This window comes from Exiguobacterium sp. s193, from assembly GCF_018618755.1.
Lineage (GTDB): Bacteria > Bacillota > Bacilli > Exiguobacteriales > Exiguobacteriaceae > Exiguobacterium_A.
Map to the genome: position 1 here is coordinate 1 of NZ_JACSMR010000006.1, position 56,883 is coordinate 56,883.

58 protein-coding genes, 2 tRNA genes, 1 pseudogene and 1 riboswitch (1 of these 62 only partly in view) are annotated in these 56,883 nt (G+C 43.9%); of the genes and pseudogenes, 36 read left to right on the top strand and 25 right to left on the bottom strand.

All coding sequences use genetic code 11. The annotated features are described in order from the left end of the window. Nucleotides 1-118, top strand: a pseudogene (locus tag KNQ04_RS15635) (IS30 family transposase); the annotation flags it as partial. Nucleotides 119-183: 65 nt separating this feature from the next. Here the strand turns inward: KNQ04_RS15635 and KNQ04_RS09000 are convergent. Beyond that, complete coding sequence (locus KNQ04_RS09000; protein ID WP_214849764.1) at nt 184-1,818, bottom strand: peptide ABC transporter substrate-binding protein; 1,635 nt, start codon at nt 1,816-1,818, stop codon at nt 184-186. A 109-nt stretch (nt 1,819-1,927) separates the two neighbouring features. Then, a complete protein-coding gene (locus tag KNQ04_RS09005; protein ID WP_251136969.1) occupies nt 1,928-2,614 on the bottom strand; it encodes an MgtC/SapB family protein in 687 nt (228 codons plus the stop codon). Nucleotides 2,615-2,723: 109 nt separating this feature from the next. On the opposite strand from KNQ04_RS09005, the gene KNQ04_RS09010 reads away from it, so the two are divergent. Continuing rightward, nucleotides 2,724-4,121 (top strand): basic amino acid/polyamine antiporter, encoded by a 1,398-nt coding sequence (locus tag KNQ04_RS09010; protein ID WP_214850147.1) that lies wholly within the window; start codon nt 2,724-2,726, stop codon nt 4,119-4,121. 76 nt (nt 4,122-4,197) lie between these two features. Here the strand turns inward: KNQ04_RS09010 and KNQ04_RS09015 are convergent, their stop codons facing one another. After that, the gene (locus tag KNQ04_RS09015) at nt 4,198-6,234 is read right to left on the bottom strand and encodes a sensor domain-containing protein (RefSeq protein ID WP_214850149.1); all 2,037 of its coding nucleotides are present in this window, start codon (nt 6,232-6,234) and stop codon (nt 4,198-4,200) included. Nucleotides 6,235-6,415: 181 nt separating this feature from the next. Between KNQ04_RS09015 and KNQ04_RS09020 the strand changes: the two genes are divergently transcribed. The 3 genes from KNQ04_RS09020 to nagE all read left to right on the top strand — a co-directional run bounded on the left by KNQ04_RS09020 (nt 6,416) and on the right by nagE (nt 9,599). Then, a complete protein-coding gene (locus KNQ04_RS09020; protein ID WP_214849767.1) occupies nt 6,416-7,618 on the top strand; it encodes an ornithine--oxo-acid transaminase in 1,203 nt (400 codons plus the stop codon). Between the two features lie 116 nt (nt 7,619-7,734). Beyond that, a complete protein-coding gene (locus KNQ04_RS09025; RefSeq protein ID WP_214849770.1) occupies nt 7,735-7,932 on the top strand; it encodes a CsbD family protein in 198 nt (65 codons plus the stop codon). Nucleotides 7,933-8,090: 158 nt separating this feature from the next. Next, the gene (gene nagE, locus KNQ04_RS09030; RefSeq protein ID WP_214849772.1) at nt 8,091-9,599 is read left to right on the top strand and encodes an N-acetylglucosamine-specific PTS transporter subunit IIBC; all 1,509 of its coding nucleotides are present in this window, start codon (nt 8,091-8,093) and stop codon (nt 9,597-9,599) included. A gap of 70 nt (nt 9,600-9,669) precedes the next feature. On the opposite strand, the gene KNQ04_RS09035 is transcribed toward nagE, so the two are convergent. From KNQ04_RS09035 to yhfH, 4 genes are all read right to left on the bottom strand, one after another. After that, complete coding sequence (locus KNQ04_RS09035) at nt 9,670-10,569, bottom strand: EamA family transporter (RefSeq protein WP_214849775.1); 900 nt, start codon at nt 10,567-10,569, stop codon at nt 9,670-9,672. A gap of 93 nt (nt 10,570-10,662) precedes the next feature. Then, the gene (locus KNQ04_RS09040; protein ID WP_214849778.1) at nt 10,663-11,313 is read right to left on the bottom strand and encodes a YkyA family protein; all 651 of its coding nucleotides are present in this window, start codon (nt 11,311-11,313) and stop codon (nt 10,663-10,665) included. Between the two features lie 11 nt (nt 11,314-11,324). Beyond that, entirely contained in the window at nt 11,325-12,170 is an 846-nt protein-coding gene (locus KNQ04_RS09045) for a polysaccharide deacetylase family protein (RefSeq protein WP_214849784.1), read from the bottom strand. Between the two features lie 213 nt (nt 12,171-12,383). Further along, nucleotides 12,384-12,530, bottom strand: coding sequence for a protein YhfH (yhfH, locus tag KNQ04_RS09050; protein WP_214849786.1), 147 nt, complete (start codon nt 12,528-12,530; stop codon nt 12,384-12,386). A gap of 193 nt (nt 12,531-12,723) precedes the next feature. Between yhfH and KNQ04_RS09055 the strand changes: the two genes are divergently transcribed. Both KNQ04_RS09055 and KNQ04_RS09060 read left to right on the top strand, forming a co-directional pair. Then, nucleotides 12,724-13,350 carry a nitroreductase family protein gene (locus KNQ04_RS09055; protein WP_214849787.1) on the top strand — a complete coding sequence of 209 codons (627 nt, stop codon included), beginning with the start codon at nt 12,724-12,726 and terminating at the stop codon, nt 13,348-13,350. Between the two features lie 237 nt (nt 13,351-13,587). Further along, a tRNA-Val gene (locus tag KNQ04_RS09060) sits at nt 13,588-13,660 on the top strand. Between the two features lie 46 nt (nt 13,661-13,706). Here KNQ04_RS09060 and KNQ04_RS09065 read toward each other — a convergent pair. Next, nucleotides 13,707-14,276, bottom strand: a complete 570-nt coding sequence (locus KNQ04_RS09065) for a YdhK family protein (RefSeq protein WP_214849789.1) — start codon at nt 14,274-14,276, stop codon at nt 13,707-13,709. A gap of 166 nt (nt 14,277-14,442) precedes the next feature. Here KNQ04_RS09065 and KNQ04_RS09070 point away from each other — a divergent pair, with 166 nt between their 5' ends. From KNQ04_RS09070 to KNQ04_RS09080, 3 genes are read left to right on the top strand one after another with little or no spacing between them, the layout of a single operon-like run. Next, complete coding sequence (locus tag KNQ04_RS09070; protein ID WP_214849791.1) at nt 14,443-15,804, top strand: sensor histidine kinase; 1,362 nt, start codon at nt 14,443-14,445, stop codon at nt 15,802-15,804. 5 nt (nt 15,805-15,809) lie between these two features. After that, nucleotides 15,810-16,484, top strand: a complete 675-nt coding sequence (locus KNQ04_RS09075) for a response regulator transcription factor (RefSeq protein ID WP_214849792.1) — start codon at nt 15,810-15,812, stop codon at nt 16,482-16,484. 14 nt (nt 16,485-16,498) lie between these two features. Further along, a complete protein-coding gene (locus KNQ04_RS09080) occupies nt 16,499-17,050 on the top strand; it encodes a histidine phosphatase family protein (protein ID WP_214849794.1) in 552 nt (183 codons plus the stop codon). 66 nt (nt 17,051-17,116) lie between these two features. Here KNQ04_RS09080 and KNQ04_RS09085 read toward each other — a convergent pair whose 3' ends face one another. Together KNQ04_RS09085 and KNQ04_RS09090 are read right to left on the bottom strand one after the other, a co-directional pair. Continuing rightward, a complete protein-coding gene (locus KNQ04_RS09085; protein ID WP_214849796.1) occupies nt 17,117-18,607 on the bottom strand; it encodes a phytoene desaturase family protein in 1,491 nt (496 codons plus the stop codon). Nucleotides 18,608-18,629: 22 nt separating this feature from the next. Continuing rightward, nucleotides 18,630-19,175 (bottom strand): methyltransferase family protein, encoded by a 546-nt coding sequence (locus tag KNQ04_RS09090; protein ID WP_214849809.1) that lies wholly within the window; start codon nt 19,173-19,175, stop codon nt 18,630-18,632. Nucleotides 19,176-19,366: 191 nt separating this feature from the next. Here KNQ04_RS09090 and KNQ04_RS09095 point away from each other — a divergent pair, with 191 nt between their 5' ends. Beyond that, entirely contained in the window at nt 19,367-19,843 is a 477-nt protein-coding gene (locus KNQ04_RS09095; RefSeq protein WP_214849811.1) for a DUF456 domain-containing protein, read from the top strand. A gap of 403 nt (nt 19,844-20,246) precedes the next feature. Here the strand turns inward: KNQ04_RS09095 and KNQ04_RS09100 are convergent, their stop codons facing one another. Further along, nucleotides 20,247-23,351: an efflux RND transporter permease subunit gene (locus KNQ04_RS09100; protein WP_214849820.1), complete on the bottom strand. Its 3,105-nt coding sequence runs from the start codon at nt 23,349-23,351 to the stop codon at nt 20,247-20,249. Nucleotides 23,352-23,516: 165 nt separating this feature from the next. On the opposite strand from KNQ04_RS09100, the gene KNQ04_RS09105 reads away from it, so the two are divergent. Next, a tRNA-Val gene (locus KNQ04_RS09105) sits at nt 23,517-23,589 on the top strand. 87 nt (nt 23,590-23,676) lie between these two features. Here KNQ04_RS09105 and KNQ04_RS09110 read toward each other — a convergent pair. Beyond that, nucleotides 23,677-24,675 carry a PTS sugar transporter subunit IIC gene (locus KNQ04_RS09110; RefSeq protein ID WP_214850151.1) on the bottom strand — a complete coding sequence of 333 codons (999 nt, stop codon included), beginning with the start codon at nt 24,673-24,675 and terminating at the stop codon, nt 23,677-23,679. A 359-nt stretch (nt 24,676-25,034) separates the two neighbouring features. Between KNQ04_RS09110 and KNQ04_RS09115 the strand changes: the two genes are divergently transcribed. After that, a complete protein-coding gene (locus KNQ04_RS09115; RefSeq protein ID WP_214849822.1) occupies nt 25,035-25,769 on the top strand; it encodes a metallophosphoesterase family protein in 735 nt (244 codons plus the stop codon). A gap of 47 nt (nt 25,770-25,816) precedes the next feature. Here the strand turns inward: KNQ04_RS09115 and KNQ04_RS09120 are convergent, their stop codons facing one another. From KNQ04_RS09120 to KNQ04_RS09135, 4 genes are all read right to left on the bottom strand, one after another. Then, nucleotides 25,817-26,095 carry a hypothetical protein gene (locus KNQ04_RS09120; RefSeq protein ID WP_214849825.1) on the bottom strand — a complete coding sequence of 93 codons (279 nt, stop codon included), beginning with the start codon at nt 26,093-26,095 and terminating at the stop codon, nt 25,817-25,819. Nucleotides 26,096-26,366: 271 nt separating this feature from the next. Continuing rightward, complete coding sequence (locus tag KNQ04_RS09125) at nt 26,367-26,927, bottom strand: TetR/AcrR family transcriptional regulator (RefSeq protein WP_214849827.1); 561 nt, start codon at nt 26,925-26,927, stop codon at nt 26,367-26,369. Further along, entirely contained in the window at nt 26,914-29,271 is a 2,358-nt protein-coding gene (locus KNQ04_RS09130) for a YhgE/Pip domain-containing protein (RefSeq protein WP_214849829.1), read from the bottom strand. Before KNQ04_RS09130 ends, KNQ04_RS09125 begins: the two co-directional genes overlap by 14 nt. A 200-nt stretch (nt 29,272-29,471) precedes the next feature. Continuing rightward, a complete protein-coding gene (locus tag KNQ04_RS09135; protein WP_214849831.1) occupies nt 29,472-30,437 on the bottom strand; it encodes a quinone oxidoreductase family protein in 966 nt (321 codons plus the stop codon). Nucleotides 30,438-30,539: 102 nt separating this feature from the next. Here KNQ04_RS09135 and yidD point away from each other — a divergent pair, with 102 nt between their 5' ends. Further along, nucleotides 30,540-30,824 carry a membrane protein insertion efficiency factor YidD gene (gene yidD / locus KNQ04_RS09140; protein ID WP_214849834.1) on the top strand — a complete coding sequence of 95 codons (285 nt, stop codon included), beginning with the start codon at nt 30,540-30,542 and terminating at the stop codon, nt 30,822-30,824. A gap of 112 nt (nt 30,825-30,936) precedes the next feature. Here yidD and KNQ04_RS09145 read toward each other — a convergent pair whose 3' ends face one another. Beyond that, the gene (locus KNQ04_RS09145) at nt 30,937-31,326 is read right to left on the bottom strand and encodes a tautomerase family protein (protein ID WP_214849837.1); all 390 of its coding nucleotides are present in this window, start codon (nt 31,324-31,326) and stop codon (nt 30,937-30,939) included. A gap of 60 nt (nt 31,327-31,386) precedes the next feature. Then, nucleotides 31,387-32,871, bottom strand: a complete 1,485-nt coding sequence (locus KNQ04_RS09150) for an aldehyde dehydrogenase family protein (RefSeq protein ID WP_214849839.1) — start codon at nt 32,869-32,871, stop codon at nt 31,387-31,389. Between the two features lie 195 nt (nt 32,872-33,066). On the opposite strand from KNQ04_RS09150, the gene KNQ04_RS09155 reads away from it, so the two are divergent. From KNQ04_RS09155 to KNQ04_RS09180, 6 genes are all read left to right on the top strand, one after another. After that, complete coding sequence (locus KNQ04_RS09155) at nt 33,067-34,272, top strand: DUF2254 domain-containing protein (RefSeq protein WP_214849842.1); 1,206 nt, start codon at nt 33,067-33,069, stop codon at nt 34,270-34,272. A gap of 62 nt (nt 34,273-34,334) precedes the next feature. Continuing rightward, on the top strand, nt 34,335-34,817 hold the full coding sequence (locus KNQ04_RS09160; RefSeq protein ID WP_214849845.1) for a DUF456 domain-containing protein: 483 nt from the start codon (nt 34,335-34,337) through the stop codon (nt 34,815-34,817). A gap of 130 nt (nt 34,818-34,947) precedes the next feature. Continuing rightward, nucleotides 34,948-36,339, top strand: a complete 1,392-nt coding sequence (locus KNQ04_RS09165) for a hemolysin family protein (RefSeq protein WP_251136972.1) — start codon at nt 34,948-34,950, stop codon at nt 36,337-36,339. Nucleotides 36,340-36,481: 142 nt separating this feature from the next. Further along, nucleotides 36,482-36,922 carry an Ohr family peroxiredoxin gene (locus tag KNQ04_RS09170; protein WP_029332664.1) on the top strand — a complete coding sequence of 147 codons (441 nt, stop codon included), beginning with the start codon at nt 36,482-36,484 and terminating at the stop codon, nt 36,920-36,922. 25 nt (nt 36,923-36,947) lie between these two features. Beyond that, the gene (locus KNQ04_RS09175; RefSeq protein WP_214849848.1) at nt 36,948-37,115 is read left to right on the top strand and encodes a hypothetical protein; all 168 of its coding nucleotides are present in this window, start codon (nt 36,948-36,950) and stop codon (nt 37,113-37,115) included. A gap of 26 nt (nt 37,116-37,141) precedes the next feature. Then, nucleotides 37,142-37,654, top strand: coding sequence for a type 1 glutamine amidotransferase domain-containing protein (locus KNQ04_RS09180; protein WP_159173905.1), 513 nt, complete (start codon nt 37,142-37,144; stop codon nt 37,652-37,654). Nucleotides 37,655-37,707: 53 nt separating this feature from the next. Here the strand turns inward: KNQ04_RS09180 and KNQ04_RS09185 are convergent, their stop codons facing one another. Beyond that, nucleotides 37,708-38,115, bottom strand: a complete 408-nt coding sequence (locus KNQ04_RS09185; protein WP_214849851.1) for a VOC family protein — start codon at nt 38,113-38,115, stop codon at nt 37,708-37,710. A gap of 237 nt (nt 38,116-38,352) precedes the next feature. On the opposite strand from KNQ04_RS09185, the gene KNQ04_RS09190 reads away from it, so the two are divergent. From KNQ04_RS09190 to KNQ04_RS09220, 7 genes are all read left to right on the top strand, one after another. Next, nucleotides 38,353-39,759 (top strand): murein hydrolase activator EnvC family protein, encoded by a 1,407-nt coding sequence (locus KNQ04_RS09190; RefSeq protein ID WP_214849852.1) that lies wholly within the window; start codon nt 38,353-38,355, stop codon nt 39,757-39,759. Between the two features lie 207 nt (nt 39,760-39,966). Further along, nucleotides 39,967-41,259, top strand: a complete 1,293-nt coding sequence (locus KNQ04_RS09195) for a murein hydrolase activator EnvC family protein (protein WP_214849854.1) — start codon at nt 39,967-39,969, stop codon at nt 41,257-41,259. Between the two features lie 60 nt (nt 41,260-41,319). Next, nucleotides 41,320-41,430: riboswitch (TPP riboswitch) on the top strand. 112 nt (nt 41,431-41,542) lie between these two features. After that, complete coding sequence (gene thiD / locus KNQ04_RS09200) at nt 41,543-42,352, top strand: bifunctional hydroxymethylpyrimidine kinase/phosphomethylpyrimidine kinase (RefSeq protein WP_214849856.1); 810 nt, start codon at nt 41,543-41,545, stop codon at nt 42,350-42,352. Then, nucleotides 42,333-43,103, top strand: coding sequence for a hydroxyethylthiazole kinase (gene thiM / locus KNQ04_RS09205; protein ID WP_214849866.1), 771 nt, complete (start codon nt 42,333-42,335; stop codon nt 43,101-43,103). The genes thiD and thiM overlap by 20 nt, the downstream gene beginning before the upstream one ends. After that, nucleotides 43,093-43,731, top strand: a complete 639-nt coding sequence (thiE, locus tag KNQ04_RS09210) for a thiamine phosphate synthase (RefSeq protein WP_214849869.1) — start codon at nt 43,093-43,095, stop codon at nt 43,729-43,731. The genes thiM and thiE overlap by 11 nt, the downstream gene beginning before the upstream one ends. Nucleotides 43,732-43,751: 20 nt before the next feature. Then, a complete protein-coding gene (locus KNQ04_RS09215) occupies nt 43,752-44,183 on the top strand; it encodes a hypothetical protein (RefSeq protein ID WP_214849871.1) in 432 nt (143 codons plus the stop codon). A 92-nt stretch (nt 44,184-44,275) separates the two neighbouring features. After that, on the top strand, nt 44,276-44,641 hold the full coding sequence (locus KNQ04_RS09220; protein ID WP_214849874.1) for an ArsR/SmtB family transcription factor: 366 nt from the start codon (nt 44,276-44,278) through the stop codon (nt 44,639-44,641). Between the two features lie 83 nt (nt 44,642-44,724). Here KNQ04_RS09220 and KNQ04_RS09225 read toward each other — a convergent pair whose 3' ends face one another. Both KNQ04_RS09225 and KNQ04_RS09230 read right to left on the bottom strand, forming a co-directional pair. Beyond that, the gene (locus KNQ04_RS09225) at nt 44,725-45,333 is read right to left on the bottom strand and encodes a CHASE3 domain-containing protein (protein ID WP_214849876.1); all 609 of its coding nucleotides are present in this window, start codon (nt 45,331-45,333) and stop codon (nt 44,725-44,727) included. Nucleotides 45,334-45,532: 199 nt separating this feature from the next. Beyond that, nucleotides 45,533-46,402 (bottom strand): YitT family protein, encoded by an 870-nt coding sequence (locus KNQ04_RS09230; RefSeq protein ID WP_214849878.1) that lies wholly within the window; start codon nt 46,400-46,402, stop codon nt 45,533-45,535. A gap of 140 nt (nt 46,403-46,542) precedes the next feature. Between KNQ04_RS09230 and KNQ04_RS09235 the strand changes: the two genes are divergently transcribed. Then, nucleotides 46,543-47,145: a hypothetical protein gene (locus tag KNQ04_RS09235; protein WP_214849880.1), complete on the top strand. Its 603-nt coding sequence runs from the start codon at nt 46,543-46,545 to the stop codon at nt 47,143-47,145. 189 nt (nt 47,146-47,334) lie between these two features. After that, nucleotides 47,335-48,171: a formate/nitrite transporter family protein gene (locus KNQ04_RS09240; RefSeq protein ID WP_214849881.1), complete on the top strand. Its 837-nt coding sequence runs from the start codon at nt 47,335-47,337 to the stop codon at nt 48,169-48,171. Nucleotides 48,172-48,220: 49 nt separating this feature from the next. On the opposite strand, the gene KNQ04_RS09245 is transcribed toward KNQ04_RS09240, so the two are convergent. Beyond that, a complete protein-coding gene (locus KNQ04_RS09245; RefSeq protein WP_029332678.1) occupies nt 48,221-48,640 on the bottom strand; it encodes a DUF1232 domain-containing protein in 420 nt (139 codons plus the stop codon). Between the two features lie 98 nt (nt 48,641-48,738). Here KNQ04_RS09245 and KNQ04_RS09250 point away from each other — a divergent pair, with 98 nt between their 5' ends. Further along, entirely contained in the window at nt 48,739-49,962 is a 1,224-nt protein-coding gene (locus KNQ04_RS09250; RefSeq protein WP_214849883.1) for an aminopeptidase, read from the top strand. Nucleotides 49,963-50,042: 80 nt separating this feature from the next. On the opposite strand, the gene murB is transcribed toward KNQ04_RS09250, so the two are convergent. Then, a complete protein-coding gene (gene murB, locus KNQ04_RS09255; RefSeq protein WP_214849885.1) occupies nt 50,043-50,954 on the bottom strand; it encodes a UDP-N-acetylmuramate dehydrogenase in 912 nt (303 codons plus the stop codon). A 337-nt stretch (nt 50,955-51,291) separates the two neighbouring features. Between murB and KNQ04_RS09260 the strand changes: the two genes are divergently transcribed. The 4 genes from KNQ04_RS09260 (at nt 51,292) to KNQ04_RS09275 (ending at nt 53,788) form a co-directional block, all read left to right on the top strand. Beyond that, nucleotides 51,292-51,807, top strand: a complete 516-nt coding sequence (locus KNQ04_RS09260; RefSeq protein ID WP_214849888.1) for a GNAT family N-acetyltransferase — start codon at nt 51,292-51,294, stop codon at nt 51,805-51,807. A 31-nt stretch (nt 51,808-51,838) separates the two neighbouring features. Continuing rightward, a complete protein-coding gene (locus KNQ04_RS09265; RefSeq protein WP_214849891.1) occupies nt 51,839-52,279 on the top strand; it encodes a GNAT family N-acetyltransferase in 441 nt (146 codons plus the stop codon). Between the two features lie 84 nt (nt 52,280-52,363). After that, nucleotides 52,364-52,723 (top strand): hypothetical protein, encoded by a 360-nt coding sequence (locus tag KNQ04_RS09270; protein ID WP_214849894.1) that lies wholly within the window; start codon nt 52,364-52,366, stop codon nt 52,721-52,723. A 114-nt stretch (nt 52,724-52,837) separates the two neighbouring features. Beyond that, nucleotides 52,838-53,788, top strand: a complete 951-nt coding sequence (locus tag KNQ04_RS09275) for a hypothetical protein (RefSeq protein WP_251136973.1) — start codon at nt 52,838-52,840, stop codon at nt 53,786-53,788. Here the strand turns inward: KNQ04_RS09275 and KNQ04_RS09280 are convergent. Next, the gene (locus tag KNQ04_RS09280) at nt 53,746-54,594 is read right to left on the bottom strand and encodes a GNAT family N-acetyltransferase (protein WP_214849896.1); all 849 of its coding nucleotides are present in this window, start codon (nt 54,592-54,594) and stop codon (nt 53,746-53,748) included. The two genes, KNQ04_RS09275 and KNQ04_RS09280, sit on opposite strands and share 43 nt — an antisense overlap. Nucleotides 54,595-54,832: 238 nt before the next feature. Here KNQ04_RS09280 and KNQ04_RS09285 point away from each other — a divergent pair, with 238 nt between their 5' ends. Continuing rightward, nucleotides 54,833-54,994 carry a hypothetical protein gene (locus tag KNQ04_RS09285; protein WP_251136974.1) on the top strand — a complete coding sequence of 54 codons (162 nt, stop codon included), beginning with the start codon at nt 54,833-54,835 and terminating at the stop codon, nt 54,992-54,994. Between the two features lie 96 nt (nt 54,995-55,090). Here KNQ04_RS09285 and KNQ04_RS09290 read toward each other — a convergent pair whose 3' ends face one another. Continuing rightward, complete coding sequence (locus KNQ04_RS09290) at nt 55,091-56,002, bottom strand: hypothetical protein (protein WP_214849898.1); 912 nt, start codon at nt 56,000-56,002, stop codon at nt 55,091-55,093. A 140-nt stretch (nt 56,003-56,142) separates the two neighbouring features. Between KNQ04_RS09290 and nfsA the strand changes: the two genes are divergently transcribed. Beyond that, a protein-coding gene (gene nfsA / locus KNQ04_RS09295) for an oxygen-insensitive NADPH nitroreductase (RefSeq protein ID WP_214849900.1) crosses the window boundary here: on the top strand, nt 56,143-56,883 show its 5' portion. It continues 6 nt past the right edge of the window; 741 of the gene's 747 nt are visible here — the first part of the coding sequence; it begins with the start codon at nt 56,143-56,145; its stop codon lies beyond the right edge, outside the window.

Consider the following 56,883-nt stretch of genomic DNA (forward strand, 5'->3'; position numbering starts at 1 on the left):
AGTAAGTCGCTCTGAACTCGCTCAAGCGCTCGCCTGGATAAATGGTAGACCAAGAAAATGTCTTAACTGGAAAACTGCATACGAGGTCTTCTCGGAAGAAGTGTTGCACTTAATTTGACAATCTATCAAATAAAAAAATCCAAGCACGACTCCGTAGAGGGTACTTGGATTTTTGTGCTCGACTTACTTAACTTCCATCCATTTGAAGCTCATATCCGCACCGAACGGGTGACGGTATAATTTATCGATGTTAGCACGTTGCAAGTAAGCTTCACCTTTTTGGTAGATTGGAGCAATCGCGTAATCTTCTGCAAGGAGCATTTTTTCAGCTTCTTGAAGTTCAGACCAACGTTTTGCTTCATCTGGTTCCATTTTTGCATCTTTGACGAGTTGATCAAACTCTTTGTTTGAGTAGTCCATCCGGTTAAAGCTTCCGTCTGTTAACCACATATCGAGGAACGTCATTGGATCTTGGTAATCGGGTCCCCAGCCGGCAGCTGAGATATCGTATTCGCCTTTTGATTCAAGATCAAGGAAGTTTTTGAACGGTTGTTGTTTGATGTTGATTGTCAGACCAGGCAAGTTTTTCTCAAGATCGCCTTTTAGGAATTCAGAGACCTTTTTGAAAGCATCTTCGTCACGTGACAACATACCGAGCTCGACTGTTTTCACGCCGAGTTCTTTTAGGCCGGCTTCCCAAGCTTTTTTCGCTTCGGCTGCATCAAAGCTCTGAAGGTCTGGATATTTCGCACGGAAGTCCTCGCCGTCCGGTGTGAAGGTAAAGTCTTTTGCGACGATGAAGTTAGCCGGTTTTGATCCATCGTTTAAGATGACATCCGTAATCCCTTGTTTCTCGAAACCAAGAGCAAGCGCTTTTCGGATGTTTTCATTTTTAAGGGCTTTATTTTTTTGGTTGAAACGTAAGAAGTTGATGCGGGCGTCAGGGCGCGTTTTGTAGTCTTCTGATTGTTCGTATTGAGAAACGAATTCAGAAGTGATTGGCGCGAAATCGACGTCTTTCGACTCGAACAAGTTAACGCCGGTCGAGATTTCTTTGACGACTTTGACATTAATTTGATCCATTTTGACATTTGCTTTATCCCAGTAGTCGGGGTTCTTTTTATATGTCCAACCAGCGTTCGATTGCCAATCAGATAAAATGAAAGGTCCGTTGAAGTTCATTGACTCGACGTTTGTTGCGAACTTATCCCCTTTGTCTTCGACGAACGACTGTTTCAGTGGTAAGTATGTCGGGAAACTCGTCAAGCCTAAGAAATAAGGAGCGGGTGCTTCAAGTTGAACTTCGAGTGTTTGGTCGTCGACTTTTTTGACACCGAGTTCGTCGAGTTCTGCATCACCAGACATGATTTTGTTGGCATTTTTAAGATCTTGCAGGATGTAGGCATACTCAGCACCTGTCTTCGGATCGAGGGCACGTTTCCAAGAGTAGATGAAATCATCTGCTGTGACAGGTGAGCCGTCCGACCACTTGGCATCCTTACGAAGTTTGAACGTATATGTCTTTTTATCGTCTGATACTTCAACGCTTTCAGCCATACCAGGAGTTGGTTTATTTTCACCGTCAAGACGATAAAGGCCTTCAAAAACGTTGTTTGTCACGATGATTGACGTCGAATCCGTTGTTTTCGTTGGATCGAGTTGTGGAACATCCGTCGTTGAGACGAGTGTTACTTCTTGTTTTTTACTACCATCTGATGACGATTTACCGTTCGAGTCGTTGTCCTGACCACAAGCGGCTACTGCGAGTAGCGCCATGCTCGATAAGCCAGCAAAGGCGATTTTAGTCTGTTTTTTCATGTGAAAGATGACCCCCCGATTAAATTTGAAATAATTTCAGAAAAATGTGAACATAATGTAAATTTAAGTGAAAATGATTAAAAATGCAACATAAATTTTCTGATAATTCTTACTGATCAAGGTCTATCCGCTCAATTCCGAGCTCACTCAAGTAGTCATAAAGTATGAAAATCGTCAGACGGTGAGGCGAATACATCCGTAACGTCAACTGTTTTGGTGTACCGCGTAGACGTATATTGGTAATGCGGATTCCTTTTAATTCTAATGCCTGTTTTACCGATTCAGCCTCAAGATGTTCCGGTAGCATGAGATGAGCGACGATCACATTGGCCTCAAAGCGACTATTGTTAAATCGCTTCATAAACCAGGTGATGCCTTCTAATGAAATAAACAGGAACAGGACCAAAAATGTCGACTCAAAGATAAATCCTGCCCCGACAGCAATCCCGATCCCACTCGCTGCCCAGATAATCGCAGCCGTCGTTAATCCGCTAACGATGTCATGAGGACGACGCAAGATGACACCAGCCCCGATGAAACCAATCCCGGCGACGATTTGTGCGACAATCCGCATCGGATCCATTTGGACATGGGAAGCAATATTTTCATAGAAGATGACTGAATTGATGGAAACGATGGTTAAGAGGCAACTGATCAGGGTAATTACGAGGCTAGTACGTATACCAACCGGTTTATTTTTGATTTCACGTTCGAATCCAATGATGATTCCGAACGTTGCGGCAATCAATAATTTATAGACATCTTCCGGTTGAAACGAATGAATCCACATCATCATCAAATCCTTTCTTTACATAGAAGCAGGTTTTGTTATAATGAATTTTGTGTCTTTCGAATGAATATACGTTTGATATGAATAGATATACAGAGATAAAGGAAGTGTTTACATCATGAATCAACAAAAGATTGGTTTTTTTGCATTAGCAGCGATGGTCATCGGGTCGATGGTCGGAGGTGGCGCATTCAACTTGCCGGGAGCAATGGCTCAAAAAGCAAGCGCAGGTCCGATTTTAATCGGTTGGGGCATTACAGGACTCGGTATGATTATGCTGGCGTTAGTCTTTCAACATCTAGCAAACAGTAAACCGGAGCTTGAAGGTGGTATCTACGCGTATGCACGGGAAGGATTCGGTCGTTTCGTGGGCTTTAACAGTGCCTGGGGATACTGGGTCTCGGCATGGATTGGAACGGTCGCGAACATTACGTTAGTCTTTAATGCACTTAGTTACTTCTTCCCGATTTTCTCAGCTGAAAATCGCGTGTTTTTATTAGGGATGAGCGTTGTTGTCGTCTGGGGATTATTTTGGATTGTCTCGAGTGGGATTAAAGAAGCGACTCTTGTTAACTTAATTACGACAATCGCAAAACTTGTTCCGATTTTAATTTTTATTTTACTCGTCGCGATTGCTTTCAACGTAAAAACGTTTAACCTCAATTTTTGGGGTGAGGGGACAGAACTTGGTTCCATCTTTGAGCAAGTGAAAGGGACGATGCTTGTCACGCTTTGGGCATTCGTTGGAATTGAAGGAGCCGTCGTCTTGTCGTCGCGCGCGAAAAATCGCAGTGACGTCGGTAAAGCAACGGTGACAGGACTTGTCGGCGTGCTTGTCATTTATATCTTGATTTCAGTCTTGTCACTCGGTGTCTTAAGCCAAGAGAAGTTAGCGGGACTACAGGAGCCGACGATGGCCTATGTATTAGAAGCGGCTATCGGACCAGTAGGGGCGACGATCATCATGATTGGCTTAATCATCTCACTTTCTGGAGCATTACTCGGATGGACGATTCTTGCCTCGGAAATTTCATACCTTGTTGCAAAAGATGGTGCATTTCCGAAATTATTTGCGAAGACGAATCGTAAAGGGGCGCCGGTTGGAGCACTTTTGGTCACGCAAATCGCGACACAGGTCGTCGCGGGCGTAGCGTTATTTTCAGCGCAGACCTATCTTGTCCTTTCAAGTATCGCTGGAATTTGTGCCCTCTTACCGTACTTGTTATCAGCGATTTATAGTGTGCGCTTCTCGCGCGCGGAACGAAATATGAAGATGCTGATTTTCTCCGTGATTGCAGCACTTTATTCAGTCTGGTTAGTCTATGCTTCAGGTATTTGGTATATCGTGATTGCAGCTCTCGTCTATGCACCCGGTATCATCGCATATTCGGTGGCAGAACGTGAGCAACAACGAAGTGGAATGTCACGTTATGAAGTAATCGCGAGTGGCGTACTTGTGATTCTTGCAGCAGTCGCCATCTACGGTATGGTCGGCGGTCAGATTGAACTATAAAATTACAAAAAAGCCATGACTCGAAAGAATCATGGCTTTTTGTTGTCTTCTTTAATTTAAATAGTAGAAAACAAAATCATTGAGGTGTGAACCGTGTTTCGACTTCTTTCGTTGATAACGGTTCAGCGAAGATGAAGCCCTGCATTTGTTGACAGGCGGTCGTCTCAAGATAGGCCTGTGCACTCGGGGTTTCAACACCTTCAGCAACAAGATTAAGATTTAAATTTCGACCGAGTTGAATGATGGAATCGAGTAAACCATTTTCACCTAAATCGATTCCGTCGATAAATACTTTATCAATCTTCAACTCGTCAATCGGAAAAGCACTTAAATATTGTAAGGAAGAATATCCTGTTCCAAAATCATCAATTGATAAACGGAAACCAAGCGACTTGATTAACTGCATCCGTTCAATGGTCCGTCTTGTCTGTAGGATGGCAATGTTTTCTGTCATCTCAAGTGTAATGGTTTGCGGTGCAATCAATTTTTTAGCGATGACATGTTGGAGTGTGCGGACGAACGAGTCGCTTTGGAATTGATGCGGTGAAATATTAATCGCCATCGTCAACTTAGGGTCAATGGTTTGTTGCCATTTTGCCAATTGCTCACAGGCTTCAATCACGACCCAATTATTGATCGGGGTAATCAAAGCTGCTTCTTCAGCGAGCGGGATGAACTCAGTTGGTGAAATACTTCCGAGCGCATTATGTTTCCAGCGGAGCAGTGCTTCAAATCCGTCGATATGCTTCGTCTTTAAGTCGACGATGGGTTGATAGACGAGTGAGAGTGCTTCGTCTTCTAGCGCGGTGAACAAAGACCGCTCGAGTTGTACTTTACGCGTAAACTGTTCATCCATTTCATGTGTTAAATATTGAATCGTTCCCGTCCCGATTGTTTTCCCCGAAGACAGAGCCATTTCTGAGCGGCGGAATAAATCTTCGAGCGATTTCGCATCAGATGGATAACGCGTAATACCGAACGTACAAGAAATAATTAACGAGTGTCCATTAATGTAATAGGGACGCTGGACGACTTGCTGGAGCTTACGGACGAATTGGAAGAGTGTATTGCTATTTGAAGCAGGGATTAGCAGACCGAATAAGTCACTTGTCGGATGAAAGGTCAGCATACCTTGTGCCTGTTGTTCAAGGCGGGTTGCTAAAGATTGAAGCAATTGATCGCCGACGTGACTTCCGAACGAGTCATTGATGACTTTGAAGCGATCGATGTCGAACAGGATCAGAGATAGCGGCTGAGCAGCGGATGCTTCCTCGAACAACGGGATGCCTTGACGTAAAAAACCTCGTTTATTCAAAAGGTGTGTCATTTCATTGTGATGGACAAGGAAGTCTAGTTCCTCTTCGAGGCGTGTCGTCTCCGTGATATCCGTCCCGATGAATAAGTGCTGAAAACGAACACCGTTTACATCATAGATTGGGATGAGTGTAGCCTGGAGAAATTTTTCCTCATCTGAAGATGACTTCAGCGGCATTTTACCGGACCATGCTTTTTTCTGTTTGATTTGTGAGCGGATGTTTTGTAACGTCTCCTCTTGAGAAGGATCAAGAAGACGGGTCCAAGGTTGATTCATTAACTTATCCGGACAAAAACCAGTGAAATCAACCATATTTTCGTTGGCATATTTGATGTTGCCACGGGCATCGAGTACGAGAACGCAAGCGATTTGATCAAACGCATACCTTAAATCCATCAAGCCCTGAAACAGTGGTTTCGTAGTCCCATCTGCACTGGATCCCGGAATGCTACAGAAACACGCACCGACTATGTTCTCACTTGTTTTATTTTCAAAGAGTGGCGAAATTAGAAAGTTTGAAGTGAGCGATTGTCCTGATTTGTGCAAAAAAGTAGTGTTCGCTAGCTGAATCGCTTGCCGACGCTCTAAAAAGGAAAACCAGAGTTGTTCACTAAACGAAACATCTTCCGGATTGAGTAAAGGAATCATCTGTCCGAGGACTTCAGCCGCGGACCATCCCCAATAGTCTTCAGCAGGAGTATTCCAAGAATGGACAGTTAAATCGGTATTTAAAATGAAAGCCGGGAAAGGGAAGTTTTTCATCATGACTGCGTAAGAATCAATCGTCGAACGGTCCATCACATGTACACGCTCCTTATTAAAAAAATAACTGGTCAATTGTCTTGTCTATTCCCAATATATTCAATTGTCATGCAGGCAAACCCTCTTATGATATGTAATTTTTATATGAAATTTATCGGGACGAATCTGTTATACTTATTTTGAAAGCGTTTTCTAACGAGTTAAAGGGGGACTTTTTATGAATCAAACAGAAAAAATCATTCAACAGACAGAAGAATTTGGGGCACATAACTATCATCCACTTCCAATCGTCATCTCAGAAGCGGAGGGTGTATTCGTTAAAGATCCAGAAGGTCGTCAGTATATGGATATGCTGAGTGCCTATTCGGCGGTTAACCAAGGACACCGTCATCCGAAAATCATCGAAGCATTAAAACGTCAAGCAGATAAAATTACATTGACGTCACGTGCGTTCCATAATGATCAACTCGGTTTCTTCTATGAAAAAGTGGCGAAGTTGACGAATAAAGAGATGGTCCTACCGATGAATACAGGTGCGGAAGCGGTCGAGACAGCTGTTAAGGCAGCACGTCGCTGGGCATACGAAGTCAAACAAGTTCCCGGGGACGCTGAAATCATAGTTTGTGAAGGGAATTTCCACGGACGGACGATGACTGCGGTTTCGATGTCAACCGAAGCCGAATACCAACGTGGTTTCGGTCCTCTTTTACCAGGAATCAAAACCATTCCTTATGGTGACTTGGAGGCCTTAAAAGGTGCAATCACAGAAAATACGGCAGCATTTATTGTCGAGCCGATTCAAGGGGAAGCAGGAATTCTGATTCCATACGAAGGATTTTTAAAAGAAGCCCAGGCTGTCTGTAAAGAACATAATGTCTTACTCGTTTCAGATGAAATCCAATCCGGTCTGGGACGTTCAGGTAAGTGGTTCGCTTCTGATTGGGATGAAGTGATACCAGATATGTATATCCTCGGAAAAGCATTAGGTGGCGGTGTGTTCCCGATTTCTTGCGTCGCGGCGAACCGTGATGTGTTGAGCGTCTTCAACCCTGGTTCGCACGGTTCGACGTTCGGTGGAAATCCACTAGCCTGTGCCGTTTCGGTTGCTTCGCTAGAAGTGCTCGAAGATGAAAAATTACCTGAGCGTTCACTTGAACTCGGAACGTACTTCATGGAAAAATTAAAACAAATCAACAATCCGATCATTAAAGAAGTCCGTGGACGTGGACTCTTCATCGGAGTTGAGTTGACAGAAGCAGCCCGTCCGTATTGCGAAGCGTTAAAGGAAAAAGGACTGCTTTGTAAAGAAACGCACGAAACGGTCATTCGTTTTGCACCACCACTCGTGATCACGAAGGAAGAGCTCGATTGGGCATTCGAACGAATCGAACAAGTATTAGGTGCATCTGTCACACAATAAGGAATGAAATAAGACTTCTCATCCGAATTCGATGGGGAGTCTTGTTTTTTCAGGTTTGATTCTTCTGAAGAAGGGAAAACATTATTATTCGCTTAAAAACTTAGGGGGTAATGAATATGTCAGAAAACAGTGGTTTGAATAAAAAACTTGATGGTGCCGTCGATAAAGTAGCAGGTAAAGCAAAAGAGGCACTCGGAAAAGCAACAGGAGATAAGTCGACCGAACGTGACGGCAAGAAAGATCAACTAAAAGGTGATGCAAAGAAAACAGTCGGGAACGTCCAGCAAAATCTTGAGGATACGAACCGCCATTAAGTAAGTAAAAAGTACCCACCATACTGGGTACTTTTTTTATGAATAAATTTGTATAAAGGTCTAGTCATTTAGATGTTTATGTGAAATAATAATACCTGTAAAAGCGTTTTCATTGTTTTGTCAGCAATTGTTTTTTTACTTAAGAAAGGATGAAGTGTATGTTGCAATTTCTTCAACGGATTGGTAAAGCGTTAATGCTGCCAATCGCTGTACTTCCAGCCGCAGGGATTGTCCTTCGACTCGGTTCAGCAGATATGTTGGATATCCCCTTGATGGTTGCTGCGGGAGGGGCAATTTTTGATAACCTGCCGCTTATTTTTGCGATTGGTGTCGCGATTGGTCTATCGATTGACGCGAGCGGAGCAGCAGGATTAGCTGGGGCAGTTGGTTATCTCGTATTAAAAAATGGTGTTGATTCGATGAATAAAGATTATTCGAATGCACAAATTCAAGCGAAGTATGATGCCATCGCAGCTATTGTTAATGACTCCTCAACGAAGGCGGATGGTGCGACCTTGAGTGCGATTGCCAATCAGGCGAGTCTTGGGTCGATGGTCAACATGGCAGTCTTCGGAGGGATCATTGCCGGGATTACAGCCGGTTTACTTTACAATCGTTTCTATAATATCAAACTGCCAGATTGGTTGGCATTCTTTGGTGGAAGACGTTTCGTGCCGATTATTACGTCGGCGGTCATGCTTGTATTTGCCTTTATTTTCGGATATATCTGGCCGTTCATCGAAGATGGGATCAACGGTGCCGGGGAATGGATGGTAAGTCTTGGGGCAGGTGGTGCTGCACTGTTCGGTTTCTTTAACCGTCTATTGATTCCAGTTGGTCTTCATCATGTCTTAAATAATATTTTCTGGTTCGTATTCGGTTCGTATGAAAAAGCAGATGGAACGATTGTCAATGGTGACATTGCCCGCTTCTTTGCAGGTGATCCGACAGCAGGGATTTATCAAGCTGGTTTCTTCCCGATTATGATGTTCGCGCTTCCGGCAGCCGCCGCTGCTATGGTAATGGCAGCACGAAAAGAAAATCGGAAAGCAGTCGCTGGGGCGATGATTGGTTTAGGATTAACGTCTTTCCTAACCGGTATCACGGAGCCGATCGAGTTTTCATTCATGTTCCTCTCACCCGTCTTATACGTCATTCATGCTGTCTTAACGGGTGTATCGATGGCAGTCGTCAATCTGCTTGGCATCTTGCATGGGTTCTCGTTCTCGGCAGGGTTCATTGACTATGCCTTGAACTTTGGAATTGCTACAAAACCGTTATTATTAATTCCGGTTGGTCTCGCGTTCGCGGTCGTCTATTACTTCCTGTTCTACTTCATGATTACGAAGTTTGATTTGAAAACACCAGGACGTGAAGATGAATCGCTCGTAACAGACACGGGTGTTGTAACGGGTGTTTCAGATGATAAGTATGAGCAACAAGCAGCAAAAATCTTTGCTGGGCTACAAGGAACGGACAATGTAACAGCGATTGATAATTGTGCGACTCGTTTACGTTTGCAAGTCAAAGATACAAGCGTGATCGATGAGGCGGCGATTAAAGCAGCTGGGGCAAAGGGTGTCATGAAGATGGGGGCAACAAACGTCCAAATCATCATTGGGACGGATGTTGAATTCGTCGCGGATGCCATGAAACGTCAAAAATGAGTGGAAAAAGACCATCGCTGACAAGAGCGGTGGTCTTTTGATGTTTCGACAGAAAATTGTTTAGTGAAAATTACTGTGTTTTTTGAGTAGAAGGTACCGTTTTGTGTTTCGGAGCCTGTGCGTAAATCGGATAAAAAATACCGATTAGGATAATAAGGATTCCAATCCACTGCGAGCTCATTAAATGTTCACCTAAAATGAGGACGGAACAAATGACGGCTGTCGGCAATTCGGCGGCACCAAGTAAGGAAACGCTAGCCGGGCTGAGATGCGGTGCACCTGCAGCAAACAGGAGTGGTGGCAAGATCAAGGCGAATAAGCCAAGTGGAATCGCATACAACAACATACCGTTCTCGAAATTTGATGTAGTCAAAAATGTCGTAGGTGGATACATGATCATGATGAAGAGTAATCCACCCGTCATCATGTAAAAGCTCTTTTTGATGACTGGAAGATGGTTTGCAACCCGTCCGCTCGCGAGTAAAAAGATCGAGAAGCTGATTGCTGCGCCCAATCCGAAAAGTGTTCCACGGACATCAAGTGAACTCGTGTAGGCAGCGCTGGCAAGGATAGCTCCGCCGATCAAAAGAATTGCCGATAAAAAGTGTGCCCGTGACGGCAAACGTCTTGAGAGGATGGAATCAATCACTACACCAATCCATGTGAATTGAAAGAGTAAAATGATCGCGACAGAAGCAGAAATCGTCTGCAGGCTTTGGTAGTAAAGATAACCGGTTGTCCCGCTTGAAATACCGATCACGATTAGCTTGATGGCTGTGCTAGGGGCGAGACGCAGATTTTTAGTGAATAAAGCAAGCATAAAAATCAAAATCCATCCGAAAAAGAATTGGCTGCCGGAAACAGCGGCAGAATCAAACCCGGCTGCATAGGCAAGCTTGACGATAGTTGAGAGGACACCGTAACTGATGGCGCCGATTAAGACAAAAAGTGTTGCTTTTGATCGATTCATATCGTTTCCTCCATGTTTTAAAACGCACAAAAAAGGTTGCAACAGGGCCTTGTCCAGGTTTTTTGGACAGGGTTTGGTTGCAACCTGTGTGAGTTATTTAATGTTGAGACCGACCTCTTCATAAAAGGCGGGTTTTAATTCATTGTAGCGCGCAGTCAAACGATTGAACTCTGATAATGCACTTGTCGCTTGACGGACTATGCGATTCAAGTCGGCTGTTGCTTCGTCAATCTTAACGAAGTTCGGTTTCTCGGTCAAGTAGGAGAGCAACTTTTCTTCTGCGTTCATCGAAGCGGAGTACTGTTTAGCAAATGTCGCAAAAGATGTTTCCCGTTGTTCGATGACTTGAATCAGCTTTGTTCCTTCGCGTTTTGGTACAGTCTCAAGTCCTGAAACGTAGTCTTTCAAGTCTTGGATGTCGAGTTTTGCAAAAGCTTCTCTGCGTATCGCTTTCTCCTGTTTCAATAAAGACGCACGTTCCGCATTCAAAGCAATCAGTTCATCACGTTCGTTTTGCGAACGTTTGATTTCTTCAGCACCTGCGTCGAGGACTGCTTGGTACGTGTTGACTGAAATTTCGTCTTTTCTACTGCGCGTTTCTGCAAGAGTAGTCGCTTTTTGTTCAGATTTAGCGTGGCCTTCGAGTTGGTCATAAAAATCGGTCGAAGAATCCGGTGAACATCCGCTTAAAAGGAATGCGGCAAAACTCGATAGACAGGCGGAGAGCAGATATGTTTTTTTCATCAGTAGACCCCTTATAGATTGGATTGCTGGACGAAGTTATATGGAATATGGAAGTCTTCATCATAAATAGAAAATTGATAACCTTTTTTCTTTAATCCGGCAATGATGGCCGGAAGAGCGCGTAAGGTTTGCGGTTGTTCATGCAACAAAATGATTTCAACCGGATCTTCTGCACGGTTGATAACAGTTTTTGCGACTTCTTTTGCACTGTCTTTGTAATACCAATCCATCGAATCAATCGACCAGTCCCAGACACGAAGGTCGGCGGAGACAATATCTTTCGCAATTGATTTTGAAATACCGGGTGACGAACCATAAGGTGGACGTGTCAGAAGCGGCGAACGTCCGGTTAACTGATGAATCTTTTTTTGGACGCTCAACATTTCAGGGACGTACTGTTTTTTCTTGTAGATCGTCGCATAATCATGTGTTTCACTATGCAATCCGATGTAGTGTCCGGCTGTTGCGACATCTTTTACGATCGACGGCTGTGCATCGATGTTACTACCGATGAAGAAGAAGGTGGCTTTGACCTGTTGTTCCGTTAAGCTGTTTAAAATGTCTGTGGTTAAAGCACTAGGCCCATCTTCGAACGTCAGATAAGCGACCTTTTTTGTCACGCCGTTCCATTGTTCGACCCGTGCCTTTTCCATCGTTGCGATGGGGACTTGTCCAATCGTCGTCACCTTTACAGTTTCAGCTTGATGCTTCGGTTTGATGTATTGATAGGCGATGAATCCACCGATTAAAAGTAAACATAAAGTGAATAAGATCGATAACGTGCGAAAAAATTTTTTCTTAGGCTGTCGGGTTCGTGGTCCTAGGCCAATCGGGTTTCCGTTGTTGTATGAATCCATCGCTGTCGTAGCTCCTTTAAGAAAAATTGTATGGTTTAACTGTAACATTTTGTCTGTTTCATTTGTAACAAAAATATTACAAAAAGATGACCGGTTAAGTTTTTTTAAAATAAAACTCTTTAACTTAGAATAAACCGGAAGAATTTTAGTGTTGTCAAACATAAAAAAGCGGACAAGAAGACCGATTAGGTCTCCTTGTCCGTTTTATGATTTTTACTGTTCAGTGACTGTGCAATCCGTACATTCGGATTGATAAGATTCGCATTGCTCATCCATTTCTTTTCCGCAGCTGGCACAAGTCTTTGCTGGGAGTTGACGATAAAACTCAGCAGATGCCTCTTGATAAAGTGGTTGTTCCATTGTTATATCCTCCTCGTTCTCTTCAATGTGTATCCAACGTCAATTATTATAATCTCATTGTATTAGTACAGAAAGATAAAGTCAACTACTGTTTTATAACAGAAAATAGAATATCGAGTCTTGTCATATGACAGTATTGAAACAGGATGGTACGATATCAAAGTAATTAGATAATATTAAGGGGGATTCCATCATGAATCAAACGTTTTCAGAAACACTACAAACACTCAACGAACGACGGTCAGTTCGTCACTATGACGCGTCATTTACATTAACTGAAACTGAAGTGAAAGAATTGATTGAACTCACAACAGCAGCACCAAGCGCTTGGAACTTACAACATTGGCATTTTGTTGCTTTCCACTCAGAAGAATCAAAACAAAAGCTTGCACCAATCGCTTACAATCAACCAGCAATCACGTCTTCTTCAGTCGTCATCGCCGTGCTTGGTGATACGCAGGCAAACCGAAACTATAATCCGGTTTATGGACCAGCTGTCGAAGCGGGTGGCATGACGGAAGAGTTATTCGACTCAATCAAAGGGCAAGTAGAAGGTGCTTACCAAAGTGCTGCATACGGTCGTGACGCAGCAATGTCGAATGCTAGCTTAGCTGCGATGCAACTGATGCTCGTGGCAGAGGCGAAAGGGCTCTCGACGCTTGCGATGGGCGGTTTCGATCATCAAGTATTCGCTGATACGTTCATTACGGAAGAACGTTTTGTTCCGGTTATGTTGATTGCTGTCGGTAAAGCCGTTGAAAATGCGAAAAAACGCCCGGCACTTCGTTTACCAGTCGATCAAGTGACAACAATGTTATAAAAACAAGGGGCTGACTCAAAAGTAAACATGTGCCACACTCATCTTGTTTAAAAGGAACCACTTGCTTCGCGCGACGCTTACAAAAAAAGCGCGTAAAAAGAAAAGTGATTTCTTTTTGAGTCAGCCCGACTGTTTTTTTATGAAAAATTTATTTTTTTTACGGAAACTACTTGCCAGTTGTTTAGTTTCTTGCTATATTAATAAATGTCCTAGCAAGTACATAACGTACTGCATCATGATTCTGTAGCTCAGCTGGGAGAGCGCTACCTTGACAGGGTAGAGGTCGCTGGTTCGAGCCCAGTCAGAATCATACTAAAAATCCCGTTCATCAAATGATGAACGGGATTTTTTTAAGTTTATTCGTTTGCTTGAAGTTCGTCTTCTGTCACCCACTTGTGATTTTTGACAGTGTCTCCACCAGTCGTCGGTTTGAAGTCAACCATGTAAACGGTTGTTTGTTTAGCGCTGTCGATTGTTGCTTCAGCGCCTTTCATGCCGGTCATATGATCAGCCTCAATCGTCGTCGTGTCACCTTTTTTAAGTGGAGAAGATGGGACTGGTGTCAACTCTTCTTGGACGACCCATTTATGATTGGTCACTTTTTTTCCGCCATCTGTTGGTGTGAAGCTCACGGCGTAAACGGTCGTATCAAATGCACCGGCAATTGTCGCCTCTGCTCCATCCATTCCTTTCATGTGCTTCGACGACATGATTGCTGTTGAGCCGACCTCGAATTTAGGGTTGGCTGCTTTTTTAATACCATCTGGTAAATCCCCGTCACTCGAATGCACCATCCCTTCATGTGAATCCTCTTGCATTTCACTCTGCATGTCATTGTGGTTTGCTTCTTTATCTTGTTCATTCCCACATGCACCAAGCAATAAGGCCGTCGATAAGGCAAGACCTGTTACGATTGTTTTCTTCATTTTAAAATCCCCCTGTATAATGTGATGACACGATTACTTTACCCACTATTCGTGCAGAAACCGTGCAGAAAGCGTGACATTTCTGCATCCTGTACCTTTCCGTTGAAGCCTAAAATTAATTGGTGTTTATAATGAACAAGAAGAGCATGGTATGAGGAGGGATGACTTGAAACGCATATCACACTATATCGGAGTACTATTTTTGAGTGCTTTTTTAGTGACTGGAGGTATTTTGTTTGGTGCTTTGTACTTGAATCTTGTCGGAGACCGTTCGGATGAAGTCATGTTAGGTTTATTGAATCGGGGGGATACGCACCGTGACGTACTCGAGCAGTCTTTCACGGAGCAGACGATTCATCATGTCAGTTTGATGGAATCGACGTCTGAGTTCACGGTTGTCGTGACCGACCAGAATGGACAAGTCAAAGGTACATCTGACCGATTGACGGATGAGATGCGACAAAAACTTGTCCACACCGACTTTACATACCAGAAAAAGAGTCGGATTGTTAATCAATCTGAGACAAAAGGGCACTACTTGATGACAGATAGCCCAATCACGGTATCGGGAAAACATCTGGGTCATGTGTTTATGTTCGCTGAGGCTGATTTAGTACGACGAGTAGTTGACCCGTTAACCCAGCAATTCGTACGAATGGGAATCGTCGCTCTCGTCTTGACAATCTTTGTTGTGTGGTTCTTTACGCGGGTGATTTCACGTCCTTTAATCGAAATGGAGCGCGCGACGGCCGAACTTGGCAGAGGAAATTTGTCGGCTGATTTGCCGATCGACCGGCAAGACGAACTAGGCGCGCTGGCACGGTCAATCACGAAACTGGCGAAAGAACTTGATTTTTTGAATCGCGAACGAACTGAGTTTTTAGCAAATATTTCCCATGAATTACGAACCCCGTTAACCTATATGAAAGGTTATGCGGACATTTTAAGCCGACCCGGTTTAACAGAGTCTGAAAAAGCCTCATATATTACGATTATCCAGGAGGAAAGCACGCAGGTGACGGAATTGATTGAGCAGCTACTTCTGTTAGCACGTTCAGATGAAAATGAATTCTTGGTTAAACGGTTACCTGTATCACTCGAACAGCTCATCCCATCTCTTGTCGAAAAAGTTCGTCCCGCGATTGAATCGGAAGAGTTAACACTAACGGTCATGGGTGATGCTGTAACGATTGAAGGAGATGACGTTCGTCTTGGTCAAGTCGTCTTAAATCTTCTTGATAATGCGCGGAAATATACAGAAACCGGATCCATTGAAGTCAAATTTGGGAAAAACACAAACGGTCCCTTCTTTTTGGTCCAGGATACAGGAATCGGGATAGCGGAAAACGAGATTAAGCGGGTCACAGAACGGTTGTACCGAAGTGAACCGTCGCGCTCTCGGAATCGTGGCGGATCAGGAATCGGCCTGGCGATTGCGAGTGCCATCGTCAAAGCGCATGGTGCTAGCTTAAATATCGACAGCTACCAAGGTAAAGGAACGACAGTAACAGTCCAGTGGGAGGAGTGACGAGCATGGCACGGATATTGATCGTGGATGACGAAGTACGGATGCGGCAGTTGCTGGAGTTGTATTTGAGACCATACGGACATACTTGCCTGTTAGCGGACTCGGCAGAACAAGCCTTACAACTCGTTCAGACGGTTCCGATTGATTTAGGACTGCTGGATGTCATGATGCCCGAAGTCGATGGCTGGACATTATGTCAAAATATCCGACAGTTCGCTGATTTTCCAATCATCATGGTGACAGCCCGAAGCCAACGGGAAGATGTTTTACGTGGTCATGAGGTTGGAGCAGATGACTATTTGTCAAAACCGATTCAAGAAGGGGAATTGCTGGCGCGAATCGAATTGTTAGTAGGGAAGACGCAAAATCAAGCAATCATGTTTCATGGTCTTCGATACGATACTTCTTCCTATCGCTGTGACTATGAAGGCAAGCGGGTGCTATTGACGAAAAAGGAGTTTCAGTTGGTTGGGAAACTCCTGCACTCGAAAAATAGGGTTCTTTCAAGAGAGCGGATACTTGAATCTGTCTGGGGTTATGACCAATCGCTTGAACCAAGAACCGTTGATTCCCATATCCGGCATGTTCGGGAGAAGTTACGTGACGTCGGTTTCCCGATTGATCGATATCTGGAGACGGTTCGTGGTATCGGTTACCGGATGACGGACTATCCTGAGTAGAAAAGAGGTTCCATATGACGACAATCTATCTCGTTCGCCATGCCCACTCGACGTATTCGACCGATGAACGAAATCGGCCGTTATCCGCGAGGGGCAAGCAAGATGCGGAAGCGTTAGTTCCGTTATTTCAAGGTGTTCCGATCGACCAAATCTATGCGAGTTCGTATAAACGGGCACGTGAAACCGTTGAACCGTTAGCAAAAAACCGCGAGCTGATGATTAAGGAGCAGGATGCTTTCGCAGAGCGGATGCTGGCTCCAGGCGCATTGCCTAATTTTCAAGAAGCAGTTCGTTTCGTTTGGGAACACCCGGATGAAAATCCATATGGCGGTGAATCCAATCAACTGGCAACACAACGTGTCGTTGCTAGTACGATGGAGTTACTGCGGACACATCAAGAGGATGTGCTTGTCATCGGAACACATGGAAACATCATGGCCTTATTGATGCAGCATTTTGATGCGCAGCATGACTATGCCTTTTGGCAAACGTTACCGATGCCAGCCGTATACCGACTCGACTTCGAAGGGGAACGCTATATCGGAAGTCGGCAAGTAACAAGGTGAACTAAAAGAGGCAGTGACTTCCGTGTACGTACCGGAAATCACTGCCTCTTTTGTGTATCATGTCACTTAGACACTGACTGCACCTTCGTGTTTTTTAATCAAATCTGCCGTAAGCTGACCGGACAACGTGACCATCGGCACACCGCCACCTGGGTGCGTCGAACCACCGACAAAGTAAAGTCCCTCGTAGAGGTCGCTTTTCGAAGGAATCTTAAAGCCGCCGTTCTTTTTCCGGTCTGCGGCGACACCATAAATCGAACCGCCATTTGGGCCGTAGAGCGACTGAAGGTCTTCCGGCGTGAAACGATATTCAAATTCAATCGATTCGCGTAGACCCTCTAGTCCCATCCGTTCGAGTTTATCGAGGACGACTTCGCGGTACGCATCCCAATCGGTTTTACCGGCCGGGTTTTTCGTAAGCGGAGGTACGTGCGTCAAAACGAACAGATTGTCTTTTCCTTCCGGAGCTTGTGAAGCATCCGATTTCGATGAGACACCCACGTAAATCGTCGGATCATCGGGTGGGACACCGTCTTTGAACATCTGTGCAAATTCACGTTCTGGATCTTCTGAGAAGAAGAAATTATGGTGTTTCAACGAGTGATACTCACGATTGACTCCGAGCAGTAGCACGAGTCCTGACACGGACGGAACAAACGAATCATTCAACTTTTTCGCTTGTTTAACTGCCTTTTTGTCCAGTACAAGATTTTGGTAGGTCGGGATGACTTCGAGATTCGACACGACGACATCAGCCGGGTAGAACGTCCCATCTTTCGCCTCGACACCGACGGCACGTTTTCCTTCGACGACAACCCGTTCGACGGGTGTGTTGACATGGACAGTGACGCGGAGCTCGTCAAGTAACTGTTGCATGGCTTCGGCAATCTTATACATACCACCTTTAACGTAGTAAATCCCGATTCCCATCTGGACGTAAATCATTTGGTTGAAGACGGCAGGTGCTTCGTATGGGTTGGAGCCGACATACATCACCATGTAATTGAATAATTGTTCGAGATGTTTATTGTTCAAATGTTTTTTGGTACCACTCGCCACCGTATTCAATGGATCCATCTTAAGTAATTCAGACATCGTGTGGTATTTCTTTAAGTCTTTTAAGTCTTCGAGACTATATTTATAAAAGCTATCTAAACACAGGTCATACATTTTTTTTGAGTAACTAAAGAGTTCGACAAAATCGGCTTGATCGGAAACTTTTTTGAATTCATCGAGCATGCCGGGCAAGTCACCTTTGACATCAAGTTCCGTACCATCTTCAAAAAATGTCCGCCATTGTGGTTCAATCCGCTCGATTTCTAAATAGTCTTCGAGACGACGGTGCACACTTGAAAACAACTGTTCCAATACCCAAGGCATCGTCAAGATAGAAGGACCTGTATCAAACGTAAATCCTTTTCCACTCCGCTGGTTCAGCTTTCCACCGACGTTCCCGTTCTGTTCGAGCATCGTGACGGCGTATCCATCACCTGCGAGACGAATCGCTGCTGACATTCCTGCTAAACCTGCTCCGACAACCACTGCTTGTTTTTTCAATAGAATCACTTCTCCTTATGTCTTAGTAAATGAAAGGAATCAACCGTTTTCGTTGCATCGCCCACTCTGTATAAGCTGGACCGAAACCTGCTGTGAGTAATGCTTCTTCAATGCGAATTCGGTGACGTAACATAAAGAACATCACAATTCCCGCACCTAACGTGACGAATCCGTTTCCGAAGAAAAGTGGAAACCCGATCGTGATAAACAATAGTCCGGTGTAAAGTGGGTGACGTAATGTCCTGTAAGGGCCAGTACTGACAAGGCGATCACCAGTATTGACGGTGACATGTCGCGTAAATTGTTGCTTCAAATGGAGGATACCCCAGTAGCGTAAAAACACGCCACCTCCTAAACAACTCAAACCGATGACTTTCCAAAAAACATGTTGATTGGTACTACTGAACAGTAGCGAAAACAAAATCGAAAGAGACAAGGTCAACAAAATCAAGTAAAAACTTCGTTGCTCAGCATATGGAGATGGTTCTTTTTGACGATTTCGAAAGAGAAACAACTCGAGTAGCCAAAAAAGTGATACGAGGATGAAGGCATAATCTAAAATAGACATCACAGATACGCCCCTTACGAATAATTCATTATTTGGAAAAAACAGATACGTTACTATTTACCCAAAGTGTTAGTATTTCAATCGTCGAATAGTCGATTGAATGTTTTAGATGGTAAGAAAAATGGTAAATAATGATGTATCGTTCATTGGTCAGCCGTCACGAGCCGTCTTACGCGAAAGAGGTGGAAGCTGTGGCTAAAAAAGATGAGAAGCATCATATCATTACCTTTACCTTTGAAGAGGAAGCAACATCTTATCAAGTGTTCAGTGAACTGAAAAAATACCATGCGAATGGTCAAGTCGATTTTGAGCAAATCGCCATCATTAAACGAAGTGACAGCGGAGCATTTTCATTTGAAGATGCTGTTGATTTGAGTGGTTCGAACAAAGCTTTTAAAGGTTCGTTAATCGGGATGGCAGTCGGAATACTGGGCGGACCGTTTGGGATTTTGCTCGGTTCGATGACAGGGATGCTGATTGGTGGATCAAAAGAATTAAAAGAAAATCAAGCGATTCAAGAGACATTCAAACGGACGTTAGGGGTTATACCACCTGGTAAAACAGGGGTGATCGCGATTGGTGAAGAATTTGAACCGTCAGTGCTCGACGGGCTAGTCGCAAAACATAACGGAACGATTGAACGGACTGATGAATATCTTGAAAAATAATGAGATTAAACGAATAACCCTTCTCGCATGGGCGAGAAGGGTTTCAGACTGTAGACAACGTGCTGTCGGGAGATTAAGCGTTTTTTTCGTCGAGGCACAAGCCGTTGCTCCTTGATCCTCACGGACAACGAGCAGGGTCTTGCCTGCCTCTGAACGTGCGTTAAAAACGCAATTTTTCCCGTAGGAGTCAACGAAACGCGACGCTTTTTAGGGAATACCATGATGGAAAGCCGGGCATGCAGACGGTTTAGAGCGCAATCCGTCTCGAATCGCTTTAAAACCGATTGCCGCTTTGAAGACGAGGCGAGACAGGAAAGATTGCCTCTCGTTATCGTATGTTCACTCTTCATAAGCGTTTGTCTACACGCAAAAACCCTTCTCGCACAGGCGAGAAGGGTTTTTATTAGGCTTTACGTTCTTTTTTGATTTTTTTGAAGAAGAATAACTCATAGACGACAGGTACGATGATTAACGTTAAGAGTGTTGAAGTCGTTAAGCCGCCGATAACCGTCAACGCAAGACCTTTTGAAATCAGCGTTCCGGATGAAGTCGTCAGAGCGAGTGGTACAAGTGCCATAATGGTTGCGAATGCCGTCATTAAGATTGGACGGAGTCGCGTTTTACCGGCTTCGATCAGTGACTCACGAATTGGTAGACCCCGTTTAGTATTTTGACCGATCCGATCGACAAGGACGATTGCATTCGTCGTTACGATACCGATCAACATCAAGAATCCGATCATGACACTGACGGATAACGGTTCGTTCGCTAAGAAGAGCGTGACGAGTGAACCGATTGGGACGAAGATGAGTGAAGATAAGATGATGAATGGAATCCGTGCTTTACCGAACGTGATCAACATCGTCAAGTAAACGAGACCAATCGCGACGACGATCGCAATTCCAAGTGACTGGAAGATTTCGACCGTATCATCATTACCGCCACCACTTGTCAGCGAAACACCATCTGGTAAATCAAGTTTTTCGACATCTGCTTTAACGTCACTTGAAACCGTTTGAACGTTATCGCCTTTGACTTGTCCTGAGACACGGGCGTAGACTTTTCCATCGAGTTTTTGAATCGATGTGAACGTATCAACCGCTTTGACGGTTGCGACATCTGTTAATGGAACAGGGCCAGTCGCTGTGAATAACTGGACGTTTTCAAGATCTTCACGTGAAGTCAAATCTTTTTCATAAGACAATTGAACATCTTGTTCTTTATCATCGAGTGTCAATGTGCCGACCGTGACCGGTTTTGTTTGGTCATTGACGGTACCGAGAATTTGGAAACCAGAGAGACCGAGGTCGCTTGCCTTCTCTGAATCAATTTCGACGAGGAATTGTTTTTGTTTTTCGCTAAAGTTGTTCGTGACATATTTTAAGTCACTATTTTTAGTCATGTTGTCTTCGACTAATTTCGCAGCTTTTTGCAGTGCTTCGAGATCAGTTGAGAACAAATCGACGTCAACGTTGTTGTTTGATGGAGGACCACCAGTCGAAAGTTCTGCGATACTGATTTTAGCGTCAACTTGATCGGTCTTCGCAATCTCATCCATTTGTGTTTCGAGGGACTTGATTGTTTTTTCGACATTCGCACCGGTTTTTAAATTAAGGAAGTAACTTGCCTTATTGTCGAGACGGAGACCTGTCGTGAAGTCGCGTGCCCCAACAGAGGTAGTCACATCTTCAATCGCTTCTTCATCGTCAAACATCTCTTCCATCTTCAGTGAGACGTCACTTGTTTTTTCAAGTGATGTCGCAGCAGGGAGTTCAAGCGATGCCGTCAATGTTTTAGAAGCTTCATTCGGGATGAACGTGAATCCGAGTTGCGGCACGATGGCAAGTGATCCACCGAGTAGTAAGAAGGAGACAATCAAGATAATCGCTTTATGGGATAATGATTTTTCAATCAATCTGCCATACCAGCGTTGAAGGACACCTTCTTTTTCTTCAGCCGGAACCTTTTTGAACGCAAATTTCGCTAAAATCGGAACAATCGTAATCGCGACCAGCAGTGAAGCGAGTAGCGAGAAGATGATTGTTAGCGCGAATGGTAAGAAGAACTTACCGGTAATACCGCCAACGAAACCAATCGGTAAGAAAACGACGACTGTTGTTAATGTCGATGAAGTAATCGCTTTTAAGATTTCCTTCGTCGACTGTTCGATGACTTCATTAGTCATTCCTTGTTCTGATTTTCGGACCCTTCGGAAAATGTTCTCGATGACGACGATACTGTCATCTACGACACGACCGACCGCGACAGCCATCCCACCAAGGGTCATGATGTTCAGTGAAATGTCCTGCCAGTTTAAGAAAATCGCAGCAATCAATAGCGATAGCGGGATTGAGACGATGGCGATGATGGTCGCACGAATATTACGCAAGAACAGAAGTACGGCAATCGAAGCGAATAAAGCACCGAGCAGTCCTTCTTTGACGAGGGTTGAAACGGACTCTTCAATGTCTTTAGCTGAATCAATCCCGATTGTATAATCGATTTGATCATCGTACTTATTGAGAATTTTTGTGACTTGATCGGCGATTTCAACCGTGTTGGCATCTTGTTTTTTTGTGATGGCCATCGAGAGTGAATCTTTTAAGTTATAACGCGTTTTTTCGCTTTGTTTCGAAATCGATTCAATGTCAGCGATATCCTTTAATCGAATCGGTTCTGCTGGTTCTTGTGGTGCCTGACCTGTTGTTTCAGTCGGAGCACCAGGCGCGCCACCTGTAGTACCCGTTGGTGGTCCAGTTGGAGCAGCGGCACCGATGGAAGAAGTCAGCTGGAGGTTCTTGATGGCGTCGAGATTTTCAAGATTTTCTTCGACACGAATCGGAATCTTTGAATCACCTTCTGCAAGTTGACCGGATGGGAACGAAACGTATTTGGCATTGATTTGCTCTTTAATGCTCGAAAGTGACAGACCTGCAGCGGTCGCTTTCTTTTTATCGACAGTGATTTGAACGAGGTCGTCTTTGTAACCACCGACCGAGACGCTGTTGATGCCAGCGATTTTATTCAATTCCGGTTCGATTTGATCTTTTAATAAGGGTTCGATATCTGTTCCATCTTTACTGAAGAATGAGATATTATAGATAGGGAACGAACCAAAGGAGAAACGATTTAATTTAGTGCTCGCTTCTTCAGGAAGGTTCGCATCTTGAATTGCCGCATCGATTTGTTGCTCGACTTGGTCCATGTCCGTATCGAATGGGAATTCGATATTGATGATCCCAATGCTTTCGTAAGCCGAGCTTGAGATTTTTGTCGAGCCTTCAATTCCTTTTAGAGCCGTTTCAAGTTTTGAGACGACTTGTTGATCGACATCCTCAGGGGAGGCGCCGGGGTAAACGGCTTCAACTGAAATTTGTGGGAATTCGATTTCAGGGAATTGGTCGACCTTGAGTTGTGAAAATGAATAAACACCGCCTAAAATTAAAAGAATGGCAATAATGAATACGGCGACAGAGTTTTTCAAACTAAATCGGGTTAAAAAGTTCAAGGGTTGTCCCTCCTTTGTTTTATATGTGCTTAATTACATAGTAGACGACAAGTAAACACGCTGCAACTTTGAAACTGTTTTGATTTTGAAAAAAAACTTAAAAAAAAGGCTTTACACTTTTCAATATGTTGATATAATAAAGACATACCCAGTAACAACACACATGATTCTGTAGCTCAGCTGGGAGAGCGCTACCTTGACAGGGTAGAGGTCGCTGGTTCGAGCCCAGTCAGAATCATACCGAAAACTCGTTCATCTTTTGATGGACGAGTTTTTTTGTCGTAAAAAAAGCTATTCCCTGAATCAAACAGGAATAGCTGACGTTTCATTGAATTTCTAGGTGGAGATCGCCGCGCTTCGTCCAGCCGGCCATCGTCGTTGCTCGGTAGAAAACGAATGTGAGGACACCGGGTAATAAAATACCGGTGACAACGAAGATTGCGAACGCGTTAAATCCTTGATTGACGAAAATATTGAGTGGGGCGATCATCGAGTTCAATCCAAGTCCAGCTAACTCATAAGGAACTTTTAAAGACAGGACGAGGGTTGCGACAGGTGCTGAAATCATAGCAGCTAAAAAGGGAGCGACGACTAGTCGCGGATTTTTGACGATGTTCGGGAATTGCACTTTAGGCGTTACGAAAAATGAAGCAATCAAGCCGCCTGGATCAGTTTGACGATAAGCCATCAAGGTAAATCCGACGAATTGTGCCGAACAGCCGATTAGTGCAGCGGCACTCGCGACCGGATCAAGTTGGAGCGCAATCGCGAGCGCTGCCGATGAGGCGGGTGACATTAAGAGAATACTGAAGATAAGAGCGATGACGAGTGACGTCGCGATTGGTGATGTTTCGACTGAAGACGTAACCATGGCGCTGAATTTCGTGAGTAATGGTGTCGTGACAGCAGCGGCACCAAGTCCAGTGATGCCTCCAGCGAGGACGGCACTCATCGGGATGACCATCATGTCGAACTTCGTTTTACCTGTCATGCGCTTTCCGACAAAAACAGCGACGGCTGCCGCAAGCAGAGCACTGATCGGTTGACCAGGAACCAAGACAAGACCGGCTTCAGTTGGTTGAAGTGCAGCGCCGCCAATCGTTGCCGCAATCATTGCGCTGAACAAGACGAGCGTGTTGCCTCCGAGTTGATAGGCGATACCTGCCCCAAGTGCCGGTGCAAGTAACACTTTTGCAATGCCGCCAATCGTCAGTAACATCTCGATATGTAATAAGTTTCCGAACGTCTCAATCAATAAGCCTACGCCAAGTGTGACGAGTACCGCATTCGCCATCCCAGCTGATACTTTTACCATTCGATCCATCGCATACGCTTTCACTCTTCTTCATCCTCTCTATTTTTCCATTAAAAAAACCTATCCGTGATTGGGATAGGCGCCATGTATAGTGCGGGCGCCTCATTCGATGCATCGAAAGGAGGGCCCGAAAATCGATTCCGGAAACGTTCGGAAAAGTTTTCAGTCCCTCGTGAATAGAATAATCAGTCGGCCCGCAAATTGTGAAAGATACATCTTGTCGTGCTCCTCTCGTTTGAATTTTTCTAAGCCTACCACGCTTAAACTAAATAATCAATATTTTCTGACAATTTATTTTTTAGTTCACTCTCAGCTTAAATGAGGAAAGGAAGAAGAAACGTTCATAAATTTACATTGGAGGCGGTTACATGAAATTTGCAGTTATTACAGATATTCACGGCAATGCGGCAGCGTTAAAAGCAGTCTTCGACACCATCGATCAAAATCCAGAAATTGAGACGATTTATTGTCTCGGTGATTTGGTCGGAATTGGTGCTGAGACAAATGAAGTGATTGAGTTGATTCGGAGGCATGATAAAGTCCGTACGATTAGTGGCAATCATGATGAAAATGTCTTAGCATTGTTGCATGATGAACGGTATCCAGATAGCTATCTTCATGCAAAAGCACATCATGAGTGGGTCGCGGATCAATTAACGCCAGAAAATCGAGTCTTTTTAGAACGTCTGCCACGGACGATTTTAAAAACGGTCGAGACACAGCAAATTCTGTTCACACATTATGCATATCGGGACGTGCGGGCGATGATTGGAGAAGAACCGCTTCGTCCGACGGTTGACGGTAATAAAGAAACACTTCCGCAGTTATTTGCTGATACGAGTGCCACCCTGATTTGTTTTGGACATCACCATCCGCGACAGTTCGTTCAAGTAAAAGGAACGACCTATGTGAATCCGGGAGCGTTAGGGTGCCAACCGGAGGCAGTTGCACCGTTTGCGATCGTGACAGGGGAGAGCGGGAAGTGGGGCGTAGCCTTCATTGATTTGCCATATGATGACGCGGCGTATCTCGAAGCATTCAATGCGTCAGACATGCCGGCAAAAGAATTATTACGGAAATTGTTTTTAGGTGGAAGAAGCTGATGAAAAAATAAAAAGGCAGCATCGTTCAAAAACGATGCTGCCTTGATTTAAGAAATAAAAAATCTTACGATGTACGCGATGATGAGGATTAAGAAGAGAACGAGCCCGATATTTCGTTTGAGTCGGTGGCGTTTCCAATGAAAGAGCAGTGACAGGATCGGGGCAAGCAGAAATCCTGCAAACAGTGCCACTATCGTCAAGATGAAAAATAGGAAGTCCGACGAATTGCTGGTTGCCGTATAGGATTTCCACATATCAATCAGTGAAATAATGACGTAAGCAAGCAGAATCAGGAGGTAAAGCGGGAGAAGCATATACGGTTGCATACAGGGTAACACTCCATTCAAGCAAGATAGTTTAATTATACGATTAAATCAAAATAAATGTTTCTGAAAAAGGAATTGCTGATTCATCTCAAATCAAACGAAGAGGTATAAGAATAGGCGGGCTTGAGTATAGAAGCTGTATCGTGATTTTTTTCTTGTTCGGGACGATGAAAAAGATATTCCGCTTAGTCAACAGCGTATCACTTAGAAGAGCGAACACAGACAAAAAAAGAATGACTTTTCCTACGACAGGAAAAGTCATTCTTTGTCGTTACAGTAGTTTAAGCATCGCTTGACTGATGATGTTTAAGTCAAGCTCCTCCCCGATTAAAGGCCATTCAGCGATTAAAGCGATGTACGTTCTAAACAGTAGGAATGCCGTCACATCGATTGGAATACCGGAGGAACTGACGTAAATTTCAAGACGCGTTTCAAGTAAGTTTTTAATATAGTCGACGACATGTCGCTCGATTCGAGTCCGTAACTCCTGCATCTCCTGCAATTTCAAGTTTCGGGTCTCTTCTGTAATCTTTAAGATAAACAAGTGTTGCTGTTGATGATTTACGATTGCCTCAATCATCGCCTGTTTGTTCGCTTCAACACTTGCACCTTCGACATAAGCATTTTCAGCTTCAGTTCGCATCTCTTGCAACACAAGGGTCACAAGCGATTCAAACAAATCGAGTTTACTTTCAAACAATTGATAAACAGTCGGCTTTCCGACATGAGCGCGTTTTGCGACCCGTTCAATCGTCGTTCCTTTGTAACCCAGTTCGGAAAAACTGTCCATCGCTGCATTTAAGATGACTTGTTCTTTTTCAAGCTGCGTCATGTGCTTTTCTCGCTTTCGTCGAAAGCAAAATACGTTTAGCACTTAAAGCACCAACGAAAACGAGTACCAATGCTCCAGCTAAGATTGATCCAAGAACTAGACTGTTAGAAGCAAGTGCATCCGTGACACCGAGTCCAAGTGCTTCACGGAATCCACTGACCGAATATGTCATCGGTAGGAATGGGTGAATATACTGGAAGAAACTTGGTGTCATTTCGACCGGGAACGTACCACCACTACCTCCGATTTGAAGGAGTAATAGAAGGAACGCTGCGAATTGTCCAACGCGGCCGAATAACATTGTCAAGGCGAATAACAAGGTGATGAACGTCATCCCGGTCAAGGCGGCGAAGCCATAGAGAGCAGGGACACTCGCGACAGTTGAATCGAGGACGTAAACGATGGCAGTCGCGGCGGCAACCCCTTGCAATGCACCGATTGGTAAAATCAATGAAAGTTTACCAACGAGGAAGCGCCATGATAACGTCTCTCCGTGTGCTGGACGAATTTGGTAGACCGAAGAGAACATCAACGCACCTGCGAAGAGCGCGATACTTAAGATATAGGCAGACAATCCAGAACCGTAGTTACTAACGGTCGAGTAGTCATGTTCTTTTAATACGACAGGCTCAGCGAGCATGTTGTCGCGATCGTTCGATGGTTTGACCGTCGCATCTTTTGCACCTTTTCCAAGCTCATCTTTAAGCGTTTTTGCTCCGTCAGCCAGTTTAGAGTTACCATCCGCTAAACGTGAAGCACCATCTGTCAGTTGACCGGCACCAGACGAGAGTGCTACTGCACCGTCTGTCAGTTGACCGAGTCCTGAGTTCAAGCTTCCCATTGCCGTACTGGCATCGTTTGTACCAGTCGCAATTTTTTGAGCGCCGGCAGTTAACTGTGTACTACCGTCAGCTGCTTTATGAACACCATTTGTATACGTCGTTAAGCCTTGATTGAAATCAGTTTGACCTTGTTCCAAATCTTTCGAACCAGCCAAGAGTTGTGCTTGCCCTTGTTCTAATTTTTGTGAACCAGCCAGTAAAGCAGATAACCCGCTATCAAGTTTTGAGACAGCCGATGCGATGTTTTGTCCACCGACTGCTAGTTGATTGATTTTATCTGTCGCATCATTGGCAGCGGCAAGACTTGCATCAAGTGCTGTTTCTTGTTGCGCGAGACTCTGGACATTCTGTTCCATCGTCGCAATCGATTCAAGTAACGTATTCTTTTCTTCTTCCGATAAATTCTCAGAAGAAGAGATGACTCCCTTGATTGTTGCCACATTGGCCTCAATCGCTTCACGCCGAGCACTCAAATCTTGTTTTAAAGTTGCAGCGGCACTGTTCAAGTTTGTGATCGTCGTATCCACTTCTTTTGCTTTTTCATTTAGTTGATTGAGTCCAGCATTGAACTTCGGAAGATTGTTGTTTAGTTCTGTTGTACCAGCAGAAGCGGATTCAAGACCTTGACGAAGTTCTGTTGTACCGGCAGAAGCCGATTCAAGACCTTGGCGAAGTTTAGTAGAACCAGCTTGCAAATCTGTTGATCCTTTAATTAGTTTACCGCTGTTGTCATCCAGTTGGTTGAGACCACTCGATAACTCACCAGATTTCTCAGCGAGCGTCTGAGCACCATCGTTAAGTGTGTTGAGACCTGTCGAAATTTGTGCTGAACCATCCGCTGCTTTTGCTAAGTTCGTTGACAAATCATTCGAACCGTCTGTCAGTTTGCCGAGATTCGTCGTAAGCGTTTTTGCACCGTCTGTCGTTTTGTTGGCACCATCTTCAAGCTTCGAAGAACCTTCTGATGCATCTTCAAGACCTTTAGCAATTTTTTTAAGCGCTCCGAAAATTGCACTACTGTACTGTTTTGTGACTGATTTTCGGATTTTTTCATTTAACTGTTTAGCGGCACTACTTGAAATTTGTGTCCCTGAGTAGTTCTTAGCAGGGTTCAAGTAATACTCGAGTTCAATTTTTTTAGGGTGTTCATCGAGCAAGGTCGTCGCATTCTTTGAAAAGTTTTTTGGAATGACGACCGTCATATAGATATCCCCGGAGCGTAATTGTTTTTCGGCTTCTTTGTTTGATAAGAACTGCCAATCAAAGTCATCGTTCTTTTTTAATTTCTTGATGAATTGATCCCCGATATCAATTTTTTCACCTTCATACTTGATCGTCTTGTCTTCATTTACGATGGCCACTTTAATATCTTCTGTCTGACCGTACGGGTCCCAAAATGCAGATAAGAAAATGGAGTTGTAAAGAAAGGGAACAAGAATGATTGCCAAGATGACAATCACCATCATCGGGCTTTTTAATTTTTTCCATTCTGAGCGAAACATGAATATAAATCCCCTTTTGAAAACTTAAAACTGATTTTAGTTTTCGGTTTTGATGAGATTTACTTTACTCTCTTTCAGAATAGAAAGCAATTCATTTAATCAAATCTTTACTATTTTGTAACGACTCATCATGATTGATTTCAAAAGAGCTAACATTTAATGAAAGAAAAAATTAGATACTCTTTAAGTAATGGTACCGCTTAAGGGATGAGGAGGATTTTTCCTGTACTTTTTCTACTCTCAAGATAATCATGAGCACTTGCTCCTTCAGCAAGTGGAAATAATGTCGGAGCGGCTACTTGCAACTGATTCGAGATGACCAAACTAAACAGCTCGCCAGCACGTCGGATGCGTTCTTCGCGCGACGTGAGAACATTCCATAAATCTCCGCCCGTAAGTGTTTTTGATGTATCCATTAAAAGACGAGGATCAACTGCAACGGGATCGCCACCGGCCATTCCGTAAAACACGACGGTCCCGCTTACTTTTGTGACGTCAAAACTGTTCATTAGCGTTGTACCAATTGATTCATAGACGACGTCGACGCCACGATGATTCGTTAATGTAAGAATTTGATCAACCCAATCGTCCGAATAAAGAAAAACTTTTTCGCATCCATTATCTTTTGCGATAAGGGCTTTTTCCTTGGAAGAGGTTAGACCGATTGGAACGGCTCCATGCGAATGAACGATTTGAGTCAGTAACTGCCCGACACCTCCAGCTGCTGCATGAATCAAAACAAGATCGCGTGGTTGAATTACATAGCTATCGTGTGTCAAGTAATGGGCTGTCAATCCTTGTAACAGGAGGGAAGCACCGACTTCAAAAGAAATCTCATCAGGGAGTGGGATGACACGGTCGAATGGAGCGACGACCTGTTCTGCATTCGCGTTTGGTACATCGGCAAAGGCAACCCGCTGACCGACTTTAAGTTCGAGAACATCTTCACCGACCTGAGTGATAATGCCAGCACCTTCATATCCTAAAATATAAGGTGCGGCGCCTTCTAAATGATAGTTACCTTTTCGGCGATAGATGTCAGCAAAATTAAGACCGATTGCCTTCATTTCGATTAAGACCTCATGGGATTGAATAATGGGAGTAGGAATTTCTTGATACGTGAGTACGGAGGAATCTCCGAATGAACTAAACGTAAGGGCCTTCATATTAAACACGTCCTTTTAGTAGTAGTGGATTTAACTATAATTCATCTAACCTGATAAAAGTGTAGGAATGCGTTAAGATTAAGAAAAAGAAGGTGGAGCATCATGAAAAAAGTTATGCTTGGAGGAATTCACTTTTATCAAAAAGTGATTTCTCCGATGAAACCAGCGACCTGCCGCTTTTATCCGACGTGCTCGCATTACGGAAAAGAAGCGATTGAACAACATGGCGCCATAAAAGGTGGATACTTGACGACACGTCGAATTTTACGTTGCCAACCGTTCCATCCGGGCGGACTTGATTTTGTTCCTGAAACGTTTAGTTGGAAAGCACCGCTTCAGCGAGAGAATCCGAAAGAACGAGAGCATGAGGAAGAAACGATTGATTGAGGGATGTCTCTCATTTTAAATGCGAACGGCTGAGCTGGATGATTCATTCAAATAAAAAACCTAATTCCCTGTTAGGAATTAGGCTTTTTTGATGCAGTAAAGCGTTTGGAACTTATAATTTTCCAGTTAAGAATTGTGCCTCGCCCATTCCGAAACTCCAGTCAGCCGCATCGTTCTCGACGATTGACACCATCAAATCGCTTGGAGCGAGACCGCAGTTTGCTTCAAGTCGTTCGGCGAGTAAGCGATAGAGCATTTGCTTTTTCTCTTGTGTCCGGGATTTACTCGTAACACTAATCAACACAAGATTACGTGTCCGTTCAAAACCGAGTCCTGTATCTTGAATGACCATTTCGTGCTCTTTATGTGTATGGACGATTTGGTAGCGGTCACGCTCCGGTACATCAAAAGCTTCAACCATCGCATCATGCGCTGTGTCGAGGAGCACCTTTAACTCTTCTTCGTTTCGTCCTTCAATCACATCAAAACGTAATAGTGGCATCAGTAACACTCCTTTTAGATAGTATGTAAAAAAATGCGGGCAATGCCCGCATTTTTTCTTTTATTCGAAGAATGGTTTGTATTGGCGACGTTCATGCATAACAGATACCCACTGAACAGTTGAAAATTCTTCAAGAACCCATTCACCATTGAAGCGACCAAGACCTGAATCTTTTTCGCCACCAAACGGCATGTGTGGTTCGTCGTTGACGGACTGATCATTAATATGAATCATTCCTGTTTCAACTTGAAGCGCAAATTCTGTTGCACGTTCGATTGAAGAGCCGTGAACCGCACCACTTAACCCGTATGGGAGTGAGTTTGCGAGTTCAAGCGCATGTTCGTCATCTTTGAACGGGATGATGACTGCGACAGGTCCGAAGATTTCGTTTTTAGCGAGTGGCATATCGTTCGTTACACCAGTCACGACTGTTGGAGCAATGACGTTTCCGTTTGCCTCACCACCGACACGAACTGTAGCGCCTGCTGCTTTTGTTTTTTCGATTTCTTCCATAATACGGTCGACTTGCGATTGGTTAATCAATGGACCGACTTGTGTACGATCTTTTGATGGATCACCGAACTGAAGTTCTTTAACACGAGCGACATATTTTTCGACAAACTCATCGTGAATCGATTCTGCAACGAGAATCCGGTTCGTTGACATACAAATTTGACCTTGGTGATAGAATTTACTGTAGACAGCAGATTCGACAGCACGATCGAGGTCAGCATCGTCAAGAACGACGAAGACGTTGTTACCACCGAGCTCTAATGCAGTTTTCTTGAGATGTTTCCCGGCAAGTTCACCAATGTGGCGACCGACTTCAGTTGATCCAGTGAATGAGATCAGACGTGGAACAGGGTGTTCAACGATTGAATCGCCGATTTCAGAACCACGACCGACGATGACGTTCAAGACACCTTTTGGAAGGCCTGCTTTTTCAAACAGACTTGCGAAGATTAAACCGCCTGAGACAGGTGTATCCGTTGCCGGTTTAACGACGACGGCATTCCCGATTGCGATCGCTGTTGCGATTGAGCGGATGGCTAAGTGGAATGGGAAGTTCCAAGGACTGATGACGCCGATGACACCAAGTGCTTTCCGATAGATCCGGTTTTCTTTACCCGGTACGACAGATGGGCGAATTTCGCCATGCATACGGAGTGGGAACGTTGCTGCTTCTTTAACGATCAAGACAGAAGCAAGGAATTCTCCTTCGGCTTTGATTCGTGTACTACCTGATTCTTTAATCAACCAGTCAATGATTGTTTCTTTTTCTTCATACATGACTTTCAAGAGCTGTTCAATCAGACCTTGACGTTTAAGAGCTGGTGTTTTTGCCCACTCTTTTTGAGCGATTTTTGCTGATTGGTATGCATCGTCCAAATCGTCATTGTTTGCAGCTGAAATCTCAAACAACGTTTCTCCTGTGAACGGGTTTGTATTTTTCATATTGCTGTCACTTGCGCCTTTGCGCCACTGACCATTGATGAAGATTTTTGTGAAATCAGTTTTCAGAGCGTTTTCGTTTGTCTGTTGCATGACTTTTTCATCTCCAATTCTTATTTGATAACAATTAAGTTATTCACGTTATGGAAAGAAGTAAAACACAAACTGACACTTTCACAAAATAAATCGACTCGGGGATTATTGAAAGATACGTTAAATAAAGGTTTTATTATATGAGGAAACAGGAATTAAAAAATATATCGGTATATTAAGAATGGAGTTGAATTGATGAAGCAATTGAAACTGATTTATCACGAAACAAATTGGTGGTGGCCTTTGTTATATGGCTTAGGTGGTGCCTTGTTGACAGCATGTGTCCTTGCGACAGACTTATACTTTAAAAATTATTTTCCCGATGATTGGAAAACGACACTCGATTTAGGGCGAACGATTCATAGCTCCGTCTTTTCGGGATTGTTGACGATGATGACGTTTACGTTTTCGACGATTCTTGTCGTGCTGACGACGTATTCCTCCCAGTTTTCTCCCCGGACATTACCGAACTTCATCGAAAATCGGCAGGTTCAGCACATTTTCGGGATTTTCATCGGGGCGGTTACTTATTCGATTACGATGTTGTTTTTTGTTCGTCCGTCTTTACGGGGTAGCGTCGTGTCCTCGGCAGTCGCTGTCCTCGTCGTCTTAGTCTCGGTGATCGCATTTGTCGCGTTCATCCATATCGTCAGTCAGTCGATCCGTGTCACGACGTTACTCGATCGTTTGCATCGTGAAGGAAGTGATTTAATTGATGAACAAATCGAAGACTTAAAAGCGGAAAAACATCATGTCATATCTGATTTGCATGACGCGCTTGCATACCCGGTCCTCGCTTCAGAATCAGGTTATCTACAGCTTCTGGACTATGGTGCGTTAACAAAGGATGGGACGAATATTCAAATCGACGTCACGATAGGGAGTTATGTAACAGAAGGACAAGTCATCGGTTCTGCTAGCGACTCAAGTGTGGAAGCGGGAATCGTCATTGGACCAACACGTTCTTCAGTACAAGATTTCACGTTTGTCATTCAAAAACTGTCTGAAGTGGGTCTGCGGGCAATCTCACCCGGAATCAATGATCCGAACACGGCACGGCATGCGTTGCGGCAGATTGGTGATTTACTCCGCAAATTTGCTGTTTTGCCGAATGGCAGCTTACTGATTGCCGGAGAAGGTTCCGTAATCGTCAAGCGTGTGACGTACTCCGAATTGTTGTACGAAACATTTTATCAACTGCGGTACTACGGAAAAGATGATATATCAGTTCTTGCGACGATGCTTGAAGCACTTGAAAGTACAAAGCGGAACGCCTTATCTGAACACCGGGCGACGATCCAAGCATTTATTCCGTTTGTTTGTTCGGAAGTCGATTGGTCTGCTATGAACGAATGGGATCGGACCCACCTTGAGAAAACCCTTCAAAAAGCACTGGCGTGAAACTTAAACGGTTTAATGCACGTAAGTAGAGGAGGAGAAAAGAAAGAAAGTAGGAGATAGAGATGACGGTTTTACTGTGGGTACTGATTGCAATCTGTTTTATCGCTAGTTTTGTAGGACTTGTCTATCCGATTATCCCAAGTGCGCCACTGTTGATCATCGGCTTTTTGATTTATGGTTTTGGTTTTGGCTTTACAGAGCTGACCGTTAGTTTTTGGGTCATTCAGTCCGTCTTCATCATCTTATTATTTACACTGGACTATTTGGTCAGTTCCTATACGGTTGATCGTCGAGGCGGATCCCGCGCGGCTAAAATTGCGACGACAATTGGATTAATTGCAGGACCGTTCATTATTCCTGGTGTCGGCCTATTGATCTTCCCGTTTGTGTTTGCAATTTTGACCGAAAAAATCATCAGTAAAAAAACGTGGAATGAAGCGATGTCGATTGGGATTGGAACCGTATTAGGTATTCTCTCGAGCGCGCTGTTAAAAGGAATCGCGATGCTCTTGATGATCATTGTCTTTATCTTATATATCGTGTGAATGAAAAGAAGAATCACTTCAAGTACACATTTCGCGACAGTTCCGTTATAGTATGAATATGAAAAAGAGGAGAAGCTTGTTTTTTAAAAGCTTCTTTTCTATGCAGAAGCTCTCAGGTGAGCTTAATTAAATGGAGGTGAATCCCCTTCTCTCGGGGAAACGATTGGACAGTACACATGCAATGGAGACATTCGACACAACAACGATTATTATTAGGCTACTCATTATTGGATTATTAATTGTGTTGACGGCATTTTTCGTCGCGGCAGAGTTTTCGGTCGTAAAAATGCGTATGTCTCGAATCGATCAATTGATTACAGAAGGTAACAAAACAGCCGTTACCGCTAAAAAGTTATTAGAGAATCTTGATTATTACCTGTCAGCTTGTCAACTCGGAATCACCGTGACAGCGCTTGGTTTAGGATGGCTCGGAGAGTCGACGGTCGGTGCGATTTTAGCAATGCTCTTTAAAGAGATTGCTTTACCGGACTCTGTCTCGACAATCGTGTCATTCGTCTTAGCCTTTTCAATCGTAACATTCCTTCACGTCGTTTTAGGAGAGCTGGCACCGAAGTCGCTTGCGATCCAAAAAACAGAAGCGATTACGATGTTACTCGCACCTCCACTCTATTGGTTCGGTCAAATCATGAAGCCGTTTATCTGGATTTTAAACGGATCAGCACGAGTTTTCCTCCGCTTGTTTGGGGTCGAGCCAGTCGGTCATGAAGAGGCACACTCGGAAGAAGAGATTAAAATCATCATGACACAAAGTTATAAGAGTGGTGAAATCAATCAGACGGAACTGTCGTACATGCAAAACATTTTTTCGTTTGATGAACGGATTGCAAAAGACATCATGTTACCACGGACGGATTTGATCACAATTTCGAATGATGCATCGATGGATGAAATCATTTCGCTTGTCGAAGAGTACCAATTCACGCGTTACCCGGTCGCAGAAGAAGGGGACAAGGATAAAATTCTTGGTTTCATCAATGCGAAACAACTCTTCACTGACCACATGGCGAACAAAGGAAAAGCATTGAGCTATTACATCCATAACTTGCCGATCGTCTCAGAGTATTCACCTTTGCAAGATGCGATGTTGAAAATGCAAGTGGAACGGACACCAATGGCTCTAGTCATTGATGAGTACGGTGGAACAGCGGGTGTCATTACGATGGAAGATATCTTAGAAGAAATCGTCGGGGAAATCCGTGATGAATTCGATAAAGATGAAAAAGCAGATATCGAACAAATTCATGAACGTCTTTACCGGATTTCTGGGCGTGTGTTAATTGACGATTTGAATGAGCGGTTCAATCTCGGAATCGAAGAAGAGGATATCGATACGATTGGTGGTTGGGTCATGGCACAAGATACAGAAGTATCGAGTGGTCAGGAATTCCGTTATGAAGACTTTACCGTCAAAGTGATGGAAGTCGATAATCATCAAGTGAAATCGATTTATCTCCAATTGCCCGAAAAAGAGATCACTGCAACAGAAGAAGAAGTAATGTAAAAAAAGCAAGGCGCCGATAAGGTGTCCTTGCTTTTTTTGTCGAAAACTAATTTAAGAATTGTTTATTCTCTAGCAGACAGTGGTATTACTGTTTATGTGGCAAAAAAAGTTACTCAAACCAGAGGAAAAGGGGTTCTATTTCATGACTAAAACAATTCTTACTTCACGCGCGGCGGCAGTAGGTGGCCGTGACGGAAAAGTCTCTTCTGACGATAACGTCATCAACTTAGATTTAGTAATGCCTGGTACGAAAGGCAAAGAAGATATTCCAACATCAAATCCAGAGCAACTGTTCGCAGCAGGATATGCGGCATGTTTCGATGGTGCATATAACTTAATGGCACGCCAAGCGAAAAAACGTGTCGAAACACGGACGAACTCAGAAGTTAGTCTTTTACAAGACGAAGCAGATAACGGCGTTAAAATCGCAGCGAAACTCGTTGTAGAAGTCGTTGGTGTCTCGCAAGAAGAAGCAGAAGAGTTGCTTGAAAAAGCACACGGATTCTGCCCATATTCTAAAGCAACACGCGGCAACATCGATGTCGATTTATCTGTTAAAGTAGTCGACGCACTTAGCGAATAAGCTTTCGCAGCGGAGGGATTCAACAATGGCAAATGAAACGGATCGTTCACGTGAGTTATTAGAGAATGAACGGAAGCGTCTGACGGAACAAGAACGTGAATTATCGCCGGAACAGCAAGAAGAGGTGCTGAAAGGCAAGGAACAAATGCCGGATGATCCAGCTATAGCAAGAGATCGGGAACAAGATAACTGATTTTCATAACTTGGGGGATGATTTTAATGGGTAAAAAAGTAGCAGTTGTACTCGCGGACCACTTTGAAGATGTCGAGTTCACAGGACCAGTCGACGCATTAAAAGAGGCAGGTCATGAAGTGACGGTCATCGGTTCGGAAAAAGGCGCAGAACTCGTTGGTAAACAAGAAGAAGCAAAAGTCACAGTTGATGTAACGATTGATCAAACATCGCCGGCAGACTATGATGCGCTGTTGATTCCAGGCGGATTCTCACCAGATTTATTACGTGAAGACGACCGTTTCGTCTCTTTCGTAGAAGAGTTCGATATGTCGAAAAAACCGGTCTTTGCGATTTGTCATGGTCCACAATTGATGATTAACGCTAAAATCGTTAAGGGACGCAAGATGACAGGATACAAATCAATCCGGGTCGATTTAGAGAATGCTGGGGTTGATTTCGAAGACACGGAAGTCGTCGTCGATGATAACTTCGTCTCAAGTCGCCAACCAGACGATATTCCGGCGTTTAACCGTGAAATGTTAGCGAAGCTGGCATAAAGTAAATAACCATAAGAAATCCCCTTCATGCGTCATGAAGGGGATTTCTTATGTTATTCGTCTGGATAATCACAAAGTTCTGTGATGACACCATGTGAATGTCTTGGATTCATATAAATCAAACGACGGCCAAAAGGAGTTGTCCGATACGTATCTTCGAGAAACGTAAGACCTTTCTCTTTTGCCTCACGAATTGCTTGATCTAAATCAGCGACACGGTAAGCAATATGGTGTACTCCTTTTCCACGTTGCTTCAAAAACCGGGCAATCGGGCTATCTGCACTCGTTGGTGTCAGTAGCTCAATATGCGCATCCTCGAACTCGATGACAGCGATGTTCGAAGCTACACCAGGAGCTGGGTTTGAATATTCACGGACTAACTGTCCGCCTAACACGGTTGTATAAAAAGCAATCGCTTCTTGCATATCACGGACGGCAATTCCTGTATGGTCGAGTTGCATAACAATCCCTCCTTCTCCTATACTAGTGTGACAAAACTTCGATTAAGGTGCAACGAATAGCCTCATTACATACAAACTTAACGAACTTATTTAAAATGAAATCTCCCTGAAATATAATAGAGGCAAAATGAATGCTATAATCAAAAACGTTCTTACAATTTTTAAACATTATAATGAAATTTAAATAAATGATTCATTTAACCCGATAAAACTATACAGAAAAAGAGGGATTACTACATGAAAAAAACGTTCGCGTCGCTCATCGTTTCCGCACTTGTCCTTTCATCAACTCCTCACTTTGCTTTAGCAGATGATTTAAGTGATCAAAAAGCCAAAAACGAACAAAAGCAACAAGAAAACCAAAATACACAAAAAAATCTCGAGTCTTCTGTTAATCACGAAGGTGAGAAAATTTCGAAGACACAACAAGAAGTGAATCGTTTAGACGAGGCATTAAATGAAAAAATGTTTGCGGTCGAAGCCAAAGACCGTCAAATCAAGGCGACAGAAGCTGAAATCGTTGAACTCGGTAAACAAATCGAGAAATACAAAGCAAAATTAAAACGCCAAGAAGCCTTGTTAGGTGACCGTTTACGTGTCATGCAGGAAAACGATGGCAACTCAATCAAATGGGAAGAAGTCATCTTCGGTTCAAAAGATGTCGGAGATCTCGTTAGTCGTGTGTTAGCTGGAAAATCAATTTCGCAGCAAGATGATAAAATGATTACTGATTACCGCAATACACAAAAAAAATTAGCAAATGCTCAACAAGAGTTAAAAGATAAAAAAGTAAAACTTGTGACAGAGAAAAAAGAATTAAAACGTCAGCAAGCAGAACTTGAACAACAAATCACTGCACGAAATAAACGAATCAAAGAATTGAAGAAACAAAAAAAGAAATTTGAAACACAGTTGATGGATGCAAAAGAAGTCCAACAAATTTTGATTGCGCAAGAAAAAGCAATTGCGGCAGAAAAAGCAGCGCGTGAACGTGAAGCACGAATTGAGAAAGAACGTAAAGCACAAGAAGCACGAGAAGCAAAAGCACGTGCAGAAGCACAAGCGGCGCAAGCAGCAGCTGATCAGGCAGCAGCAGAAAAAGCGGCAGCTGAGCAAGCAGCACGTCAAAAAGCAACAAAACAATCAACATCAACGCCACCAGCGCCAGCACCAGTAGCGCCTAAGCCGGCACCCGCAGAACCAAAACCAGCGCCAGCACCAGCTGCATCATCAGCATTATTCATTCATCCGACGAGTGGAGCCATCACACAAGGCTATGGTTCAGCAAGTGGTGAAAATGGATATGCCTTCCATAATGGAATCGATTTTGGTGCACCAGTCGGAACACCAATCGTGGCAGCTGCAACCGGAACGGTCATTACAGCTTCAAGCAGTGGTCCTTACGGAAACCATGTCATGATCGCACACCAATTAAATGGAAAAACATACACAACAGTTTATGCACACATGAGTTCATTAAATGCACGCGCAGGACAACGTGTCAGCCAAGGACAACAAATCGGTGCCCTTGGTAGTACAGGTAACTCAACAGGCCCGCACCTTCACTTTGAAATTCATGTAGGTGGATATGTCTATAGTGGAACGGGTCCGGCGAACAGTGTCAACCCGATGTCAATGTTATGATAAAAAAGGAGAATCTCTACAGTGTAGAGGTTCTTTTTTTGTGGAATCACTAATCATTTTCCTGATATATTACAGAAAAACGTTTTCATTTGAAATGAAAATGAAATTTTACTGAAACTATTACGGTGCTATAATCAATTTCAGATAGTTTGACTGTGAAATAGAACCTAAAAAAATTAAATTTATACATAAGTGAGGAGCGCATATATGCTAAAAAAAATAGTTTCGACTGTATTGTTAGGCGCGTTACTTTTAACAAATACACCCGTCAGCCAAGCAGCGACCATTAAAGAAAAGAAAGCAGAAAACGCTACAGAACAGCGTAAGCTTGAAAAAGCAATTAAAAAACAAGAATCAAAAATTTCGAAGGAACAACGCCAAATCAATGCGATTGACGCAGCAATCAATGAAAATATTTTTCGGATTTCGGAAAAAAACAAACAAATTCGTCAGTTGAATGAACGGATCATAGAACTTGAAGCAGAAATCGCGCGTTATGAAGAGATGTTGAAACGCCAAGAAGAATTACTTGGCGATCGTCTTCGCGTCCTTCAAGAAAATGATGGGAATTCAATTAAATGGGAAGAAGTCATCTTTGGATCAAAAGACTTAGGGGATCTGTTCAGTCGTGTCATGGCGGGGAAAAAGATTGCCGAGCAAGATGATAAAATGATTTCCGCCTACCTTGAAACACAACAAAAGTTAGCAGATGCTAAAGCAACGCTCGTTGATAAAAAGGCAGAGCAAGTGAAAGAAAAAGAAGCCCTATTGGCTCAAAAGAAGGTACTCAAACAGCAGATGAAAGAACGTAGTGCGACATTAAAAAAACTACGTCAAGGGAAAACGAAATTTACGACAAAGCTCTTGAACGCAAAAGAACTTCAAGCGACATTAGAAGCACAAGAACGTGCCATCGCAGCAGCGAAAGCTGCAGCAAAAGCGGCAGCTGAAAAAGCAGCGGCAGAAAAAGCAGCGGCAGAGCGAGCAGCTGAAGCAGCAAAAACGGCAAAAACGGCAAAGTCGTCTAATGCCGGAACATCAAAAAATGCGACGACTTCTACACCAGTCGTCAGTGCACCATCGGGTTCAGCGAAATTCGTTCGTCCCTCTTCTGGTGGAGTCTCTCAAGGATTTGGACCAGCAAGTGGTGCAAATGGATACACGTTCCATAACGGTGTCGATTTCAGAGGGGGAGTCGGTTCTCCGATCGTTGCCGCAGCTTCAGGAACGGTCATCACAGCAGCAAGTGGCGGACCGTACGGGAATCATGTCATGATTTCGCATTTCTTAGATGGCAAAGTCTATACAACGGTATATGCACACATGAACTCGTTGTCAGTCCATGCAGGACAAACCGTTTCACAAGGGCAACAACTTGGTACGCTTGGAAATACAGGAAATTCAACAGGCGCTCATCTGCATTTCGAATTGCATATCGGGGGTTACCAGTACAGCGCGACTGGGCCGGCAAACGCAGTCAATCCATTAGCATACTTATAAAAACGAGCTTCGGCTCGTTTTTTTTATGGAGCTATGCTACAGTGAAAAAGAATTTAAATCAAGAGCAACTAGGGGAGCTGGAGGAATCTGGCTGAGAGGAAAACCATTCTGTTTTCGACCCTGTCACCTGATCTGGATAATACCAGCGTAGGAAAGTTGAGCCGAAGACATGAACACGAGCCAGATTGTTTGGTTTTTCATGGCGTCGTCTGCTTTTTTACAGCGGACGGCGCTTTTTTTCGTCCGCTTTCTCCGCTTGCTCTCATGAAAGTGAGGTCTATTGATGAAACATGTATTGACGATTGCCGGTTCCGACTCTGGGGGCGGGGCGGGAATTCAAGCCGACATAAAAACATTTTCTGCACTTGGTGTATATGGTATGAGTGTGATTACTGCCATTACGGCACAAAATACGTTAGGGGTACAAGCAGTTGAAGATGTATCACCAACGCTCGTCGAAGCCCAGTTGACCTCGATTTTTTCAGATATCCGTGTCGATGCCATTAAAATCGGAATGGTTTCGAATGAGCAGACGATTCAGGTCATCGCGAAATGTTTGAAGCATTATGACGGACCGGTCGTCTTAGATCCCGTTATGGTTGCGAAAGGCGGGCACGCCCTATTAAAAGTGCATGCTGAACAAGCATTGATGGAACAGCTGATGCCGCTTGCAACTTTGGTGACGCCGAATATTCCAGAAATGGAGCGCATGCTAGGTCAATCGATTTCGACAATCGATGACATGAAACGGGCGACAATCGAGTTCGCACAAAAACGAGACATCGCTATCCTGTTAAAAGGCGGTCACCTCGAAAGTGCAGATGCCGCGGATGTTTTATATACGGAAGGGATGCATCATCTGTTTCAAGGGGAACGTTTAAAGCGCCAGCATACACATGGGACCGGATGTACATTATCTTCCGCGATCGCGGCACGTCTTGCGCTAGGTGACTCGTTGATAGATAGCGTGATCTATGCAAAACGATATGTCACTGAAGCGATTCGACATGGATTTGCTTTAGGACAGGGCATCGGACCGACACACCACTTTTATGGCCTTTGGAGGGAAACGGATGTTTACAACCATTCTTGATAAAAAACCATTGATTCATCATTTAACGAATGCAGTCACGATCAATGAGTGCGCCAATATGACACTTGCGCTCGGTGGATCACCCGTCATGGCAGAGGATATCTTAGAAGTTGAAGAAATGGTCGGGCATGCAGATGCTGTCGTTATTAATATCGGCACGTTAAATGCCGCATCACGTCAGTCGCAACTCTTAGCGGGAAAAACGGCCAATCGACTGAACAAGCCGCTCGTCTTAGATCCGGTCGGCGTAGGGGCGACAAGTCTACGGACGACATTTACGGATGAATTGCTCAAGTCAATTCAGTTCAGTGTAATTAAAGGGAATGCATCGGAAATCAAGACGATCATCGGGGAAGTCGGACGCTCGAAAGGTGTCGATGCCGCAACAGGGGAAACGTTAGATTTTCAAGTCGTCCATGAGTTTGCGTTGCGATTCAAAGTGGTGATCGTCGTGACGGGTCCAGTCGATTTCATCTCGGACGGGACACGCCAGATCGAGCTTACGGGCGGAACACCGCGACTCGAACAAGTGACCGGAACAGGGTGCATGACAGCATCCCTTATCGGAACGTTTCTTGGAGCCGGGTATGACGCATTCGAAGCAGCGGTCTACGGGACGTATTTGATGGGGAAAGCCGGTGAAGCGGCAGACGAAGCAATCGGGCTTGGTGATTTCCGGATTGGATTGTTTAATTCAATCAGCCTTGCTTCTGAAGATGTGCTCGCGGAGGTGCTGAAACATGCCAAATGATTATTCTGTATATGCGGTGACCGATCGTCGATTTCATCCGGGGTTGCCGTTAACGGATGCCGTCGAAGCGACCTTGCGTGGAGGCGCGACGATCATCCAACTTCGTGAAAAGGAAGCACAAGGCAAGGAATTCTTAGAACAGGCCGTTGCCCTGAAACAGGTCACCGACCAATACGGGGTCCCGCTGATCATCAATGACCGGATCGACATCGCCCAAATCGTCCAGGCCGGACTGCATATCGGACAGGAAGATATTCCGTTACGTGAGGCCAGACGCTTATTACCGGATGCGACAATCGGTGTTTCCGTCTCGACGGTCGCACAAGCCGTTCAAGCAGAGCAAGACGGCGCAACGTACCTTGGTGTCGGATCTCTTTATCCAACGGCGACGAAAACGGATGCAAGTCAGATGACGCAAGAGACGCTATACGCGATTCGTCAAGCGGTCGAACTGCCGCTTGTCGGGATTGGTGGAATCACGAAACAACACATTCCTGCGCTAGTCGGATTAATTGAGGGGTATGCAGTCGTATCCGCCTTATTTGCTGAACGAGATATCGAACGGGCGACGCGAGACTTTAAAACAACCGTTGAGGCCATGCGTCAAACGGTATCAGACCGGGTATAATCACTCAAGAGGTGATGTACGTGAGATGGCAAGTGATTCGTTTTCGGGGAGGGTGGGTTCGGTATCGAATCGAACCGCAAATCATCCGAATCGACAATCGTGGGAGATACCATTTAGGAAAAATTTTGTTTCCCGCACCAAACCGTTATTCCTATGAGTTAGCAGTTCTTCTGAAAAATAAGCATCAACAACAATACAAACGACCGTTTTACATTAAAACAGCGTCCATCGCAACTGAGATTTGGGGCCATACGCATCTCGATCTTTTTTACCGATTCATGCTGAAAATACCCATACCAAAAATTTTGCGTAGGCGTTACGAAGAACGATTACACAATACGAGTATCATTGATATCGGAGTCCGTGCGGTCGATACTAATCGGATTGTCTGGGATATCGGGAACCGAATCGGGGGATGGCTCGTTTTTCGTTCAATCAAAAAACGGAAATGAGTGCACGTGTTTTCTTTTCGAAATATTGCGGTCTTCTGACTTGCATTTGGCGTTGCGGGATGGTGCAATGATGTGGAAGAGGGGTGAAGGCCGTGGAAGTACCACGCTGTGAAACGATTGCGATTGACGAACAACGGGCGGCTGAAATCGGGCACGTCGTTGAGACGATTCCAACGAATGAGATTGGGAAGTTGTTTAAAGTATTGTCTGATGCGACGCGCCTACGGATTGCTTATGCCCTGACGGTAGAAACCGAACTGTGTGTTTGCGACGTTTCGGCATCTGTCGACTGTTCGATTGCGACAGCGTCCCACCATCTACGTACGTTGTTGAAGCAAGGACTCGTCAAATATCGAAAAGAAGGTAAAGTTGTCTATTATTCTTTGGATGACCATCATGTATCCTCGTTAGTACACCTAGCGATGGAGCATGTACATGAGGGGAAAGCTGCTCTCTAAAAATCACTTTTCTCGAAGTATTCAAAAAAGCATATCCATTCATGTTTACATGAATGGATATGCTTTTTTGGTTCGCTAAAAGATTACTTGACCCGGTGGAAGAAGGTGGTGGTCACACTAATTAATAAAAATGCCAGCACCGATAGATTGAAGCACATGCGTTTATAGGAGGTCGTTAAAGTCGTTGTTGCCTCAAGTTCTTGATCGAGTTCAAGATACAATTGATCTTTAACTTGCGAGAGATCTTCAAGAATCGTTTGTGTCGTCTGTGTCGACTGTTGTGCCAACTTGGTCGCCTTTTCCGGATTTTTAGTTTCGTATACGGTAAAGACGGTTTCGATTTCTCTCTCCCAAGCATTATTACGTGACAATAAATCTTTGACCGTTCCTGGTGTATCTTTTGAAGCATTAAGTAAATGGCGCAGTTCGTGCACTTTAGAAGTGGCGAAATAGTACTGTTCGATGTATCGATCATCTTTGTATAGTAGTAGTCCACGGACGGCATTTGCGCGGTCACGATTATATTCTACGAGTTGGTCGACGAGCTTAATCATCGGGATATCATGGACGTGCATCTCATCGGTCATTTTTGAAATCGTCCGATACCCTGTCAATGCGTAGACGAGTGGGATCGAAGCAAATAGACTAATTAAAAGAATGAGTGAGATACGCTGACGCCAGAGCTGATTCATACAATCATTCCTTTTGTGTAAACATTGATGTCATTAGCTTAACCACTAATTCCCAAAATGTGAAGAGTTATCTATTTTTAAGTCGATATGAAACCTGAAAAAACGATTTGACGTAAAGCATATAGTCCGGTCTCTCCCATCAAAGTAAAAGACCCCGGGCGGTGAGCACGAGGTCAAGGAGCGGTAAAAAAATTCTCTGTTAGAAGGAATAGGAGTGTTCTTTGTAGTTCCCGAACACCGTATGGATTTCTGAGAAGGTGACGAAAGCATTCGGCTCGACAGATGAGACGATTTCTTGCAGGCGAACGATTTCGTTGTTTTGCACGACCACATAAACCATTTTCTTCGTTCTGTTCGAATAGCCGCCGCGCGCATCAAGAATCGTCACACCACGACCGAGTTCTTTTGTGATAACGTCATTGATTTCATCCGCTTTTTCGCAGATAATGATACATTGTTTAGAAGCAGAATAAAAACTGTAAACGGTTTGGAGTGCTTTCGCACGAACGAAACTCATAATCAGTGCGTACATAACATGTTTCAAATCAAAGACTAACCAAACAAGAATGTAGATGACTAAGTCTTGCATCAAAAAGATACGCGGGAGCGGCCAGTTATGAAAACGTGCATAGAAAAACTTCCCGAGAATATCGAGACCGCCCGTCGAGGCGCCTCCGAAAAAGATTAAAGCCATCGCTAATCCTGAGACGAGTCCAGCAAAGATTGACGCGACGAGTGGGTCATTTAATGATTCCGGGACGATTTGTGTTGGAATCCAATCAATCAAAAAAGAAGAAATCAAGACAATGATGCCGGAGAGTAGCATAAATCGTTTTCGTAAGAAGCGAAAACCAAGTAAAAATAGAGGGATGTTCAATACGAGTTGTGTGAGTCCAATTGGTGTATGAAAAAGTTCTTGAAAAATTAATGTAATCCCCATGATTCCACCTGATCCGATGTCATTCGGAGATAATAAAAGGCTGATATAAAGAGAGTAGAGAAGTGTACCGATTAAAAGGAAACTGATTTTTTCTGTTCGCTTTTTCTTGCTCGTTTGTTTAGTCTTCATTGTGATTGATGAGAAATCCTCATGCTCCTCCTTCGTAAGTATCTGCCTGCAAGAGTACGCCTATATAGCATGAAATTCAACCCCTCATTTGAAAAATGTTGCAAAAAAAGCGGTGAGGGCATCGAAAGGAACTGATCGGATTGAAAAAAATCATGTTATTTCTTCTTTTTACATGCATCGGATTGACCGCTGGATCTGTCGTCATGCTCCATTTCGAGTCTGAATCAAGTGACCAAAAATGGCGGGATGGTTCACTGATTACGAGACACGTCGGAACATCTGTCGCTAATACGAATGCGACGAAAGGACTGATTTTACAACTGCCTTTGTCCGATGCGTTAAGCCACATGGAAATTACAGATACAACTATTTCTATCGGCTATGAAATAACAAAAAAGGAGAGAATGAACTGGGTTGGAACAGCCGATAAACCAATTGATCTTTCAAGCGATGCATTCCGCAAAAGCCAGTTCCCTCAACTAATCATGCACCATACATTGGCACTTTTTTTAGCTATTCCTAATCTATCCTCATTCGACCTCCACTATAGTGACCCTATGTCTAGCCTTTACTTTACGATTGATCGTGATGACTTTGAAGCTTACACGCCGCGGGATATCGAGCGGGCGACGACCTCTGCAAATCGCTTTAACCGTGTCGTCATTGAAGACTACGTCTTAGTCCCCTCCCGAAGAAATTCCTTTCTTGAACGCTTCAAAACGCACATTCAAGTCGCTCCGTAAACTAGTTGTATCTAACAAGAAAAGGCACTTTTCACAAACTTGACACAATGGTATCGGTTACATGTCATTCTTTCATAAAAACCTTAAATAATGGCTAGGCAGGGGTTGAACATCTTATAAGATGGAAGTATGATAATAAATGAACAAACATTGTGAAGTGTTGAACAAAAGGAAAGTGAGGTTTCTACAATGAATGAAGTAGAAGCATTAGAAGGGCTTAGACATAAAGCGGTAAAATCAACAAAGATGTTGCAACTGCGTCCACTTGAATATTTGGTTCGTGCCATGCTTGCTGGAGTATTTATCGGTTTTGCTATCATATTTACACTCAAAGCAATTAATGGACTTTACCTAAATGAATCAGCTGCGACGACACTCGTCGGTGGATTGACATTCGGTGTTGCACTCGTTTTGATCGTCTACGGCGGTGCAGAACTGTTTACGGGGAATACGATGTACTTCACGACAGCGACGATGCGTGGGTACACATCAAAAATGGATACATTTAAAGTATGGACGATTTGTTTGATTGGTAATGGTCTCGGAGGTCTTGCCTTCGCCTTACTATTTTCACAAACGGGAATCATTCAAGAGTTGGGGACGGACAACTGGTTGTTCGCTGTCTCGGAAGCAAAAATTCATCACTCGACGTGGGAGATTTTCACCCGGGCAATTTTCTGTAACTGGATGGTCTGTTTAGCGATTTTCATTCCGAAAAACATGAAAAATGAATTGGCACAAATCATGATGATGATGATTTTAGTTGCTGTCTTCTTCGCGTCAGGTTTTGACCATGTCATCGCCAATATGGCATTGTTCTCAATCGCTCTTGTCGTTCCTCACCCAGAGGCAATTTCATTTGCTGGAGCAATCCATAATTTAGTACCGGCACTCTTCGGGAACATTATCGGTGGAGCTCTCTTCATGGGTATGGTCTACACATGGTTGAATAAAGAAAAGCTGGAAGTGGATCAATCAAAACAACAAGCTGCGACAATCAACATCGCAACGAAAAAAAAAGCATAAAGAAAAGGTAAGGTAGCGACGGTTTTTCCCGTCCACCTTACCTTTTTCTTTATTCGAGATGTTGGAAGCGGTCGACATCAGCTGCAAGTTCTTCATAAATCGATTCGACGATTTGAGCATCATCGAACAGACCGAGTACATTTTCGTCAGGTAATGCATCGACCGGGGAAGTGAAGTAGAGCACGGCTGTCAACAATAATTGCTCTTGTTCTTCTTTCATTGAAAAACGTTTTTGATAAAGGGCACGCAACATCTCAAGTAACTGTTTGAGTTGGAAATACAGTACGAGTTCTGCTTCCCGTTCGATATCGGATCCTTCTTCTGAAGCGATATCTTTCGTTAAATGTGCTAAACCAACTTCTCCTCGAATCAATAAATCTTCCTGTGCTTTGTGATCTCCGACTAACGCCAATGCCTGACGGTGGAAATAGGTGTAAGCGGATTTAAAATCTCCTGGTACGAATTCCATGTTCAACACTCCTTCTCTACATCTAGTTTCACCTTATTTCTTGCAAAATTGCAACTCTTTCGTGAAAATAAGAGTAAGAGACGAAAGGGGATTACATAATGCCGACTCAAGAACAACTCAAAAAGTATGCAGCACTCGCTGTACGTACAGGAATCAATTTGCAATCCGGTCAGCAATTAGAAATTCGTGCTGGCATCGAAAATGCACCACTCGTTCGTGAAATCACACGTGTCGCTTACGAAGTAGGCGCATCAAACGTTTACGTGCAATGGTCAGATGATGAAATGACGAAAATCCGTTATTTCGATGCACCAGAAGATTCGTTCGACGCATTTCCAGAGTGGTTAAAAGCACGATTCGATCAGTTGGCTGACGAAAAGACAGCATTCTTATCTGTCGTCAGTGAAGATCCAGATCTTTTAAACGGAGTCGAGTCTAGTCGCATCGCGCGGGCGAACAAAGCGGCAGGTGTCGCACTAGCCAATTGGCGTAAATTCGTCATGAGCGATAATGTAAGCTGGTGTGTCGTTGCTGCGCCTTCGGATGCTTGGGCGGCTAAGGTATTCCCGGACTCGGAAAACGCTGTAGAAGAGCTGTGGGAAGCGATTCTGAAGGCAACACGAGTCGATCAAGCAGACCCGGTCGCTGCATGGGAGAAGCATGATCACAATCTCCGTACGAAAGCGACATTCTTGACGGAGAAAAAATATAAAACACTGCATTATTCAGCACCAGGAACAGAATTATCAATCGAGTTACCAGAGCGTCACGTTTGGCTCGGCGGTGGTGGACCGAATGCGGATGGTGTTGATTTCATTGCGAACCTTCCGACAGAAGAAGTCTTTACGTTACCGAAGAAGACGGGCGTCAACGGTCACGTTTCAAGCACGAAGCCGCTCAGTTACAGCGGGAATCTGATTGATGGCTTTACGCTTTGGTTTGAAGAGGGTAAAATCGTCAAAGCAGAAGCGAAACAAGGTCAAGCAGCACTAGACGAGTTGATTTCACTCGACGAAGGAGCACGTTATCTCGGGGAAGTGGCCCTCGTGCCGCACCATTCACCAATCTCTGACTCAGGTATCTTGTTCTACAATACGTTGTTTGACGAGAATGCGTCTTGTCACCTTGCAATTGGTCGTGCTTACTCGACTTGTCTCGAAAATGGACCAAGCTTATCAAACGAAGAACTAGCGGAACAAGGGGCAAATGATTCGATGACACACGTCGACTTCATGATTGGGTCAGCTGATATGTCGATTGATGGGGAACTAGCAGACGGTACACGTGAGCCATTGATGCGTGACGGAAACTGGTCGATTTAACAAGAAATTAAAAACAAAAAGAAAAGCCGAAACGGGGTTCCGTTTCGGCTTTTCTTTTTGTTAGAGTCGAATCCTTGTCATTAGACTTCTTCACCGATGATCTTCACTTCAGTTTCGAGTAAGATTCCGAATTTTTCTTGAACGGTCTCTTGGACATGACGAATCAGTGCGATATAGTCTGTTGCCGTTGCTTCTTCGACGTTGACGATGAAACCGGCATGTTTTTGTGAGACTTCAGCACCGCCGATACGGGCTCCTTGAAGACCGCTGTCTTGAATGAGTTTTCCGGCGAAATAACCTTCTGGACGTTTGAAGACACTTCCACATGAAGGGTATTCGAGCGGTTGTTTCGTCTCGCGTTTGTGCGTCAAATCATCCATGATTTCTTTAATATGGGTAGCGTCACCTTCCGTTAAGGCGAATCGTCCTTCAAGAATGATGTACTCCTTTTTAGCGAAACAACTTGTCCGGTATCCGAGCTCAAGCTCGTCACGCGTCACGTTGAGCAGTTCCCCTTTACGCGTCAAGACAGTTGCGCTATGGAGACAGTCTTTTATTTCACCGCCGTAAGCACCGGCATTCATGATGAGAGCACCGCCGACTGTGCCTGGAATACCACAAGCGAATTCGAGACCACTCAATGAATGATCGTAGGCAACGCGTGACGCTTGGATGATAGCGGCGCCGCTTTGGGCGACGAGTTCATGTTCTTCGACCGAAATATCAGTCAATTTTTCAAAGGATAAAACGATTCCGCGAATCCCGCCATCACGGACGACGAGGTTCGATCCGTTACCGAGTAACGTTAACGGAAGATCGTTTTCATAGGCGTAACGGACAGCAAATGCTGTTTCCTCATAAGACGATGGGATGATGAAAAGATCAGCAATTCCGCCCATTTTTGTATACGTATGATATTTTAGTGGTTCGTTCACTAACACAGAGTCTTTGTTTAATCCTTCGTAAAGTCCAGCCATTAACTGCTCAGTCATATAAATTCTCAGTCCTTTTTTATGAATTCCATTCAGCGAAAACACGCTCAAAATATATTTTACACTAATTACGTAGTTGATGTTTAACACATAGTTCCAAAAATACAGAGTTGACACGAAAATTGCAAGGTCTTCCTGAAGAATGTCATCGATTAGTAACGTGGACGAATGACAAAAGTCGCAAGGTATACTCTCTCCAGTTACTTTAATGCCATGATTTGATGGTCAATCTGGCTAAAACGAAAAGAAATTAAATGATTTGTGAATGAATCGCATGAAAAAGGGGGAAAATAGGAATAGACAGATAGTTTGTTCGGAACAGAGGAGGAAAACTGACATGGAAAGCGAACGGTTGAGAATGCGTCCTTTTTCGAGTGACGATTTTGAGTTTTATAAAGAACTTGTTCAGAATGAGCTAGTCATGCAGTATATCAATGGTGGTGTTCCGTTAGACGAAACAGAAGCACAAAAATGGTTCGATCAGCAGTTCGAACGTTACGGGGATGAACGGCAGACCGGTTTTTTGTTGATTGAGAAAAAAGAGAACGAGGAACCGATTGGTTTTGCGGGGCTGATCGTCCAAGAAGTTGACGGTGTGGAAGAACTCGAAGTCGGTTATTGGCTGAAACCGAAACACTGGAAAGTCGGATATGGTCGCGAGGCTGCGAAACGTTTAATGCGGGAAGCCTTTGAACGTGGAAATGACCGATTAATCTCAATCATCCATCCAGAAAATAATTCTTCGCAAAAAGTGGCCCGGACAAATGGTTTAGAGTGGGAAAAGGAAACGATGTTTAAAGGCGTTCCAGTCGTCATTTACTCATGCAGATTATCACGCCTGTTCCGGGGGTGAGACCTATTATTATAGTAGAGGAGTGTCTTTCATGTATCATACAGAGTTCGTCCGATTCAATCAGTTAGGTTCGCTGACACTGTATCAGCTATTGAAGTTAAGGACAGACATTTTTGTCGTTGAACAAAATTGTCCATACCCGGAGCTTGATGACCGTGATCAAACGGCAATCCATGCCTTGGCGTATGCCGATCAACAGCTGATTGGTTGCCTTCGGGTATTACCTAGAAGTGAATCTCGTGCTGTCGCGATTGGTCGGGTCGCTGTACATGCGGATTTCCGGTCGCATGGCATCGCACGACGCTTGATGAATGAAGCGATTGAACATATTCGACGACAAGAGGAAACGCAAGTCTACCTTCAAGCCCAAGAACATCTGAAAGCATTTTATGCGTCTTTCGGATTTGAAGAAACATCTGAAACGTATTTAGAAGACGGAATTCCTCACATCGACATGCAGTTAGTCCTTTGAAGAAGTTCGTAAAACACTTCAAAAAGTAGCGAGATGAGCCGATGAAGAAAGCAGAACGAATTTCATTCGGAGGTGAATCAGTCTATGAAAAAAGTACTGGTCATTCTCGCACTAAGTCTGATTGGACTCTTATCTTTTGCGGTCGGGATTTCTTACGCAGAGCTTCAAAGCAGCCAACAGAAATCAGAAAAGCAATTGGTGACGATGCTTGAAAAACAGCATGGAATCAACAAGGATTCGTTTTTGGAGGTCAAGGCGTCATTTTCACTTCAACATCGACAGGTGATTAAAGTTCGACTGCGTGGAGAACCGGCGATTACCTATGAGTTCATTCAACCCAATCAAACAATTGAATATAGTGGTTCAGTCGGAACGAGCATCGAAAAAGTGGGCGAGCAAGATGCGCTTTTTCGAGAGATGCCTTTAAAAGTGGGCGAGAATTGATGAAACCTGGTGGATTTCCTAGTTATAAGGAAATCGACCAGGTTTTTTTGCCTTTCAAGAAATCAGGATATTGCGTACACTACGAAGAGAGAGTATTCAAGGGGGAATGAGCCGATGATGAAAAGGTTTGTAAAAAACGAGGCAGTAGGTCTAGCGATAGCAGCCTTTAAGGAGTTAGAGGATGAAACCTTTAAACGCTATAATGCCGAATTATCTTTACAAGAACAACAAGCTTTGAATTTTGTGATCCGGGCCTTGGAACTAGAGTCCGAGCGCCACTTGACGTTAGCGCTTGAAACGCAGCAACCGATTAAAGAATTGGACCGCGTCCTGGTGAAGTTGGCAACGGTCAAGAACAGCGATCGCCTTTTTCGTTTGTTGTTGGAACGAGGAATCGATTTGAATGAAATGTTGGAACTTGATGGGCATCGTTCACTTGTGCGGCAACCACTCGTGTTCCCAGTAGGATTGTATAGTGCAGTGGATCAGACGTTATTTCAATTGGCGATTGAATCGAATCTTGATTTGACGTATACGACGTCGCTACAACGAAGTGACCGTTTCTTAGAGACGGATTCCATCAATATGCTCGATCTCTTATTGTTATTAGATATCGAAACAGATATGGCGGAAGCGAGTCTGGATTGTTTTACAGATCATAAGGCGACGGTTGGTTTGGTGGAGCGGTTGAAGCGTTCGAAACGCTCACTGGTGGGAACGGTTGTCGCTCGGAAAAAATATCAAGTCGATTTTCAGTATGCCAAACATTATCCTTTGTTTTATGCGATGGTCGGGCGACAGACAGAGGTTTTTGAGCAATTACTCGCGGATGTGTTAGCACATGAGAGTAGTGAAGTAATAATCCAGGACGCACTGTTAGCATTCCATAACCACCAACCCGGTCAAGCGAATGCATTTGGAGAGGATTACATCGAAAGTTTATATCATATGGGAGAGCAACTACGCAGACGAGCAAATGTTGATTTCAATCAAGTAGAAGATGCATATGTCCTGATGGAATATCAAGAAATCGTCGAGAGGTTGCGTAAAGACTCGCGCGAATAAGTATGCCAGTTCGAGAAGAGTTGGATATCACAAAAAATATCGGGGTCGTACAGACGAAGGGCTTCTTGTTGCGTGGAAAAACAATATGTTTCGAATGTCCGAAATGATGTTCGTTGCAATTTAGCTTGGAACGTTTCGAGAATTCTTCGTCCGTACCCTTGATTTTTTAGTTCAGGAATACAGGTGATTTCCAGTAAACGAATCGTTTGTTTTTGTTTTTGGATGATGATGGTTCCGATAAGTGTCTGGTTATCGTAGACGAGATAAGGTAAGGCACCGTGATCGATTAAGGACTCCATATGTGCAGCATCGTATGCGAATAGAAAGTCGGATGTTCGGATTGCATTATTTCTTATGCTTAAAAATAATAGCCGGTTGCGAATTGTAAAGGGTTTAAAATGGAGGGAAGCGTCGTGGGCGTTTAGCAGACCAATCAACCGAAATTGTTCAGAAGCGAGTTGATAACCGAGTGCGTTCCAGGTCGAAACGAATCCGAAATCGTGCGGTGGTATGACTTGAACATCGATTTGATGGGGCTGTAGCGATAAAGCGAAGTCGTGGACGAACTCAGCGAGGGTACGAAAGGCATCGAGGTCCGTATAAGCGGAGTTAATGATTTGAATCGACGTGTCAAACTGGTTAAAACCTAACGTTGCACAAACCGTCTGATCGTTTAAGTAGACCCACTGGTATTTTTCAGGTGGATGAAAAAAGAGAGACAAGGGGGATGATCGATTTTTTTGTAACAACTGATGGACGAGGCGACGTTGACCATGCGACAATTGTTCATAACTTAAGATATTCAATCGACACACTTCCTTTTTCGATTAAGATTAAGTATTAAGCACAGTATACTATAAGTGATAAAAAGGTAAATAATGGATTTGGTGTAATGTGGGAAATAAATAATTTAGAATTGGGGGAGAGAGTATGCTGAAAAAATTTATCTATATAAGCGTGTTTAGTTGCATAATGTTATTTTTCATACAGCTCGAGCCCATTCAAGCTAAGGATCTAGAAAAAAATGAGACGAGTGTCAGAGAAGTGACGACATACGGTGGTTACGGAACGATGGATGAATTGATTATCGATCGAAAAGAACCAACCTATAATGGGTTTGATTCACCGAACGATATGGCCTTTTTATTCGCGTGTATCGCCTTACTTGCGACGGTCGGTCTTGGCGTCGTCAATACATCAGATTGAAGACTTGAAAATCATCCCTTTTCCTTTATTCGTTTTCTTTAGGCAAGAAATAAGCCAGCTTCCCCTTTATGGATAGGGACGCTGGCTTATTTCGATTTAAAAGTGAATATGCTTCGTACGACCGACTCGTTCGATACGATCATGTTCTTCGTCTAGACCGGCTTGTTCCAATAAGTCGAGATAATAACGAAATGGAGTCGAACGGTGTGAAAAATAAGGGATATATTCTGTGAAAAGCATGGTTTCTGCACGTTTTAGTTCACGTAAGGCGATTAAAGCATGGAGCTCTGCAAAGCGTATCTCTTGATACAAAATGAGCTGATCCGCATCAATCCGGACATTCATTTGGAGTTTCTTTGCATGCATATTTAATAAAGAGAGGTACATTTCGCGTTCTTGACCCGTTTCGCAATGTCCGAGAACAGCGAGTAACAGGTCGCTGCGTTCCGTATCGACATCAATCGGAACCTTCAATGCGGTATAAATAGCGCGCTTCATCCAGGCATTGTCGGACGTATCGAGTTTGTAGTAACCAACAAGTTCTTGAAAGAGCTCGACTTGAGAGACTTTAATCAATCGGAAGGGGTCATTACTCAGGAAAAGGGGTTCTTCACCAGCGGCGGACGATAATAAAAAAAAGAATTCTTCGAAAGCGACGCGTGGACCATTTTTTCGACCGACATAATGGCGCAAGTGTTTTAATAACCGTTTTGCTGTGACGTACCAGTTTTTTTGTTCGCGTACTGAAACGATTGTACTCGGCTCTAGATATTCACCATCATAGGCGTGCTGGATAAAAAGCTCTGTCTGTTCGATGGTTTGTTCGACGGTTGGTTGTTCTTGTTCCTTTTGTAAATCTTTATATTTGGCGAATTGCGACAGCATCAAGTCTAATTCTTTATCTTCAATTGTTTGTTTGGGAAGCTGGCGATAGATCTCTACGATAATGTCGCGAAGGGTCGTATCGCCATATTGCTCTAGTAAAAGACGTAATTTTCGAATTCTCATGATCGCCCTCCTTCGACAAAAACACAACACTTCATTATTCATTTCCCGATTTTTTCATAAAACGAACATCTTTCATTTGCTCTTTTACGCAATCATTGCCTATTTTTAAAGGGAAAGATTAATTTAAGGGAGAGATTCAGATGAATGAAACGATTGAACATTTATTAAACCACCGCTCGATTCGGAAATTTAAAGAGCATCAACTTGATGAACAGACGATTGAAGTATTGATCCAATCTGCGCAAGCTGCTTCGACGTCTTCTTACCAACAAGCCTATGCAATCGTCGGGATTGAAGATTTAGAAAAAAAACAGCAACTCGTCGAAGTGGCGAGTGGTCAAAGTTATGTAGCGGACAATAGTTACTTCTTCGTCTTCTGTATCGACTACCATAAACATATGCTTGCAGCAGAGATTGCGAATGGCTCAGTCGCTGACACAGTCGAAACGACAGAAGCATTGATTGTCGGAGCTGTTGATGCAGGACTTGCTGCACAGAATCTCGTCGTAGCTGCAGAATCGTTAGGGTACGGGACGGTCTATATCGGCTCACTTCGTAATGATGCTCGAAAAGTGAGTGAACTTCTAGAATTACCAAGCCATGTCGTACCGTTATTTGGTGTTGCCGTCGGTTTATCGGATCAACAACCAGGAAAAAAACCCCGTCTTCCGATGGAGGCAATCTTCCATCGTAATACGTATACTAATGACAGCAAGATGCGTGAGTTGCTAGAACAGTATGAGGCAGAAACCTCGTCGTATTACGGAGAACGGACGGACGGCGCACGAACTGAGGGGTGGGTCTATCAAATGGCCGCTTCGATGAAGGAACCGAAACGGACGTATCTGCGTAAGTTCTTACAAGATCAGCAGTTAGCGCAA

What these genes read in the sequence shown, in the direction of transcription:
- thiM (WP_214849866.1), top strand. Translation starts at nt 42,333, where the DNA reads ATGTTTACAACCATTCTTGATAAAAAACCATTGATTCATCATTTAACG.
- KNQ04_RS09225 (WP_214849876.1), bottom strand. Translation starts at nt 45,333, where the DNA reads ATGAATCAGCTCTGGCGTCAGCGTATCTCACTCATTCTTTTAATTAGT.
- KNQ04_RS09125 (WP_214849827.1), bottom strand. Translation starts at nt 26,927, where the DNA reads ATGACGCAGCTTGAAAAAGAACAAGTCATCTTAAATGCAGCGATGGAC.
- KNQ04_RS09115 (WP_214849822.1), top strand. Translation starts at nt 25,035, where the DNA reads ATGAAATTTGCAGTTATTACAGATATTCACGGCAATGCGGCAGCGTTA.
- KNQ04_RS09055 (WP_214849787.1), top strand. Translation starts at nt 12,724, where the DNA reads ATGAATCAAACGTTTTCAGAAACACTACAAACACTCAACGAACGACGG.
- thiE (WP_214849869.1), top strand. Translation starts at nt 43,093, where the DNA reads ATGCCAAATGATTATTCTGTATATGCGGTGACCGATCGTCGATTTCAT.
- KNQ04_RS09110 (WP_214850151.1), bottom strand. Translation starts at nt 24,675, where the DNA reads ATGGATCGAATGGTAAAAGTATCAGCTGGGATGGCGAATGCGGTACTC.
- KNQ04_RS09290 (WP_214849898.1), bottom strand. Translation starts at nt 56,002, where the DNA reads ATGAGAATTCGAAAATTACGTCTTTTACTAGAGCAATATGGCGATACG.
- murB (WP_214849885.1), bottom strand. Translation starts at nt 50,954, where the DNA reads ATGACTGAGCAGTTAATGGCTGGACTTTACGAAGGATTAAACAAAGAC.
- KNQ04_RS09035 (WP_214849775.1), bottom strand. Translation starts at nt 10,569, where the DNA reads ATGAATCGATCAAAAGCAACACTTTTTGTCTTAATCGGCGCCATCAGT.
- KNQ04_RS09230 (WP_214849878.1), bottom strand. Translation starts at nt 46,402, where the DNA reads ATGAAGACTAAACAAACGAGCAAGAAAAAGCGAACAGAAAAAATCAGT.
- KNQ04_RS09045 (WP_214849784.1), bottom strand. Translation starts at nt 12,170, where the DNA reads ATGGATTCATACAACAACGGAAACCCGATTGGCCTAGGACCACGAACC.
- KNQ04_RS09250 (WP_214849883.1), top strand. Translation starts at nt 48,739, where the DNA reads ATGCCGACTCAAGAACAACTCAAAAAGTATGCAGCACTCGCTGTACGT.
- KNQ04_RS09075 (WP_214849792.1), top strand. Translation starts at nt 15,810, where the DNA reads ATGGCACGGATATTGATCGTGGATGACGAAGTACGGATGCGGCAGTTG.
- KNQ04_RS09160 (WP_214849845.1), top strand. Translation starts at nt 34,335, where the DNA reads ATGACGGTTTTACTGTGGGTACTGATTGCAATCTGTTTTATCGCTAGT.
- KNQ04_RS09150 (WP_214849839.1), bottom strand. Translation starts at nt 32,871, where the DNA reads ATGCAACAGACAAACGAAAACGCTCTGAAAACTGATTTCACAAAAATC.
- KNQ04_RS09130 (WP_214849829.1), bottom strand. Translation starts at nt 29,271, where the DNA reads ATGTTTCGCTCAGAATGGAAAAAATTAAAAAGCCCGATGATGGTGATT.
- KNQ04_RS09245 (WP_029332678.1), bottom strand. Translation starts at nt 48,640, where the DNA reads ATGGAATTCGTACCAGGAGATTTTAAATCCGCTTACACCTATTTCCAC.
- yidD (WP_214849834.1), top strand. Translation starts at nt 30,540, where the DNA reads ATGAAAAAAGTTATGCTTGGAGGAATTCACTTTTATCAAAAAGTGATT.
- KNQ04_RS09065 (WP_214849789.1), bottom strand. Translation starts at nt 14,276, where the DNA reads ATGAAGAAAACAATCGTAACAGGTCTTGCCTTATCGACGGCCTTATTG.
- KNQ04_RS09165 (WP_251136972.1), top strand. Translation starts at nt 34,948, where the DNA reads ATGGAGGTGAATCCCCTTCTCTCGGGGAAACGATTGGACAGTACACAT.
- KNQ04_RS09190 (WP_214849852.1), top strand. Translation starts at nt 38,353, where the DNA reads ATGAAAAAAACGTTCGCGTCGCTCATCGTTTCCGCACTTGTCCTTTCA.
- KNQ04_RS09015 (WP_214850149.1), bottom strand. Translation starts at nt 6,234, where the DNA reads ATGGACCGTTCGACGATTGATTCTTACGCAGTCATGATGAAAAACTTC.
- thiD (WP_214849856.1), top strand. Translation starts at nt 41,543, where the DNA reads ATGAAACATGTATTGACGATTGCCGGTTCCGACTCTGGGGGCGGGGCG.
- KNQ04_RS09275 (WP_251136973.1), top strand. Translation starts at nt 52,838, where the DNA reads ATGATGAAAAGGTTTGTAAAAAACGAGGCAGTAGGTCTAGCGATAGCA.
- KNQ04_RS09135 (WP_214849831.1), bottom strand. Translation starts at nt 30,437, where the DNA reads ATGAAGGCCCTTACGTTTAGTTCATTCGGAGATTCCTCCGTACTCACG.
- KNQ04_RS09185 (WP_214849851.1), bottom strand. Translation starts at nt 38,115, where the DNA reads ATGCAACTCGACCATACAGGAATTGCCGTCCGTGATATGCAAGAAGCG.
- KNQ04_RS09040 (WP_214849778.1), bottom strand. Translation starts at nt 11,313, where the DNA reads ATGAAAAAAACATATCTGCTCTCCGCCTGTCTATCGAGTTTTGCCGCA.
- KNQ04_RS09180 (WP_159173905.1), top strand. Translation starts at nt 37,142, where the DNA reads ATGGGTAAAAAAGTAGCAGTTGTACTCGCGGACCACTTTGAAGATGTC.
- KNQ04_RS09005 (WP_251136969.1), bottom strand. Translation starts at nt 2,614, where the DNA reads ATGATGATGTGGATTCATTCGTTTCAACCGGAAGATGTCTATAAATTA.
- KNQ04_RS09260 (WP_214849888.1), top strand. Translation starts at nt 51,292, where the DNA reads ATGGAAAGCGAACGGTTGAGAATGCGTCCTTTTTCGAGTGACGATTTT.
- KNQ04_RS09000 (WP_214849764.1), bottom strand. Translation starts at nt 1,818, where the DNA reads ATGAAAAAACAGACTAAAATCGCCTTTGCTGGCTTATCGAGCATGGCG.
- KNQ04_RS09090 (WP_214849809.1), bottom strand. Translation starts at nt 19,175, where the DNA reads ATGTCTATTTTAGATTATGCCTTCATCCTCGTATCACTTTTTTGGCTA.
- KNQ04_RS09020 (WP_214849767.1), top strand. Translation starts at nt 6,416, where the DNA reads ATGAATCAAACAGAAAAAATCATTCAACAGACAGAAGAATTTGGGGCA.
- KNQ04_RS09120 (WP_214849825.1), bottom strand. Translation starts at nt 26,095, where the DNA reads ATGCAACCGTATATGCTTCTCCCGCTTTACCTCCTGATTCTGCTTGCT.
- nagE (WP_214849772.1), top strand. Translation starts at nt 8,091, where the DNA reads ATGTTGCAATTTCTTCAACGGATTGGTAAAGCGTTAATGCTGCCAATC.
- KNQ04_RS09155 (WP_214849842.1), top strand. Translation starts at nt 33,067, where the DNA reads ATGAAGCAATTGAAACTGATTTATCACGAAACAAATTGGTGGTGGCCT.
- KNQ04_RS09240 (WP_214849881.1), top strand. Translation starts at nt 47,335, where the DNA reads ATGAATGAAGTAGAAGCATTAGAAGGGCTTAGACATAAAGCGGTAAAA.
- yhfH (WP_214849786.1), bottom strand. Translation starts at nt 12,530, where the DNA reads ATGGAACAACCACTTTATCAAGAGGCATCTGCTGAGTTTTATCGTCAA.
- KNQ04_RS09175 (WP_214849848.1), top strand. Translation starts at nt 36,948, where the DNA reads ATGGCAAATGAAACGGATCGTTCACGTGAGTTATTAGAGAATGAACGG.
- KNQ04_RS09195 (WP_214849854.1), top strand. Translation starts at nt 39,967, where the DNA reads ATGCTAAAAAAAATAGTTTCGACTGTATTGTTAGGCGCGTTACTTTTA.
- KNQ04_RS09170 (WP_029332664.1), top strand. Translation starts at nt 36,482, where the DNA reads ATGACTAAAACAATTCTTACTTCACGCGCGGCGGCAGTAGGTGGCCGT.
- KNQ04_RS09270 (WP_214849894.1), top strand. Translation starts at nt 52,364, where the DNA reads ATGAAAAAAGTACTGGTCATTCTCGCACTAAGTCTGATTGGACTCTTA.
- KNQ04_RS09080 (WP_214849794.1), top strand. Translation starts at nt 16,499, where the DNA reads ATGACGACAATCTATCTCGTTCGCCATGCCCACTCGACGTATTCGACC.
- KNQ04_RS09025 (WP_214849770.1), top strand. Translation starts at nt 7,735, where the DNA reads ATGTCAGAAAACAGTGGTTTGAATAAAAAACTTGATGGTGCCGTCGAT.
- KNQ04_RS09265 (WP_214849891.1), top strand. Translation starts at nt 51,839, where the DNA reads ATGTATCATACAGAGTTCGTCCGATTCAATCAGTTAGGTTCGCTGACA.
- KNQ04_RS09145 (WP_214849837.1), bottom strand. Translation starts at nt 31,326, where the DNA reads ATGCCACTATTACGTTTTGATGTGATTGAAGGACGAAACGAAGAAGAG.